Source organism: Luteimonas aestuarii (genome assembly GCF_004357985.1).
GTDB lineage: Bacteria > Pseudomonadota > Gammaproteobacteria > Xanthomonadales > Xanthomonadaceae > Luteimonas > Luteimonas aestuarii.
In genome coordinates, this window is sequence record NZ_SMTF01000009.1 from 1 (window position 1) to 54,861 (window position 54,861).

The 54,861-nt window shown below is 68.3% G+C and carries 57 protein-coding genes and 1 tRNA gene (1 of these 58 only partly in view); 31 read left to right on the forward strand and 27 right to left on the reverse strand.

Going from position 1 to position 54,861, the window contains the following annotated elements; all coding sequences use genetic code 11:
• The 5 genes from E2F46_RS11135 to E2F46_RS11155 all read right to left on the reverse strand — a co-directional run.
• A partial coding sequence (locus E2F46_RS11135) for a peptide-methionine (R)-S-oxide reductase (protein ID WP_207949568.1) occupies positions 1–296 on the reverse strand: 296 nt, incomplete at its 3' end.
• Positions 297–368: 72 nt separating this feature from the next.
• Complete coding sequence (locus E2F46_RS11140) at positions 369–614, reverse strand: DUF3297 family protein (RefSeq protein ID WP_133322164.1); 246 nt, start codon at positions 612–614, stop codon at positions 369–371.
• A gap of 46 nt (positions 615–660) precedes the next feature.
• Positions 661–1,059: a DUF3037 domain-containing protein gene (locus tag E2F46_RS11145; RefSeq protein WP_133322165.1), complete on the reverse strand. Its 399-nt coding sequence runs from the start codon at positions 1,057–1,059 to the stop codon at positions 661–663.
• A complete protein-coding gene (locus tag E2F46_RS11150) occupies positions 1,046–1,819 on the reverse strand; it encodes a HipA family kinase (protein WP_133322166.1) in 774 nt (257 codons plus the stop codon). Before E2F46_RS11150 ends, E2F46_RS11145 begins: the two co-directional genes overlap by 14 nt.
• Before the next feature lie 38 nt (positions 1,820–1,857).
• Complete coding sequence (locus E2F46_RS11155) at positions 1,858–2,142, reverse strand: DUF4031 domain-containing protein (RefSeq protein ID WP_133322167.1); 285 nt, start codon at positions 2,140–2,142, stop codon at positions 1,858–1,860.
• Positions 2,143–2,365: 223 nt separating this feature from the next.
• Between E2F46_RS11155 and E2F46_RS11160 the strand changes: the two genes are divergently transcribed.
• Together E2F46_RS11160 and E2F46_RS11165 are read left to right on the forward strand one after the other, a co-directional pair.
• Positions 2,366–3,457, forward strand: coding sequence for an OprO/OprP family phosphate-selective porin (locus tag E2F46_RS11160; RefSeq protein WP_243720397.1), 1,092 nt, complete (start codon positions 2,366–2,368; stop codon positions 3,455–3,457).
• 76 nt (positions 3,458–3,533) lie between these two features.
• On the forward strand, positions 3,534–5,516 hold the full coding sequence (locus E2F46_RS11165; RefSeq protein WP_133322168.1) for a BCCT family transporter: 1,983 nt from the start codon (positions 3,534–3,536) through the stop codon (positions 5,514–5,516).
• Between the two features lie 103 nt (positions 5,517–5,619).
• Here E2F46_RS11165 and E2F46_RS11170 read toward each other — a convergent pair whose 3' ends face one another.
• From E2F46_RS11170 to E2F46_RS11195, 5 genes are all read right to left on the reverse strand, one after another.
• Positions 5,620–6,177 (reverse strand): DUF3016 domain-containing protein, encoded by a 558-nt coding sequence (locus E2F46_RS11170; RefSeq protein WP_133322169.1) that lies wholly within the window; start codon positions 6,175–6,177, stop codon positions 5,620–5,622.
• Positions 6,178–6,332: 155 nt separating this feature from the next.
• A complete protein-coding gene (locus E2F46_RS11175) occupies positions 6,333–7,556 on the reverse strand; it encodes an RtcB family protein (protein WP_133322170.1) in 1,224 nt (407 codons plus the stop codon).
• A 54-nt stretch (positions 7,557–7,610) separates the two neighbouring features.
• On the reverse strand, positions 7,611–8,732 hold the full coding sequence (locus E2F46_RS11180; protein WP_133322171.1) for a slipin family protein: 1,122 nt from the start codon (positions 8,730–8,732) through the stop codon (positions 7,611–7,613).
• A 440-nt stretch (positions 8,733–9,172) separates the two neighbouring features.
• Positions 9,173–9,242 (reverse strand) — tRNA-OTHER (locus tag E2F46_RS11190).
• A gap of 674 nt (positions 9,243–9,916) precedes the next feature.
• Positions 9,917–10,558, reverse strand: coding sequence for an arylesterase (locus E2F46_RS11195; RefSeq protein WP_243720398.1), 642 nt, complete (start codon positions 10,556–10,558; stop codon positions 9,917–9,919).
• Positions 10,559–10,664: 106 nt separating this feature from the next.
• Here E2F46_RS11195 and E2F46_RS11200 point away from each other — a divergent pair, with 106 nt between their 5' ends.
• From E2F46_RS11200 to E2F46_RS11210, 3 genes are all read left to right on the forward strand, one after another.
• Complete coding sequence (locus tag E2F46_RS11200) at positions 10,665–11,396, forward strand: ABC transporter ATP-binding protein (protein WP_133322172.1); 732 nt, start codon at positions 10,665–10,667, stop codon at positions 11,394–11,396.
• A 73-nt stretch (positions 11,397–11,469) separates the two neighbouring features.
• Complete coding sequence (locus E2F46_RS11205; protein WP_133322173.1) at positions 11,470–13,995, forward strand: ABC transporter permease; 2,526 nt, start codon at positions 11,470–11,472, stop codon at positions 13,993–13,995.
• 11 nt (positions 13,996–14,006) lie between these two features.
• Entirely contained in the window at positions 14,007–14,225 is a 219-nt protein-coding gene (locus tag E2F46_RS11210; RefSeq protein WP_133322174.1) for an RNA-binding S4 domain-containing protein, read from the forward strand.
• A 44-nt stretch (positions 14,226–14,269) separates the two neighbouring features.
• Here the strand turns inward: E2F46_RS11210 and E2F46_RS11215 are convergent, their stop codons facing one another.
• Positions 14,270–14,596: a DUF6249 domain-containing protein gene (locus E2F46_RS11215; protein WP_133322175.1), complete on the reverse strand. Its 327-nt coding sequence runs from the start codon at positions 14,594–14,596 to the stop codon at positions 14,270–14,272.
• A 149-nt stretch (positions 14,597–14,745) separates the two neighbouring features.
• On the opposite strand from E2F46_RS11215, the gene E2F46_RS11220 reads away from it, so the two are divergent.
• Both E2F46_RS11220 and E2F46_RS11225 read left to right on the forward strand, forming a co-directional pair.
• Positions 14,746–15,342, forward strand: coding sequence for an RNA polymerase sigma factor (locus E2F46_RS11220; protein ID WP_133322176.1), 597 nt, complete (start codon positions 14,746–14,748; stop codon positions 15,340–15,342).
• Complete coding sequence (locus tag E2F46_RS11225; RefSeq protein WP_133322177.1) at positions 15,339–15,779, forward strand: hypothetical protein; 441 nt, start codon at positions 15,339–15,341, stop codon at positions 15,777–15,779. Before E2F46_RS11220 ends, E2F46_RS11225 begins: the two co-directional genes overlap by 4 nt.
• Before the next feature lie 17 nt (positions 15,780–15,796).
• On the opposite strand, the gene E2F46_RS11230 is transcribed toward E2F46_RS11225, so the two are convergent.
• Positions 15,797–16,060 (reverse strand): hypothetical protein, encoded by a 264-nt coding sequence (locus tag E2F46_RS11230; protein ID WP_133322178.1) that lies wholly within the window; start codon positions 16,058–16,060, stop codon positions 15,797–15,799.
• A 176-nt stretch (positions 16,061–16,236) separates the two neighbouring features.
• Here E2F46_RS11230 and E2F46_RS11235 point away from each other — a divergent pair, with 176 nt between their 5' ends.
• From E2F46_RS11235 to E2F46_RS11245, 3 genes are all read left to right on the forward strand, one after another.
• Positions 16,237–17,268: a class I SAM-dependent methyltransferase gene (locus E2F46_RS11235; RefSeq protein ID WP_133322280.1), complete on the forward strand. Its 1,032-nt coding sequence runs from the start codon at positions 16,237–16,239 to the stop codon at positions 17,266–17,268.
• A complete protein-coding gene (locus tag E2F46_RS11240) occupies positions 17,265–17,972 on the forward strand; it encodes a pseudouridine synthase (protein ID WP_133322179.1) in 708 nt (235 codons plus the stop codon). Before E2F46_RS11235 ends, E2F46_RS11240 begins: the two co-directional genes overlap by 4 nt.
• Before the next feature lie 62 nt (positions 17,973–18,034).
• Positions 18,035–18,268 (forward strand): hypothetical protein, encoded by a 234-nt coding sequence (locus E2F46_RS11245; RefSeq protein WP_133322180.1) that lies wholly within the window; start codon positions 18,035–18,037, stop codon positions 18,266–18,268.
• A gap of 119 nt (positions 18,269–18,387) precedes the next feature.
• On the opposite strand, the gene E2F46_RS11250 is transcribed toward E2F46_RS11245, so the two are convergent.
• The 3 genes from E2F46_RS11250 to E2F46_RS11260 form a co-directional block, all read right to left on the reverse strand.
• Positions 18,388–18,948 (reverse strand): DUF1415 domain-containing protein, encoded by a 561-nt coding sequence (locus tag E2F46_RS11250; protein ID WP_133322181.1) that lies wholly within the window; start codon positions 18,946–18,948, stop codon positions 18,388–18,390.
• A 7-nt stretch (positions 18,949–18,955) separates the two neighbouring features.
• Positions 18,956–19,438 (reverse strand): YajQ family cyclic di-GMP-binding protein, encoded by a 483-nt coding sequence (locus tag E2F46_RS11255; protein ID WP_133322182.1) that lies wholly within the window; start codon positions 19,436–19,438, stop codon positions 18,956–18,958.
• Between the two features lie 73 nt (positions 19,439–19,511).
• Positions 19,512–20,453: an arsenic resistance protein gene (locus E2F46_RS11260; RefSeq protein WP_133322183.1), complete on the reverse strand. Its 942-nt coding sequence runs from the start codon at positions 20,451–20,453 to the stop codon at positions 19,512–19,514.
• Between the two features lie 116 nt (positions 20,454–20,569).
• On the opposite strand from E2F46_RS11260, the gene E2F46_RS11265 reads away from it, so the two are divergent.
• The 3 genes from E2F46_RS11265 to E2F46_RS11275 are packed head-to-tail and all read left to right on the forward strand — an operon-like array spanning position 20,570 to position 23,098.
• Positions 20,570–21,622, forward strand: coding sequence for an NAD(P)-dependent alcohol dehydrogenase (locus E2F46_RS11265; RefSeq protein WP_133322184.1), 1,053 nt, complete (start codon positions 20,570–20,572; stop codon positions 21,620–21,622).
• Entirely contained in the window at positions 21,619–22,503 is an 885-nt protein-coding gene (locus E2F46_RS11270) for a DMT family transporter (RefSeq protein ID WP_133322185.1), read from the forward strand. Before E2F46_RS11265 ends, E2F46_RS11270 begins: the two co-directional genes overlap by 4 nt.
• 34 nt (positions 22,504–22,537) lie before the next feature.
• Complete coding sequence (locus tag E2F46_RS11275) at positions 22,538–23,098, forward strand: DUF1453 domain-containing protein (RefSeq protein WP_133322186.1); 561 nt, start codon at positions 22,538–22,540, stop codon at positions 23,096–23,098.
• 112 nt (positions 23,099–23,210) lie between these two features.
• Here E2F46_RS11275 and E2F46_RS11280 read toward each other — a convergent pair whose 3' ends face one another.
• Positions 23,211–23,846: an OmpW/AlkL family protein gene (locus E2F46_RS11280; RefSeq protein ID WP_133322187.1), complete on the reverse strand. Its 636-nt coding sequence runs from the start codon at positions 23,844–23,846 to the stop codon at positions 23,211–23,213.
• 242 nt (positions 23,847–24,088) lie between these two features.
• On the opposite strand from E2F46_RS11280, the gene E2F46_RS11285 reads away from it, so the two are divergent.
• From E2F46_RS11285 to lpdA, 4 genes are all read left to right on the forward strand, one after another.
• The gene (locus E2F46_RS11285) at positions 24,089–24,880 is read left to right on the forward strand and encodes a DUF2884 family protein (protein ID WP_133322188.1); all 792 of its coding nucleotides are present in this window, start codon (positions 24,089–24,091) and stop codon (positions 24,878–24,880) included.
• 541 nt (positions 24,881–25,421) lie between these two features.
• Positions 25,422–26,816, forward strand: coding sequence for a dihydrolipoyllysine-residue acetyltransferase (gene aceF / locus E2F46_RS11290; protein ID WP_133322189.1), 1,395 nt, complete (start codon positions 25,422–25,424; stop codon positions 26,814–26,816).
• A gap of 6 nt (positions 26,817–26,822) precedes the next feature.
• On the forward strand, positions 26,823–28,010 hold the full coding sequence (locus E2F46_RS11295; RefSeq protein WP_207949570.1) for a mechanosensitive ion channel domain-containing protein: 1,188 nt from the start codon (positions 26,823–26,825) through the stop codon (positions 28,008–28,010).
• The gene (gene lpdA, locus E2F46_RS11300; RefSeq protein WP_133322190.1) at positions 27,994–29,814 is read left to right on the forward strand and encodes a dihydrolipoyl dehydrogenase; all 1,821 of its coding nucleotides are present in this window, start codon (positions 27,994–27,996) and stop codon (positions 29,812–29,814) included. The genes E2F46_RS11295 and lpdA overlap by 17 nt, the downstream gene beginning before the upstream one ends.
• Positions 29,815–30,022: 208 nt before the next feature.
• Here the strand turns inward: lpdA and E2F46_RS11305 are convergent, their stop codons facing one another.
• Positions 30,023–30,949, reverse strand: coding sequence for a hypothetical protein (locus tag E2F46_RS11305; protein WP_133322191.1), 927 nt, complete (start codon positions 30,947–30,949; stop codon positions 30,023–30,025).
• Between the two features lie 354 nt (positions 30,950–31,303).
• On the opposite strand from E2F46_RS11305, the gene E2F46_RS11310 reads away from it, so the two are divergent.
• The 10 genes from E2F46_RS11310 to E2F46_RS11355 all read left to right on the forward strand — a co-directional run bounded on the left by E2F46_RS11310 (position 31,304) and on the right by E2F46_RS11355 (position 39,957).
• Positions 31,304–31,681 (forward strand): hypothetical protein, encoded by a 378-nt coding sequence (locus E2F46_RS11310; protein ID WP_133322192.1) that lies wholly within the window; start codon positions 31,304–31,306, stop codon positions 31,679–31,681.
• Entirely contained in the window at positions 31,678–32,553 is an 876-nt protein-coding gene (gene atpB / locus E2F46_RS11315) for a F0F1 ATP synthase subunit A (RefSeq protein WP_133322193.1), read from the forward strand. The genes E2F46_RS11310 and atpB overlap by 4 nt, the downstream gene beginning before the upstream one ends.
• 67 nt (positions 32,554–32,620) lie before the next feature.
• The gene (gene atpE / locus E2F46_RS11320) at positions 32,621–32,911 is read left to right on the forward strand and encodes a F0F1 ATP synthase subunit C (RefSeq protein WP_133322194.1); all 291 of its coding nucleotides are present in this window, start codon (positions 32,621–32,623) and stop codon (positions 32,909–32,911) included.
• 86 nt (positions 32,912–32,997) lie between these two features.
• Positions 32,998–33,483: a F0F1 ATP synthase subunit B gene (locus E2F46_RS11325; RefSeq protein ID WP_133322195.1), complete on the forward strand. Its 486-nt coding sequence runs from the start codon at positions 32,998–33,000 to the stop codon at positions 33,481–33,483.
• Positions 33,484–33,487: 4 nt separating this feature from the next.
• On the forward strand, positions 33,488–34,015 hold the full coding sequence (locus E2F46_RS11330) for a F0F1 ATP synthase subunit delta (protein WP_133322196.1): 528 nt from the start codon (positions 33,488–33,490) through the stop codon (positions 34,013–34,015).
• A gap of 90 nt (positions 34,016–34,105) precedes the next feature.
• Positions 34,106–35,656 carry a F0F1 ATP synthase subunit alpha gene (atpA, locus tag E2F46_RS11335; protein WP_133322197.1) on the forward strand — a complete coding sequence of 517 codons (1,551 nt, stop codon included), beginning with the start codon at positions 34,106–34,108 and terminating at the stop codon, positions 35,654–35,656.
• Between the two features lie 92 nt (positions 35,657–35,748).
• The gene (atpG, locus tag E2F46_RS11340; RefSeq protein ID WP_133322198.1) at positions 35,749–36,612 is read left to right on the forward strand and encodes a F0F1 ATP synthase subunit gamma; all 864 of its coding nucleotides are present in this window, start codon (positions 35,749–35,751) and stop codon (positions 36,610–36,612) included.
• A gap of 37 nt (positions 36,613–36,649) precedes the next feature.
• Entirely contained in the window at positions 36,650–38,059 is a 1,410-nt protein-coding gene (gene atpD, locus E2F46_RS11345) for a F0F1 ATP synthase subunit beta (protein ID WP_133322199.1), read from the forward strand.
• Positions 38,060–38,174: 115 nt separating this feature from the next.
• Positions 38,175–38,600, forward strand: coding sequence for a F0F1 ATP synthase subunit epsilon (locus E2F46_RS11350; protein ID WP_133322200.1), 426 nt, complete (start codon positions 38,175–38,177; stop codon positions 38,598–38,600).
• A gap of 169 nt (positions 38,601–38,769) precedes the next feature.
• A complete protein-coding gene (locus E2F46_RS11355) occupies positions 38,770–39,957 on the forward strand; it encodes a DmpA family aminopeptidase (protein WP_165967440.1) in 1,188 nt (395 codons plus the stop codon).
• A gap of 9 nt (positions 39,958–39,966) precedes the next feature.
• Here E2F46_RS11355 and E2F46_RS11360 read toward each other — a convergent pair whose 3' ends face one another.
• Positions 39,967–40,350: a GtrA family protein gene (locus tag E2F46_RS11360; protein ID WP_133322201.1), complete on the reverse strand. Its 384-nt coding sequence runs from the start codon at positions 40,348–40,350 to the stop codon at positions 39,967–39,969.
• Between the two features lie 110 nt (positions 40,351–40,460).
• On the opposite strand from E2F46_RS11360, the gene E2F46_RS11365 reads away from it, so the two are divergent.
• Genes E2F46_RS11365 through glmU form a run of 3 tightly spaced genes read left to right on the forward strand, consistent with a single transcriptional unit; the run spans position 40,461 to position 43,647 of the window.
• Positions 40,461–40,946, forward strand: a complete 486-nt coding sequence (locus E2F46_RS11365; protein WP_133322202.1) for a hypothetical protein — start codon at positions 40,461–40,463, stop codon at positions 40,944–40,946.
• On the forward strand, positions 40,933–42,264 hold the full coding sequence (locus E2F46_RS11370) for a hypothetical protein (RefSeq protein ID WP_133322203.1): 1,332 nt from the start codon (positions 40,933–40,935) through the stop codon (positions 42,262–42,264). Before E2F46_RS11365 ends, E2F46_RS11370 begins: the two co-directional genes overlap by 14 nt.
• Before the next feature lie 15 nt (positions 42,265–42,279).
• Complete coding sequence (gene glmU / locus E2F46_RS11375) at positions 42,280–43,647, forward strand: bifunctional UDP-N-acetylglucosamine diphosphorylase/glucosamine-1-phosphate N-acetyltransferase GlmU (RefSeq protein WP_133322204.1); 1,368 nt, start codon at positions 42,280–42,282, stop codon at positions 43,645–43,647.
• 165 nt (positions 43,648–43,812) lie between these two features.
• Here the strand turns inward: glmU and E2F46_RS11380 are convergent, their stop codons facing one another.
• From E2F46_RS11380 to E2F46_RS11415, 8 genes are all read right to left on the reverse strand, one after another.
• Complete coding sequence (locus E2F46_RS11380) at positions 43,813–45,135, reverse strand: sensor histidine kinase (RefSeq protein ID WP_243720399.1); 1,323 nt, start codon at positions 45,133–45,135, stop codon at positions 43,813–43,815.
• Between the two features lie 10 nt (positions 45,136–45,145).
• On the reverse strand, positions 45,146–46,483 hold the full coding sequence (locus tag E2F46_RS11385; protein WP_133322205.1) for a sigma-54-dependent transcriptional regulator: 1,338 nt from the start codon (positions 46,481–46,483) through the stop codon (positions 45,146–45,148).
• Between the two features lie 30 nt (positions 46,484–46,513).
• The gene (locus E2F46_RS11390; protein ID WP_165967441.1) at positions 46,514–46,969 is read right to left on the reverse strand and encodes a nuclear transport factor 2 family protein; all 456 of its coding nucleotides are present in this window, start codon (positions 46,967–46,969) and stop codon (positions 46,514–46,516) included.
• 48 nt (positions 46,970–47,017) lie between these two features.
• The gene (locus tag E2F46_RS11395) at positions 47,018–48,250 is read right to left on the reverse strand and encodes an ABC transporter permease (protein WP_133322207.1); all 1,233 of its coding nucleotides are present in this window, start codon (positions 48,248–48,250) and stop codon (positions 47,018–47,020) included.
• 141 nt (positions 48,251–48,391) lie between these two features.
• Entirely contained in the window at positions 48,392–49,693 is a 1,302-nt protein-coding gene (locus E2F46_RS11400) for an ABC transporter permease (RefSeq protein ID WP_133322208.1), read from the reverse strand.
• Positions 49,694–49,789: 96 nt separating this feature from the next.
• Positions 49,790–50,524, reverse strand: coding sequence for an ABC transporter ATP-binding protein (locus E2F46_RS11405; protein WP_133322209.1), 735 nt, complete (start codon positions 50,522–50,524; stop codon positions 49,790–49,792).
• A gap of 136 nt (positions 50,525–50,660) precedes the next feature.
• A complete protein-coding gene (locus tag E2F46_RS11410; protein ID WP_133322210.1) occupies positions 50,661–50,873 on the reverse strand; it encodes a hypothetical protein in 213 nt (70 codons plus the stop codon).
• Positions 50,874–50,875: 2 nt separating this feature from the next.
• On the reverse strand, positions 50,876–52,174 hold the full coding sequence (locus E2F46_RS11415) for an efflux RND transporter periplasmic adaptor subunit (protein ID WP_133322211.1): 1,299 nt from the start codon (positions 52,172–52,174) through the stop codon (positions 50,876–50,878).
• A gap of 192 nt (positions 52,175–52,366) precedes the next feature.
• On the opposite strand from E2F46_RS11415, the gene glmS reads away from it, so the two are divergent.
• A complete protein-coding gene (gene glmS / locus E2F46_RS11420) occupies positions 52,367–54,196 on the forward strand; it encodes a glutamine--fructose-6-phosphate transaminase (isomerizing) (protein ID WP_133322212.1) in 1,830 nt (609 codons plus the stop codon).
• Between the two features lie 63 nt (positions 54,197–54,259).
• Here glmS and E2F46_RS11425 read toward each other — a convergent pair whose 3' ends face one another.
• Positions 54,260–54,861, reverse strand: partial view of a LysR substrate-binding domain-containing protein gene (locus E2F46_RS11425; RefSeq protein ID WP_133322284.1) — the 3' portion only. 316 nt of this gene lie beyond the right edge of the window; 602 of the gene's 918 nt are visible here — the last part of the coding sequence; its start codon lies off the right edge, out of view; it ends in the stop codon at positions 54,260–54,262.

Consider the following 54,861-nt stretch of genomic DNA (forward strand, 5'->3'; position numbering starts at 1 on the left):
TCGGTGCGGATCATGCCGTGGCTGGTGTCGCGGATGTAACGGATGTGTCGGGGATCGAACGGTGCGAAGAAGCTCGGCCAGCCGGTACCGGAGTCGAACTTGGCGCTGGAGCGGAACAGCGGCAGGCCGCAGAACCGGCAGGCGTAGCTGCCTTCGCGCTTGTTGTCCAGGAACACGCCGCAGAACGGGGCCTCGGTGCCGTGCGAGAGCAGGACGTGGCGCTCCTCGGCCGACAGCGTGGCGGTGATGTCGGCGCGCTGCGCGTCGCTGGGCGGGGACAGGTTGAAACGGGTCATGGCGGCACTCCTCGGTGAACACCTGACATGCTGGCGGCAATGGCTTGCATCAAGCCCGCGACGCGTGCGGCGTCACTCGGCCGGCAGCTTGAACCAGGCTTCCACCGGGCCGCTGAGCTTGATGGTGATCGGCTGGCCGCGGCGGTCGAGCGCCTTGCCCATCGCCACGCGGATCCAGCCCTCGCTGATGCAGTATTCCTCCACGTCGTGCCGTTCCACGCCCTTGAAGCGGATGCCGATGCCGCGCTCCAGTGCGGCGGCGTCATGGAACTTGCTGCGCGGGTCGTTGCTGAGGCGATCGGGCGGGGTGTCGGTCATGCGGGCGGTCGGGTCGTCATGTAGAGCGCGATTGTAGCCGAGGGCCTCAGCGCGGCCGCGGCACGCGGACCATGCGCTCCAGCAGATGCGCCATCGTGGCGTCGAAGTCGTCGCACAGGCCGCTGTGCACGGGCGAGGTCTGCACGATCGCGCTGCGCTGCGCGGTCAGCCAGTGGAAGCGCGCACGCGGCGGCAACTGCCCGATCGGCCCGGCATCGGGCCCGCCGCGGCAGATCGATTCGATCGCGCCCAGCAGGCGCTTCACCAGCGCCAGGTCCAGTCCCGGGTCGAGCGCAAGCGCGCGCGCGGCGTCGAGTTCGATGCGCACGTCGAGGTGCCCGCGCGCGGCGCACGACAGCAGGATGCCGACGTTGATGAACTCGCCGCGTTCGACGCGCGGGACCAGCCGGATCGCGGCGTAGTCGTAGATGTCAGGCGCGGGCACGCATGATCTCCTCGACGAAGGCGTCGCGATGGCGCAGGCGGCGGATGAGGTACTCGGCGTATGCCGCGCGCTGGGTGGCGGCGTCGGCGAAGGCGTCGGGTGCCTCCAGCCAGTCGTCCGGGACCTGCGCGACGATGGCGCGCAGGGTGTCGTCGTCGAGCTGCGCGGCCAGCGCCGCGTCCGCCGCGGCGATGTCGCCGGCGCAAGGCAGCAACACGTGGTCGCGGATCAGCGGGAACGCGGCTTCCGCGCGCCCGGTATCGCCATCCCAGCCGTGATGGAAATACAGCGCCGCACCGTGGTCGATCAGGTACAGCCGGTCGTGCCACAGCATCAGGTTGGGATTGCGCGCGGTGCGGTCGACGTTGCTGGTGAAGGCGTCGAACCAGGCGATGCGCGCGGCCAGTGCGGGGTCGGGCGTCCACGCCAGCGGATCGAAGTTGGCTGCGCCCGGCAGGTAGTCCATCGCCAGGTTGAGCCCACCGCTGGCGCGGATCAGGTCCTGGATCTCGGGATCGCCCTCGGTCCGTGCGAGCAGCGGGTCGAGGTCGGCGAACACGATCTCGGGCACGTCGAAGCCCAGCGTGCGCGCCAGCTGGCCGACGATCCATTCCGCCACCAGCACGCGTGGCCCTTGCCCGGCGCCGCGGAACTTGAGCACGTACAGCCCTTGGTCGTCGGCTTCCACCACGGCCGGCATCGAACCGCCCTCGCGCAGCGGGGTGACATAGCGGGTGACGCGGACGTGGCGGGGACGCATGGGCGGAAGGATAGCGGCGGAATCGCGCGCGGCGGCGTTCAGTCCGCCTCGCCGCGGCCCTGGGCACGTGCGCGGGCGATCACTGCACGCACCAGGGCGCGATCGCGATGGCGCGAGATCGGCACGGCGCCCAGCGCGATCGCCCGCTCCCGCATCTCGGCCGTCACGTCGTAGTGCGCACCGCTGGTCTTGTTCTGGAACGCGCGCCGGGGCATGCCCAGATGCGCGGCGAAGGCATGCAGTTCATCCAGTGTGTCGGCCATCAGGTGCGCCCAACGCTGGCCACGCCAGAGGGTGACGGCATCGTCGACGTAGATGGTCACGGTGGTGAAGGCCGAGGGCGGTGGGAATCACGCATTCCACGCAAGATCGTGGCTGGACCCGGCCAATGCAATCCCGGCAGCCGGAAGCCTCGGGATGCTGCCGTCCCACTGGCCGCCTGCGATTGCAGGGAAATCCGTCCATTCATCCCACCCATGGTGGTTTGTGCGGTGCGCAAAACGGCTGTTAGCGTGTCGCGGTTCAAGGATGCGAAGGGGAGGGCTGGTGCCCGAGGGATTCATCAAGGCGGTCGCATGCCTGCTTGCCGCATGGACGCTGTCGCCGGCGGCGGCGAAGGCGGACGAGCCGGAGTTCAATCTCGGCGGCGCCGTCCGGTTCAACTATGGCTGGCTCGATTACGGGTCCAGCAGCGGCTTCGAGCCGGAACTGGTGCGCGTGGATGCCAGTGGTTCCGCCGGCAACGCGTTCTTCTCGCTGCAGTACCGCTGGTACGACGGCTTCGACGCCGTGCACCACGCCTGGGGCGGCTGGAAGATCGACGAAGCCTCCGATGTGCGCGTGGGCATCCAGCAGGTGCCGTTCGGCCTGCTGCCGTATGCCGCGCAGAGTTTCTGGTTCGGTTCGGGCTATTACCTCGGCATCGAGGACGACTACGACCTGGGCGTGGTCTGGCGGCGTGGCGACGGCGCGCACCAGTGGCACGCGGGCGTGTTCTTCGCCGACGAATACGGCACCGGCGGACGTCCTGGACGCTACTCGTTCGACGTGGCGACCACCGATGACCATCCCTATCGCGAACGCGAGCGCCTCAACCTGCGCTACGAAAACACGCGCGACTGGGCAGGCGGCGAACTGGCGCTGGGCGTGTCGGCATTCACCGGCCGCATCGAGGACCGCGCGCGCGATGGCCACCACGGCCACCACGGTGCCGCGCTGCATGCGCAATGGTCGCGCGATGCCTGGACCTGGCAGGCGCAGTGGGCACGCTACCGCTACGACGTGCCGGAGGCGCGGGTATCGCTGTCGGCGTTCCTGTTCCCGTTCGACATTGCCGCCGAGGCCGACGTGCCCACGCTCAACGTGGCCTACGCCTTGCCCCGCAGCGGCTGGTTCGATGGCATTACCTGCTACAACAACCTCAGCAGCACCCGGCCGGTGCGCAGCGACCCCGGATTGCGTGAGTCGTGGCAGAACGTCACCGGCTGCAGCTTCGCCAAGGGCAAGTCGTTCACCTATGTCGACTGGATCGCCGGCAAGAACATGTGGTTCGCAGGCGGACCTGGCGTCGGCATCGACGAACCCGGCGGCGATGGCTGGCGCTCGCGGCTGAACATCAACATCGGATTCTATTTCTGACGAGGCCGGCGGCTGCCACGGCCGCCGCGCGCAAGGGGACACCGGCCACGCACCGGCCGGCAACGAGGAGACCCGCATGAGCACCACGCCCGACGCCAAACCGACCTGGTACCGGATCAATCCCCCCGTCTTCATCACCTCGGCGCTGTTGACGCTGGCCTTCGTGGCCCTGGCGATCATCGCGCCCGACGTTGCCGACAGCCTGTTCGGTGCCGCACAGGCCTGGGTGGTCGAGACCGCCGGCTGGTTCTACGTGCTGGCGGTGGCGGGCTTCCTGGTGTTCGTGGTGGTGCTGGGTTTCTCCGGCTTCGGCCGGCTGAAGCTGGGCCCGGACCACAGCGTGCCCGACTACAGCTACGCGTCGTGGTTCGCGATGCTGTTCTCGGCCGGCATGGGCATCGGCCTGATGTTCTTCGGCGTGGCCGAGCCGATCATGCATTACGCCACGCCGCCCGTGGGCGATCCGGAAACCGTGGCCGCGGCGCGACAGGCGATGCGCGTGACCTTCTTCCACTGGGGCGTGCACGCTTGGGCGATCTATGCGGTGGTGGCGCTGTCGCTGGCGTATTTCGCGTACCGGCACGGCCTGCCGCTGACCATCCGCTCGTCGTTGTATCCATTGATCGGCGATCGTATCCACGGCCCGATCGGCCATGCGGTGGACACCTTCGCGGTGCTGGGCACGCTGTTCGGCGTGGCCACGTCGCTGGGTTTTGGCGTGATGCAGGTCAACGCGGGGCTGAACTACCTGTTCGACGTACCCGTCGGCATCGGCGTGCAGATGGGGCTGATCGCGGGCATCACCGTGCTGGCCACGCTGTCGGTGGGGCTGGGGCTGGACTCGGGCATCCGTCGCGTGTCGCAGCTCAACATGATCCTGGCGGTGGGCCTGCTGGCCTTCGTGCTGGTGGCCGGCCCCACCGTGTACCTGATGCAGGCGCTGGTACAGAACACCGGCATGTACCTGTCCAACCTGTTCTCGATGACCTTCAACCTCTACGCCTACGAGCCGACCGGCTGGATCGGTGGCTGGACGCTGTTCTACTGGGGTTGGTGGATCGCGTGGTCGCCGTTCGTGGGCATGTTCATCGCGCGCGTCTCGCGCGGGCGCACGGTGCGCGAGTTCGTGGTCGGCGTGTTGCTGGTGCCACTGGGCTTCACCTTCATGTGGATGACGTTCTTCGGCAACACCGCGCTGCACATGGTGATGGTCGATGGTGCCCAGGGACTGGTGGAAGCGGTGGCCGCGGACAGTTCGGTGGCGCTGTTCCAGTTCCTGGAGAACCTGCCGCTGGCCAGCATCACCTCGCTGGTGGCGACGCTGCTGGTGATCACCTTCTTCGTCACCTCGTCCGACTCCGGCTCGCTGGTGGTGGACATGCTGACCTCCGGCGGCGATGAAGCATCACCCACCTGGCAGCGCACCTTCTGGGCGGTGCTGGAGGGGGCCATCGCCGCCACGCTGCTGGCCGCCGGTGGCCTTGGCGCGCTGCAGGCGGCCACCATCGCCAGCGCGCTGCCATTCACCGTGGTCATGTTGCTGATGTGCTGGGGCATGGTGCGTGCGATGCGGCTGGAGCTGGTGAAGCGCACCACGATGCGCGAAGCCCGTTTCGTGCCGCTGGCCGGCGGCGGCAGCGTCGACTGGAAGACGCGGCTGCAGACGCTGGTGCACCAGCCGCGTCGCCGCGAGGTGATCGGCTTCCTGCGCGAGACCGTCAGGCCCGCGCTGCACGACGTGGCGACCGAGCTGCAGGCGCAAGGCCTGCCTGCGCGCGTCGACGTGGGCGAGGATGGCCGCGTCTGGGTGGAGGTGGGCCACGGCGAGGAGATGGACTTCTTCTACTCCGTGCGCCCGATCCCGTACCAGCCGCCCTCGTTCGTGCTGGAAGACCCGCGGCGCACGCGCAGCGACGAGGCGACGTTCTTCCGCGCCGAGGTGCACCTGCGCGAAGGCGGCCAGGACTACGACATCATGGGCTGGCGCAAGGACGACGTGATCCACGACGTGCTGGACCAGTACCACCGCCACATGCACTTCCTGCACAGCGTGCGCTGACGGCGCGCGCCTGCGCGGGCGGCGATGCCGTCGAACGGAAAAGCCCCGGCCGTGCCGGGGCTCTTCTGCGTGCCGATTGCAGCAACGCGGCGCGCGATCGCGCTCAGCGCGTGGCGATGCGCTGGCCCAGCTCGCGGCGCAGCCAGTCGTCGATCATCTGCTTTTCGTAGCGCAGGCTGTCGCTGCTGCGGCCGATCGAGGCGTTGCTGAGGTACATGGTGTCGCGCAGCCGGCGTTCGCCTTCGTCGACCACGTTGCCGGCGGCGTCGTAGCGCGTGAACGTGAGGTCCATCATCGGCGGGTAGAAGTCGCGCATGATCCGGATCGAATCCATGTGGATGCCGCGACCCGGCTCGTAACGTCCCGCGCGATCGATGTCGTTGATGGTGACTTCAAGCCGTTCGCCCTCGGGCAGGCGTTTCTCGGCTTCCTTCCGCAGGTGGTCGGCGAGCTGGAACACCCAGTTGCCGCGCTGCGATTCCCAGCGGTTACCACTGAACTTCAGTTCGGTGAACCCGGCCGGATCGTTCCATTGCACCGCGACCGGACCATCGGCCGACAGGCTGCGCGGGGCGTCGGCATCGGTGACGTTGCGCACCCGGGCGTCGGCCGCCGTGGCGGCGAGTGCGAGGGCAAGCAGCAGCGGGGTGAGGCGTTTCATCAGGCATCTCCGGGAAAGGCCATGGGCGGATACTACGCCTTGGGGCGGTTGGCATCCGGTCTGCCTGGGTGAATACGGCGAGGGGGGGCGAGGCGTCGCAGGCGGCGGTGGCCACGTTCAGCAAACGATGGGGCGGGCCGAAGCCCGCCCCGTCCTCAACCCTTCACGCACACCACCTGGCGCAGCGTGTGGACCACTTCAACCAGGTCGGACTGCGCGGCCATGACCGCATCGATGTCCTTGTAGGCAGCCGGCGATTCGTCGATCACGCCGGCGTCCTTGCGGCATTCGACGTGGGCCGTCGCCTCGCGGTGCTGCGCCAGTGTGATCTGCTGGCGCGCGGCGGTGCGGCTCATCACGCGGCCGGCGCCGTGGCTGCAGCTGTGGAAGCTGTCCGCATTGCCCTTGCCGCGCACGATGAAGCTCTTCGCGCCCATGTTGCCCGGGATGATCCCCAGCTCGCCGGCACGCGCACTGACCGCACCCTTTCGGGTGACCAGCAGGTCCACGCCGCCGTGCGACTCCTTCTGCACGTAGTTGTGGTGGCAGTTGACCGCCATCTTCTCCAGCTGGAACTTCGGCAGGCGGTGGCGCAGTTCCGCAAGCACCCGCGACATCATCGCCTCGCGGTTCTCGCGGGCGTAGTCCTGTGCCCACGAGACGGCTTCCACGTAGTCGTCGAACAATGGCTCGCCTTCCATGAAGAACGCGAGGTCCTTGTCCGGAAGATGGAAACCGAGCACGCGGTGTTCGAGTTGCTTGCGTGCCTGTTCGATGAAGTACGTGCCGATCAGGTTGCCGGTGCCGCGCGAACCGCTGTGCAGCATCACCCACACGGCATCGCTTTCGTCGAGGCAGAGCTCGATGAAGTGGTTGCCGCCGCCCAGCGTGCCGATCTGGCAGCCGAGCTTGTCGGTACGCACCTTGCGGTGCTTCTGCTTGATCGCGTCCAGCCGCTCGACCAGCCCGGATTGCGCGATGCGCGTGCCGATGCTGTCGGGCAGCTTCCAGTGCTCGCCGCCGCGGCCATTGCCGACCGGCACGCTGCGCTCGATGCCTGAACGGATCTGCGCCAGGCTGTCGGGCAGGTCCTGCGCGCGTAGCGTGGTGCGTACCGCGGCCATGCCGCAACCGATGTCCACGCCCACCGCGGCCGGGATGATCGCGCCGCGGGTCGGGATCACCGAGCCCACGGTCGCGCCCTTGCCCAGGTGCACGTCGGGCATCACCGCGACCCAGGGCCCGACGAACGGGATCGACGCGATGTTGCGCAGTTGCTCGTGCGCCTGCGACTCCAGCGGAACGCCGCGCACCCAGCCCTTGATCGGGGTGTTGCCGCCCTCGACGTGCAGCAGTTCGAATCGGGATTGCATGTTCATGTATTCACTCCATTGAAGCCCGCGCGGTGGTTCCGTCCACCGCGCCGGGCCGTGCTACTTCAACGTCACCAATTGCTTCAGCACGCCATCCAGGCCGCCGAACACGGTGAGCTTGTCGATCTTCTCGGTGACCTTTTCCAGCGCTTCCAGTTCCTTCAGGCGCATCAGCACCGGGGACTCGTCGATCAGCTTCGCGGCGTTGAGCAGGGAACGCGTGGCGTTCGCCTCCTCGCGCCTGCGGATCACGTTGGCTTGCGCCGTCTTCTCCGCCTGCACCACCCCGTTGAGGATCTCCTTCATCTCGCCCGGCAGGATCACGTCCTTCACGCCAACGCCCAGCACCTCCACGCCGAGGCCGGTGAGCTGGCCGCGCACGTAGGCGAAGATATCGGCATCGAGCGAAGCCTTGTCGCCCAGCAGTTCATCCAGCGTCTTGCCGGAAACCGCCTTGCGCAGGCCGTACTGCAACTCGAGGTAGACGAAATCGCCGATCTTCGCGACCCTGGTCCGCGCGGCCACCACGTCGGTGACGCGGGTGCTGGCGGCGAGGTTCACGCGCAGGCTGACCTTGTCGCGGGTCAACAGCTCCTGGCCCGAGACTTCCACCGACTGTACGCGCAGGTCGACGACATCGACGGCCACATTCTTCTGGAAATTCCAGAAGGCGTAACTGCCCGGTGCCAGCGTGCGATCGATCTTGCCGTCGATGTACGCCAGGCCGGCGGATTCCGCCGGCACCTCGGCCACGACGGCGAGCTTGGACAGCGCGCCGAGCTGGCGCAGCCTGCGGGCCACGGCAGCATCGACCTCCATCGAAGCGTCGAGCGCCAGCGTGCGCAGCTCGATGCTCGCCAGTGCACGCCAGAACAGCTTGCGCGAACCGGGTGCGAGCACCTGCTCCAGCTTGCCGTTCTTCAGCACGATGCCGACTTCGGCCTCGCCGATGTCCGCCAGCATGAAAGTCTCGCCAAGTCGCGTGCCGAGGCAAGCGACCAGCGCGTCGATGTCGCTGCCGATGTACTCCGGCGATGCGACGTTGTGCACGCGTACCTCGATCCGGCGCATCGGGTCGAACCAGCGATACACGCCTGCGTCGAGCACGCGCTCGAATCGACGGTTGCGATACACCAGGCCGCGCTCGCCGTCACCGATCACGACCCTCTTGGTCCAGAACATGGTGGTGTCCTCCTTGTTGGCTCTGGTGGTTCGATCCCTTCGTGGAAGAACGCCGCGGGGGATCGAAGGCCGCGGTGTCCGGTCTGTCCGTCGTCCTCGGCTTGCGCGAGGAACACGAAATGTCGAATGAGGTGGAAACGCCCGCTGACGAAGGCGATGCGAACCATCGGTGCTGTCGGCGGAGGCTTGGCCGCGCGTCCGTGATCCGTGGATCGTGGTTGGCGCGGGAGGCATCGGCTTCGAGGACGCGACGTCGGCATCGTCTCCGCTGCGGTGTGCCGCCACGCATTCCCTTGCGTGGAGCCGGTACGCCGCACCGGGCGTTTCCCGTGTGGGGCTTGCGCCCCTGGTTCCAGATTCACAGTCTGGTGTTGGAGCGGGATTCGAACCCGCGACACTCGGATTGAAATTCCGATGCTCTACCCATCTGAGCTATCCAGTGGTGGACGAACCGGATTCGAACCGGTGGCCAACGGCTCGCGCCGCTGCTCTGCCTCTGAGCTATCGCCCGCTCGCGGAATACCGTCTTGCACGCTTCGGCATACGCCACGGCAGCGCCGCGCGCACCGGACGGGACGCAAGCCCGTGCCGCTGGAACGTGTTCGATCGATGCTCCACATTGCCGACTGTCGCCAATCGGCAATTCGTTCCGCATGGCCGCGACCGCCCGCCGCCCGCGTCCGGCATCGGGGACGCAGCGTTCTCGCCACGCCAGTGGCAACGCCTTGCGGGAATCCCGATCCGCGAGCCGTCCTGGCCCGGATGCCACGGGATGCAGTCGCAGTCGTGCGTATTTCGCCGATCTCCGTTTGCAAACGCGCAAAAACAAAACGCCCCCGGGGGTCAATCCGAGGGCGTTCGCGTTCCTCGGAGATCGGGGTGACCGGTCTCCGTGGTGAAGATCAGTCGATCGGGACAAGGCCCTGCAGTCGCGCGCAACCATTCCGCAGCGCGTACGCGGCCGCATCGCGGTGTTCACGCGATGGCATGGGCTTGGCGATGTACGGGAAGGTTTTCATCGAAAGGGAAGTTGCGCGGTGTTGTCGCGCGCGGCGACGAAGGGCGCGCACGTTACCCGCGCCAGTTGCAAAGCGCAAGTGGTTTTTCGGGGAAATATCGGCGTGCCGACAAACGGTCGTACTTTGGCTGTCGACGTGGCATGCGTTGTTGTTGCGTGCAGTGAATCAGTCGAGCAACGGCCGCAGTGCCGGCCACACGTGGTCGAGCAGTTTCTGCTGCGCGGCGACGGTGGGGTGCAGGTTGTCGTCCATGAAGGCCTCGCGGTCCATGGCGATGGGCTCCAGCAGGAACGGCAGCAGCGCCGTGTCGAACAGCTGCGACAGGTCGCGGTAGTTGCGCTCGAAACCCGCGGTGTAATCGGCACCCAGGTTCGGCGGCATGCGCATGCCGACCAGCAGCACCTTCGCGCCGACGTGTTGCGAGGCGCCGATCATCCGCGCCAGGTTGCGGCGCGCTTCGCTGAGCGGCAGGCCGCGCAGGCCATCGTTGGCCCCCAGGGCGATGACCACCACGTCGGGCTGGTGGCGCAGCACTTCGCCGACGATGCGTGCCGAGCCGCCCGCCGTCGTCTCTCCGCTGATGCTGGCGTTGACCACGCGCCAGCCGGGCTTCTCACGGGCCAGCCGCTGGCCCAGCAGCCCCACCCAGCCCTGCGAGGCGGACATGTTGTAACCGGCCGACAGCGAATCGCCCATCACCAGGAGGGTGCGCTGGTCGTTGGCCACGGCCGGGGCCAACGAGGGCTGCGCGTGGGCCTGTACGCAAAAGGCCAGCAGCAGGATGCATAGACTTGTGGCCCATTGCATCGCGCGGGGCCTGCCCGCATAACCTGATCTCATGTTCGATCCTTGCGTCGTTTCGGCGCACCGGACCCGGACGCCTCCCCCACACATTAGCGAATCCGGAATGAACATGGCCGATGCCGTCGCGACACCGACCACCTCCCCCACCGCCGCCGGGGCGCGCGCCCCGGCTCTGCGCGCCGCAGGCTTGGGCAAGCGCGTGCCCTTGCCCTCCGGCGAACTGGTGATCCTGCGCGACGTCGACTTCGAGATCGCCTCCGGCGACGTGGTCGCGGTGATCGGCGCGTCCGGCTCGGGCAAGAGCACGCTGCTGTCGCTGCTGGCCGGGCTGGATACGCCCAGCGATGGCCATGTCGAGATCGATGGCGAAACCATTTCCACGCTGGACGAGGATGGCCGCGCCAGGGTGCGCGGCGACAAGGTCGGCTTCGTGTTCCAGAACTTCCAGCTGCTGCCGTCGCTGACCGCGCTTGAGAACGTGATGCTGCCGCTGGAACTGCGCGGCGACGCGGAGGTGGATGCGCCGGCGCGTGCGATGCTCGGGAAAGTGGGCCTGGGCGAGCGCCTCAACCACTATCCGAAGCAATTGTCCGGAGGCGAGCAGCAGCGCGTGGCCCTGGCGCGCGCGTTCGTGACCCGGCCGGCGCTGCTGTTCGCGGACGAGCCCACCGGCAACCTCGACACCCGGACCGGTCAAGCGATCATCGACCTGCTGTTCGCGATGAACCAGGAAGCCGGGACCACCTTGGTGCTGGTCACGCACGACGACCACCTCGCCGAACGTTGCCGCCACCTGCTGCGACTGGACAGTGGCCGACTGGTCGCGGATGAAAAGCGATGAGGGCAACGTCCATGGGCCCCCGCCTGCGCAGGGGTGACGAGCGGATCCTGCGTCTCAACGGGAGCGTGGCGCGATGAGGACACTTTCCCTCGCATGGCGGCAGCTGCGCCGCGACCTGGCCGCCGGCGACATCCGCATCCTGCTGGCGGCGCTGGTGCTGGCCGTGGTGGCGGTGGCCTCCGTCGGCTTCGTCACCGACCGCGCCGAGCGCGCGCTGGCGATGGAAGCCAACCGGCTGCTGGGCGGCGACGCGCTGGTGCGCGCCGATGCGCCGATCTCCGGGGCCGTCGACGAAGCCGCCAACGCACCCGGCCTGCAGCGCACGCAGACGGTCGAGCTCGACAGCATGATCCGCGTCGGCGACGGCGCCGATGCGCAGCTGCGGCTCGGTGACCTGCGCGCGCTGGGCGATGGCTTCCCGCTGCGCGGGGTGTTCCGCATCGTCGGCGAGGATGGCACCGAGCGCGATGCCGCTGCCATTCCGGAGCCCGGCACGCTGTGGCTCAGTCGCGCCGGTGCCGACACGCTGGGCGCGCGCATCGGCGACGCGGTCGGCATCGGTACGCGCACGTTCCGCCTCGCCGCATTGGTGGTACAGGAGCCGGATGCCTCGATCGACTATTTCAACGTCGCGCCCAAGGCCTTCCTCAACCTGTCCGACCTGGAATCCACGGGGCTGGTGCAGCCCGGCAGCCGCATCCGCCACCGGCTGGTGGTGGCCGGCGATGCCGCCGCCGTCGAGCGCTTCACCGCGACCGCGCGCGACAACCTCGGCCGCGGCCAGCGCATCGAGACGATCACCGATGCGCGTCCGGAAGTGCGCTCCGCGCTCGACCGTGCCGGGCGTTTCCTTGGCCTCGCCGCGCTGGTGTCGGTGATCCTGGCCGCCGTCGCGGTGGCGATGGCGGCGCGGCGCCACAGCGAGCGGCACCTGTCGGGCGTGGCGGTGATGCGCAGCCTCGGCGCGCAGCAGAAGACGCTGGTGGGCATCCATGTCGGGGAGCTGCTGTTGCTCGGGTTGATCGCCTGCACCATCGGGATCGCCATTGCGTTCGCGCTGCAGTGGTCGATCGCGGGCTGGCTGTCGTCGGCACTGGAGGTCGAGATTCCGCCGGCCAGCGCGTGGCCGGCGCTGCGCGGGTATGGCGTGGGGCTGGTGGTGCTGCTCGCCTTCGGCGCGCCGCCGGTGCTGGCGCTGCGTCGCGTACCTGCGTTGCGCGTGCTGCGGCGCGACCTCGACGGCACGGAGCCGTCGGCGTGGCTGGTCGCGCTGGCCGGGTTCGGCGGACTGGCCGCATTGCTGTGGTGGCAGGCGGGCTCGGCGACGCTGGCGCTGGCGATGCTGGTCGGCATCGCGGCGACGCTGGCGGTGCTGGCGTTGATCGCGTGGGGGCTGATCCTCGCCGTGCGCCGCTTGCGTTCGCGGTTGCGCGGATCGCTGCGCTACGGCCTGGCCAACGTCAGTCGCCGCGCCGGCACCAGCATCGCGCAGGTCAGCGCGCTGGGCCTGGGCCTGATGGCGCTGCTGCTGCTCACCTTCGTGCGCACCGACCTGCTGGATCGCTGGCAGCTGTCGTTGGCGCAGGACGCGCCCAACCGCTTCATCATCAACGTGCAGGACGACCAGATCGCCGACGTGCGCGACTTCATCGCGACGCGCGGCGTGGCCGAGCCGGTGCTTTTCCCGATGATCCGGGCGCGCCTGGTCGAACGCAACGGCACGCCGGTCACCGGCGCCGACTACGCCAATCGCACCGGCGATGCCGAGCAGGACCGCGAATCACAACGACGCGCCGAACGCGAGTTCAACCTGTCGATGGCCGACGCGCTGCGCGACGACAACCGCGTCACCGCCGGCACGTTCTGGACCGGCACGCCTGCCGCGCCCGAGTTGTCGGTGGAAGAAAACTTCGCCAAGGGACTCGGCTGGTCGATCGGCGACCGCATCACCTTCGACATCGCCGGCCAGCGCTTCGAAGCGCCGATCACCAGCCTGCGCAGCGTCGACTGGGAGAGCTTCCAGCCCAACTTCTTCGTGCTCGCCTCGCCCGGCGCGCTGTCGGGCTACCCGGCCAGCCACATCACCGCGGTGCAGGTGCCGCCGGAACAGGTGCGCTTCACCGCGGAACTCGTGCAACGCTTCCCCAACCTGTCGGTGATCGACGTCGATGCGGTGCTGGCGCAGGTGCGTTCCACCGCCGACCAGGTCTCGACCGTGGTGCAGGTGGTGTTCTGGTTCTCGCTGCTGGCCGGCGTGCTGGTGCTGCTGGCGGCGGTGAGCGCCAGCCAGGACGAGCGCCTGCTGGAAGGCGGCGTGATGCGTGCGCTGGGCGGCAGCCGCCGGCAATTGCGGATGGCGCAGGTGTCGGAGTTCGCGGCGATCGGCCTGCTCTCGGGGCTGGTCGCGGCGATCGCGGCGTCGGTGCTGTCGGGTGTGGTCGCGGTCCAGGTGTTCGACCTGCCGTGGCGGCCCAATCCGATGCTGGCGATCGTGGGCGGTGGCGTGGGCGTGCTGGTGACGTTGCTGGCGGGCCTGTTCGCCACCCGCCGCGTGCTGGATGCGCCGCCGTCGGCGACGCTGCGCGAGTTGCAGGGTTGAGGAGGCCGGGCGTGGACGAGACCGCATTCGAACTCGATGGCGACTACATCGAACTCAACCAGTTGCTCAAGCTGGTCGGCATGGTCGACAGCGGCGGCGCCGGCAAGGCTCTGGTCGCCAGCGGCGCGGTGCGCGTGGATGGCGCCGTGGAACTGCGCAAGACCTGCAAGATCCGGGCGGGGCAGGTGGTCGACATCGACGACATCCGCATCCGGGTGGCCGCGGCGTAGCAACGACGCCCTGCGCAGGCAGGACGTCGCCATGGAGGCACGGCCTACTTCACCCGGCGTGCGATGTAGAACGCGGCCAGGTTGCCCAGGCCGGTGGCGGCCAGCAGGATCGCGAACAGCCCGGGCGAGGCCCGCTGCCAGTCGAAGGCTTCCAGCAGGCCGAAGCCGACGGCCAGCGCGACCAGGATCACGCCCCAGCGCAGGCTGCCTTGGCGGCGACGTGTTTCTTCGCCTTCGATGATGGTGCGCAGCATGTCCTCCGAACCGTTGGACTGGACCAGCTTGCGGCGGGCATAGGCCTCGACCACGGCCTTGATGGCGAGGTAGATGCAGACGAACAGGACGATCGGGACGAGGAATTCGAATTGCATGGCGGTGCTTCCGGTCTGTGGGTGGGAGCGGTGGGTTCGGGACAGGAGATACCGCGTCCGGCGGATCGGTTGCAGCCGGCCTGCCGTGCGTCGGGGGCTGACCTCCTGCCCTTGCAACCGCCATCGCCCCGGGCGTATCCCTGTCCCCGATGGCGCCCTCCGACCACCCCGAAGACGTGCTGCGCGCCGACCGCGCGCTGGCCGATGCCGTGCTGGCCGGCACGCCGGGTGCGTTCGAACGGCTGGTGCGCGATTACCAGGGGCTGTGCTGGCACGTGATCGACCGCATGGTCCGGCATCCCGAGGACACGCGTGAGCTCTGCCAGGAAGCCTTCCTGCGCATCCACCAGGCGCTGCACCAGTACCGCGGCGACAGTGCGCTGAAGTCGTGGATCGCACAGGTCGCGTATTCGGTGGCGAAGCGCCACCTCGAGAAGAAGCGCATCCCGCTGGCCGAGCCGGCGTTCGATGCCGACGGCATGTCGCTGGCCGGGAACGTGGGCGACGGGTTCGATCTGGAGGATGCCGTCGCTTCGGAAGCGGCCGTGGCGCGCCTGCATGCCGCCATCGACACGCTGCCGCCCTTGCAGCGCACGCTGCTGTCGCTGTATCACATGGAAGAGTTGTCCATCGCCGAGATTGCACAGGCCACCGGCCTGGCCGATGGCACCATCAAGAGCCACCTGTTCCGCAGCCGCCGGCAACTGCGCGCGCTGCTGGAACCGCACCTGGGAGCCGCTGCATGAACACGCCACGTCCGCCGCACGCGGGACCGGATCGCGGCCACGAGGATTGGCTTGCGCAGGAAACCGCGCTGTCGCGAGCGGCGGACCCGCGCGATGCCCTCTTGGCGCGTGCGCTGCGCGCGCAACCGCGATCGCGCCCACCGGCGGATTTCGCCGATACCGTCCTGCGGCGCGTGCAGGCGCGGGTGCGCATCGATACGCGCCATGACGCGCGTTTCGAACGTGCCCTGATCAACGGACTGATGGTGCTGCTCGCCCTCTGCGCACTCGGCGCGTTGGTGCTGTACGGGGGGCAGTGGTGGGCGTGGACGACACAGGCGTTGGGTGGCGATGCCGCGCAATGGGCCGCGGCCGGCATCGCCTGCCTTGGGCTGTCGGCGGGCCTGCGTGCCGCATTGTCGATTGCGCGACAGGACGTGCCGCAGGCACTGGCCTGAGCGGCGCGCCATGGGCCTCAGCCGGTTGGCGTCAGCTCGGCGTGGAAGCGGCGGGCGTAGGCGCGCTCGTCACTGACGCGCAGCACCTCATCGGGATCGAGGCCGGGCGCACCATAGACGGCGCAGGCGACGGTATCGTCGTGCTTGCCGATCGCCTGCAGCCGGTAACGCGACACGCCATTGCCGGTTTCCGGCGGGTAGTTCAGCGGCGGCTCGCCGACATCCATGTCGATCTCGTTGTTGTCGATCACGCCGCCAACGAACAGTGCGCGGAAGGTCATGCCGGTCTCCTTATCAGTCGGGGGATTCGCACGGACACGTTGCCGATCGGGATGTTGCGTGCGGGTCAAGACTTCATGTGCCGGGCATTGCCGACCGTCCCGGCGCTGAACACGGCGGCGGGCATCGCCAGACCCGCATCGCTAGAATCGTGATCCGTTCCGCACCGCCCGCCTGCATGGCCGATCCCGCGCTCGACGCCCTGTTCCTGCCCATCGACGACGGCACCGTGCCGTGGCCGGCCGATGGCACGCTGTTCCTGCGCGCGCGCGAGGGCGTGGCGCTGTTCGCGCGTCCGCGGCCGGGGCTGGTCTGCGAGCAGGGCTTCCGGCCCGCGTTCGACGCCCTGCAGCGCGCGGGATTCGAGGCACGCGCCGAAGACGATGGCAGCGATGCACGCTTCGGGCTGGTGCTGCTGTTGCCGCCGCGCCAGCGCGACGAGGCGCGCGCGCTGTTCGCTCGCGCCTGGGCATCCACCGCGCCCGGCGGCGTAGTGGTGGCCAGCATGGCCAACGATGCCGGTGCAAAATCGGGACAGGCGGATTTCGAGCGGCTGTTCGGTGGCGCGCACGTCGCCAGCAAGCACAAGTGTCGCGTGTTCCACGCCGCGCGCAATGGCGCCGACAGCGAACTGGCGCAGGTGTGGCGGGCGCTCGATGCGCCGCGACCGATCCTCGATGGTCGCTACACCAGCCGGCCGGGTGTGTTCGCCTGGGATCGCATCGACGCGGCCTCCAAGCTGCTGGCACAGCACCTGCCCGACGCGCTGCGCGGACACGGCGCCGACCTCGGTGCCGGCTGGGGCTACCTGTCCGATGCCGTACTGTCGCGCTGCACGGGCGTCACCGCGCTCGACGTGGTGGAGGCCGAAGCCCGTGCACTGGCCTGCGCCCGCAACAACCTCGCGCCGCATGCGCCGCGCGTGGCGCTCGACTTCCTGTGGCGCGACGTGACGCAAGGATTGCCGCGCCGCTACGACTTCATCGTCAGCAACCCGCCGTTCCATGCGCTTGGCGGCGATGCACGGCCCGACATCGGTCGTGCGTTCATTGCGGCGGCGGCCAATGCGCTGCGGCCCGGTGGCGTGCTGTGGCTGGTCGCCAACCGCCAGCTGCCCTACGAGCAGGTGCTGGATGCGCGCTTCGCCAGCGCCCGCACCGTTGCGCAGCAGGGCGGCTTCAAGGTGGTCGAGGCGAGGAAGTCGACGTGAAGTTGGTGAAGCACATCGCCAACCTCGGCTACGGCAGCCGTCGGCAGGTGCAGTGGCTGTTCCGTGAGGGGCGCATCACCGATGCGCAGGGCGAGGTGCTGTATGCCGATGACAAGGTTGCGCATGATGCGATCCGCATCGACGGCGAACCGCTCGATCCCGCGCCCGGCATGCTGCTGCTCCTGCACAAGCCGGCCGGCGTGACCTGTTCGACCAAGGACGCCGGCAGGCTGGTGTACGACCTGTTGCCGCCGCGCTACCGCCTGCGCGATCCGGTGCTGTCCACCGTGGGCCGGCTGGATCGCGACACCAGCGGCCTGCTGCTGCTGACCGATGATGGGCAACTGCTGCACCGGATCATCTCGCCGAAGTCGAACCTGCCGAAAGTGTACGAGGCGACGTTGGCACGGCCACTGCGCGGCGACGAAGCCGACGTGTTCGCCAGCGGCACGCTGATGCTGGAATCCGAAACCACGCCACTCAGGCCGGCGGTGCTAGAAGTGATCGACGCCACCCATGCGCGCCTCGTACTCACCGAAGGCCGTTACCACCAGGTGCGGCGCATGTTCGCCGCCGTCGGCAACCATGTCGAGGCGCTGCATCGCAGTCGGGTGGGCGGCCTGTCGCTCGATGGGCTGGACGACGGCCGGTGGCGCATGGCGACGGCGGACGATGTGGTGCGCCTGTTCGGTATGCAGCGATAGGGCGCTGGGCGGGATCGATCGCCGGGATGAGGGCGGCGGCCCTTGCCGCACGTTCAGCGGAGATGCTGCTGACAGACCCGGAGGCGGCCGGCATGGGTGAGCCGATGCGCGCTTGCGCGCCACTGGCGCGCGCATTGGCGAACGCCCGCGCCGCAAGCGCGGGCTGGACCTGGTCGCGCAGCGGACAAGCCGGACGTTCTCGACAGGACACGGATGTCCTGTCGAAAAATCCCGTCGAGTCCAACCAGAAACGTGAGCTTCGTCGGGGAAAGGCATTTCTTTGGTTACTTCCTTGACCGGCTTTGCCGTTCGCTTCGCAGTGTGCCGGCAAGGAAAGTAGCCCGCGCTTCAGGGCGGAACGCAGTGGCTTCGTCGAACTTTGCACAAGCCTGTCGAATTCCGTCGATTTGCAGGCTCAATGCGTAGTGTCGTCGCCGAGCAAGCGCATCCATCCCTCTGCACCGAGCCCGCGCAAGGTTTCGATGTTGCGCTCCACGATGACCCCCGGGTCCGGATACGCGGCCACGGCGCGGTCGATGCTGTCTTCGCGCAGCAGGTGCAGGGTCGGGTAGGGCGACCGGTTGGTGCAATTCTCGACATCATCCGCATCGCTGTCGGCGAACTTGTAGTCGGGGTGGAAGCTGGCGACCTGCAGCACGCCTTCCAGCTGCAGCGACTCGACCAGGGCATCGGCGCGGTCGAGGAAGTCGTTGTAGTCGAGGAAGTCCTGCAATACGAGTGGATGCACCAGCAGGGTGGTATCGATGAGCTCGGCAGGCGTGTCGCGCAGGCGCAGCAACTCCTCGCCCAGCTCTTCCAGCAGGGCGTCGGCCGTACTGGCGTCGCTGGCGACGACCCGCACCTGCTGGCGCACGTACGCCGCCTTGGCGAACGGGCACAGGTTCAGGCCGATCACCGCGCGCTCGATCCAGCGCCGGGTTTCGGCAAGGACGGCGGCTTCGTCCAGGTCGGCCACGCGCGCGTCAGTCTCGGAAGTTGTCGAACTGCAGCGGCAGCTCGAAGTCCTGGCCGCGCAGCAGGGCCATTGCGGCCTGCAGGTCGTCGCGCTTCTTGCCGGTCACGCGCAGCTTGTCGCCGTTGATCTGGCTGTCGACCTTCAGCTTCGCTTCCTTGAGGGCGGACTGGATCTTCTTCGCCAGGTCGCGTTCGATGCCCTGCTTCACGGTGACCTTCTGCCGTGCCCCGGCGAGGTTGCTGTCGACGTCGCCGAACTCGAGGCAGCGCACATCGATCTTCCGCGCGATCAGCCGCGCACGCAGGATGTCGGTCATTTGCTGCAGCTGGAACTCGCTGGGCGCGGACTGGGTGATCACCGCGTCGTCGCGATCGAACTTCGCGTCCACGCCCTTGAAGTCGAAGCGCGTGGACAGCTCGCGATTGGCCTGGTCGACGGCGTTGGTGAGTTCGTGGGTATCGACTTCGGACACGATGTCGAACGAAGGCATGGCGCGGCTCCTTGTCGCATGGGCGCGGCATTCCGCGCCACCGGGCGTCGCATGCTAACGCATGCGCCCGGCGTCAGCGGAGCAGGCGTGGCATCCAGCGCAGCCATGCCAGCATGCCCAGCAGTTCCACCAGCGTCTGGGTGACGATGGCCGCGGCGGCCAGTTCCCAGCCCGCCGGCAGCGCCAGCGCCAGCGGCAGCACCACGAAGGAGTTGCGCGTGCCGAGGCTGAAGGCCAACGTGCGTCCGTGCGGCGCGGGCAGGGCGAACGCACGGGCGAGCGCGCGCGCGAGCACTGCGGACAGCAGCAGGTAGCCGGCGAAGGCCGGCACCAGCAGCGGCAACAATGCGACCGCATCCTCGAGTGCGGGGCCAAGCGTCGCGGCCACGGCCATCAGCACCAGCGCCAGCAGCGGGACGGGCCAGGCGCCCAGTCGATAGCGCGCTGCCCGCAGCTGCGGGCTGTGCGGCAGCGCGAGTTCCATCGCGATCGCCAACGCCAGTGGCAATGCCAGCACCAGCAGCAGTGGCGCCACGTGCAGGGCCGGCAGGGGATGCGCTGGATCGTGCATCCACCACAGGTACAGCGGCAACAGCAGGAGCTGCAGCAGCAGGTTGAGCGGCGTGACCGCGATCGCGCGCGCGGCGTCGCCTCGGCCGAGCTGGGTGAAGGTGATGAACCAGTCCGTGCACGGCACCAGCAGCACCAGCAGCAGGCCCAGCCGCGCGGGCGGCGGCAACGGCAACCAACGCGCCAGCGCCCAGGCCAGCAGCGGCACCAGCACGAAGTTGCCGACCACGACCGCCGCGCAGAAGCGCGTGTCGGCCAGTGCGCCGCGCAACTGCAGCAGCGACACCTGGCTGAAGGTGGCGAGCAGCAGCAGGCCCAGCAGCGGCATCAGCAGCCCGTCGGCGATCGCGGCCGCGGCTGCCGCGTGGCGGCCCAGCAGCAGGCCGATGGCGATGGCCGCGAGGTAACAGCCGAGCTGGTGGCGTTCGAGGTGCTGGCGGGTCATGCGTGGCGTGGGCGGTCGTCCGCGTGAGCATACGGGGTACGGGCAAGGCGCCTGCCCGTCGTTGCCGTGTCGCGGTGGATATCGGCGAGAATGCCCGTCCCGACAGGAGCCCCCGCATGTCCACGATCCCGGCCTACGCCGCCGCCAGCGCCACGTCGCCGCTCGCGCCCGCCACCATCGAGCGCCGCGATCCGGGCCTGCGCGACGTGCAGATCGACATCCTGTATTGCGGCGTGTGCCATTCCGACATCCACCAGGTGCGCGACGAGTGGGGCGGTTCCATTTTCCCGATGGTGCCGGGCCACGAGATCGTCGGCCGGGTGTCGGCGGTCGGTGGCGAGGTGACGAAATACGCGGTGGGCGATGCCGTCGGCGTGGGGTGCTTCGTCGACTCCTGCCGCACCTGCCCGCAGTGCGAGGCCGGGCTGGAGCAGTACTGCGACGAAGGCATGACCGCGACCTACAACGCGCGCGAGCGCGGCACCGGCGTGCCCACGCAGGGCGGTTACTCGACGCGGATCGTGGTCGACCAGGACTACGTGCTGCGCATCCCGGAGGGCATGCCGCTCGATGCCGCCGCGCCGCTGCTGTGCGCGGGCATCACCACGTACTCGCCGCTGCGGTACTTCAAGGCGAAGGCGGGCGACAAGGTGGCCGTGGTCGGCCTGGGTGGGCTGGGCCACATGGCGGTGAAGCTGGCCGCCGCGATGGACTGCGAGGTGACCGTGCTCAGCACCACCGAAGCCAAGCGCAAGGACGCCAGCGCACTGGGCGCGCACGACTTCGCCGCGACCGGCGACGGCAAGGTGTTCAAGTCGCATGCCGGCCGCTTCGACCTGGTGCTCGATACCGTCTCGGCACGGCACGACTACAACGCCTACCTCGGCCTGCTGAAGGTCGGCGGCACCATGGTGCTGCTGGGCATTCCCGAGCCGGCCGCGATCTCGGCGTTCCCGCTGGTCGCCAGGCGCCGCAGCCTGGCCGGTTCGATGATCGGCGGCATCGCCGAGACGCAGGAGATGCTGGATTTCTGCGCGGAACACGGCATCGCCGCGGACATCGAGCGGATCGACATCGACGCGATCAACGACGCCTACGAACGCATGCTGCGCAACGACGTGCGTTACCGCTTCGTGATCGACATCGCGAGCCTGAAGGCCGACACATGACCCCTGCCGCGTCGTCGCGCCCGGCGGCGGCCGCGGGTTGGATGCTGTCGGCGGGACTGCTGTTCGCCTGCATGGATGCGGGCATGAAGTGGATCTCGAACGACTACCCGCCCTTCCAGGTCGCCACGCTGCGCAGCCTGGCCGCGCTGCCGCTGGTGCTGCTGTGGATCGTGCTGCGTGGTCGCGGCGGCAGCCTGCTGCGCGTGCACTGGCCGCTGCACGTCGCGCGTGGCCTGCTGGGCGTGGGCATGATCGCGGGCTTCGTCTACGGCCTGGCGCGGATGCCGCTGTCCACCGCCTACGCCATCGTGTTCGTGGCGCCGCTGATGGTGACCGCGCTGGCGGTGCCGCTGCTGGGCGAGAAGGTCGGGCCCCGGCGCTGGGCGGCGATCGCGGTCGGCCTGCTGGGCGTGCTGGTGGTGCTGCGGCCCACCGGCGAAGGCGTGGGCACGCTGGCCGGCCTGGCCGTGGTGCTGGCGGCACTGTGCTATGCGGTGGCCGTGGTCACCGTGCGCAAACTGGCGCTGCGCGACAGCCCGGAAGCCATGGTGTTCTGGTTCCTGGTGCTGCTGGCGGTGTTCGCCGGCGCAGTGGCGGTGTTCGACTGGCAGCCGCTGCAGCGTGCGCACCTGCCCGCCATCGCCATCGTGGGACTGACCGGGGCATTGGGCCAGGTGGCGCTGACGCATGCGTTCCGGCTGGGCGAAGCGAGCCAGATCGCGCCGCTGGAATACGCCTCGCTGCTCTGGGTGGTGACGCTGGACCTCGCGCTGTGGGCGGTGCTGCCGGACGGCATGACCTGGGTGGGCGCCGCCATCATCATCGCCAGCGGCCTGTACCTGATCCGGCGCGAACGCGTGGTCGCGGCCGCGGGGCAATAACATCGCCGCGACGATGCGCGGGTAGCATCCCGCGATGCCCTTGCTCCTGCTGCTGCCGGTCTTCCTTCTTCTGCTGCTGGCACTGGGCCTGCTGCTGTGGCCGCTGGGCCTGTGGCAGCGCTACCGGCATGGCCGCTCCCGGCGGCGGGCATGGCCGTGGATGATCCTGCTCAACCTCGGCCTGCTGGCCGTTGCCCTGCTGCTGTTCGTGGTGGGTGCATGGGTCGGCGGGCGCTGGATCGATGCCGCGTTGCCCAATGCCATGCTCGGCCTGCTTGCCGGGGGCATGGTGGGAGTGCTGGGGCTGGCGCTGACGCGCTTCGAACAGGGCATCGACGCCATCCACTTCACCTCGCCGCCCTGGCTGGTGCTGGCGCTGACCCTGCTGGTCGCACTCCGCGCGCTACTGGGCGCGTGGCAGGCCTGGCATCGCGGGTGGGTCGGCGAGGCGGCGACGCTGCCGTGGCCGTGGCTGGAGGGTTACGGCAGCCTGCTGGCGATGGGCGGGCTGTTGCTGGGTTACCACCTGGCGTACAGCGCCGGCCTGCACCTGCGCGTGCGCCGGCATGCGCGCCGGGTAGGCATGCGCCGCTGACAGTGGCACGACCGCGCGCGGTGCCTCCACACACGACAACGGACCCCGCAGGGTCCGTTGCCGAGGCGTGCCGGGCTGCCGATGCAGCCTGGCCATGGCGTGGCTCAACGCATCAGAAGCGCGCACCCAGGCCCACGCCGACCGTCCACGGATTGATCCGGGCGTCGCGGGTGACGGTTTCGCCGGCCTGCTTCAGGTCGGCCTTGCCGTCGAGGTAGCGTGCGTCGACGCGCGCGAACCACGTCGGGTTGATGTTCATGTCCACGCCCACGGTGCCCACGGCGCCGCGCGGCGACGTCAGGCTGACATGCTCACCGTCCGCGTTGAGGCTGCTGAGGTCTTCGCGGCTGAAATTGGTCTGGTGGTAGCCCAGGCCCACGAACGGACGGAAGATGTTGTCCGCGTCGCCGAAGTGGTACTGGCCGCTCAGCGCGATCGGCTGGGCGTCGACCGTGCCGATCTTGCCCTGGTCGCCGCGCACGCGGTGGTTGAAGCGATCGGCGGCGCCCCACATTTCCACGGCGATGTTGTCGGTGAAGTGGTAGGACGCGCTGAGCGTCGGTGCCACGTCGCCATCGATGTCGATGCGCGAACCCGGGAGCGGATCGGAGTCGGGCTGCAGGATGGTGGCGCTGCCCACCACCGAGAAACGCTTGCCCGACGCGGTGTCGGACTGCTGCGCGAACGCAACGGGGGAAATCGCGAGGGAAACGGCGGCGGCAATCGTCAAATGGCGCAAGTAACGCATGGGGGAATCTCCTTCTTCTGGATGTTGTTCCGTCGCCGGAATGTCCGGGACGCGCGCACCGTATCGAGTCGCGCATGAACACACCTTGCCCGACCGGCCGATGCGCGCGAACTTCTTCGGGTTGTGTTCACCGCCATGACCGCCGTGTGCAGGCGTGACGAAGGTCATACCCTCTACCGGCACGGGCGAAGAACCGCGGCGCGGCGCAGGATGTGGCCATCGATCGACCGCGAGGGGATGCAATGGCGGGCAGGGCATGGGTGGCAGGCATCGCGCTGGCGTTCATGTCCAGCGCGGCGACCGCGCAGGTGGGCAAGACGAACCTGGGGCGCGGCGTGACCATCGACGCCGATTGCCAGGTCAGCAGCGACTACAGCTTCCATCTGACTGAACGTAGCGTGGTGTTCACGCGCAAGGACGGCACGCCGGCGCGGGTGCTGATGCGCGACGGCGGCCTGTTCATCGACGATGCCTGGGTGCAGGTCAGTGCCGACGACCGCCGCCGCATCCGCGAGTACGAGCGTGGCGCGCGCGCGGTGATGCCGCTGGCGCAGCGCATCGGACGCGAGGCGGCCCAGATCGCGCTGGCCGCCATCGGCGAAGTGGCGGCCGCGTTCAGCAACGATCCCGCCGCCACGCGCCGCAAGCTCGACGAGGCTCGGACCACCATCGACGACCGCCTGCAACAGGCCATCACGCCCGAGCGCTTCCATGGCGATGCGCTGGGCGCGGCCATCGGCAACGCCATCGGCGACGTGGTGCCGACCCTGGTGGGCGACGTGGTCAGTGGCGCGCTGCGTGCCGCATTCAGCGGCGATGCGTCGCGCTTCCAACGCATCGAGCAGGACCTCGACGGCCGCATCGAAGCCATCGTCGAGCCCCGCGCGAAGGCACTGGAGCGCGATGCCGAAGCGCTGTGCCAGCGGATGGAGGCACTGGATGCGCTCGACGACGCCCTCGAGTACCGGCTGCCGGATGGCCGCGCGCTGTCGCTGCTGACGGTCGAGCGCAAGCCGCGGCGCACGCGCGATTGACGATAACGACTCTCCGTGGCCTGCCTCTGCGCGGGCTGCGTTCCCCCTCCCCGCGTCCCCGCGGGGATTTTTTTTGGTTCTTCCCCCGATCGAGCGGAAGGCATTGCGGCGCGGTGGCGCGGGCCCGATGCCACCGCAAGTCGCGGCCCGGTATCCGCTTGGTTGCGGTGGCATCGGGCCTGCGCTGGAGACACCGCCGCGAGTTCATCACAAGCGAAGCGGTGGTGTTGCCCTTGCCCTGGTTTTCGCCCGGTGCGCTGGAGAATTCAGGGGGCGCCTGCCGGGGCCATGCCGACCGAGCGGATATCGGGCCGCGCTCGACGTGGCCCCGGCACGCGCCCTTGTCGTCTCTGGACCGCCAGGCAAGGTGTTCCTGGCCTTCTTCCGGACCAGCACTGCGCGCTGTCGGGAATCGAAGCCGGTGTTTTCGCGTCGAAGCGGATGGTTGCATCCGCAACCCTGCAGCCAACCGGATCGTGGCGGTTGGCGCGCGCCGGTCCTGCGGCCACAATAGCGATTCCCCTGGCGCGTGGAGGGCCGCATGGCCGAATTGAAGGAAGCAAAGGTCCCGGACATCGGCGGTTATGACGATGTGCCGGTGATCGAGGTGCTGGTGGCCGTGGGCGATACGGTCGTCCAGGACCAGGGGCTGGTCACGCTGGAGTCGGACAAGGCGACGATGGAAGTGCCGTCGCCGTTCGCGGGCGTGGTCAAGGAACTGAAGGTCAAGGTAGGCGATACCCTGTCCGAGGGTGGGCTGGTGGCGATCATCGAGACCGGTGATGCCGGCGGTGGCGAGGCCCCGAAGGAGGCCGCCAAGGCCGAGGCCAAGGCCGAAGCCCCACCTGCCGCCGACAAGGGCAAGGAACCGGACCCGGTGGTCGAGCCGGTGGCGCCTTCGGAGAAGCCCGACAAGCTGGCGCAGGCGTCGATCGATGCGCAGGCCGGCAATCCGCCCGCGCAGGGCCAGCCGCCGCTGCGGTTCGAGGCCGATGCGCTGATCCCCGGCAAGGTTCCGTACGCAAGCCCGGCGGTGCGCCTGTTCGCACGCGAGCTGGGCGTGGACCTGTCTCAGGTCACCGGCACCGAGAAGGGAGGCCGGATCACGAAGGACGACGTGCAGAAGTTCGTCAAGGGCGTGCTGTCGGGCGCGACCGCCTCTGCGGGGGGTGCCGTCGCCGGCGGCAACGGCCTCAACCTGCTGCCGTGGCCGAAGGTCGACTTCAGCAAGTTCGGCGAAGTCGAAGAAAAGCCGCTGTCGCGGATCAAGAAGATCTCGGGCGCCAACCTCGCGCGCAACTGGGCGATGATCCCGCACGTCACCCAGTTCGACGATGCCGACATCACCGACCTCGAAGAGCTGCGCGTGCAACTCAACAAGGAAGCCGAGAAGGCCAAGTCCGGCGTCAAGCTGACCATGCTCGCCTTCCTGATCAAGGCCAGCGCCAACGCGCTGGCGAAGTATCCCGATTTCAACGCGTCGCTCGATGCGTCGGGCGAGACGCTGACGTTGAAGAAGTACTTCCACATCGGCTTCGCGGCGGACACGCCGAACGGCCTGGTGGTGCCGGTGGTGCGCGACGTCGACAAGAAGGGCGTGCTGCAGATCAGCGAGGAGATGGGTGCGCTGGCGAAGAAGGCGCGCGAAGGCAAGCTGGGCCCGGCGGAGATGTCCGGCGGCTGCTTCTCGATCAGCTCGCTCGGCGGCATCGGCGGCACGGCGTTCACGCCGATCGTCAACGCGCCGGAAGTCGCCATCCTGGGCGTGTCGAAGTCGTCGATGAAGCCGGTGTGGGACGGCAAGCAGTTCGTGCCGCGCCTCATCCTGCCGCTGTCGCTGAGCTACGACCATCGCGTGATCGATGGTGCCGCCGCCGCACGCTTCACCGCCTACCTCGCGCAACTGCTCGCGGACATGCGCCGCGTGCTGCTGTAACCACGGATGCAGGCTGCGGTCGCCGCCGCCGCGTCACCGACGGTCGTCGCCAGCGCCGCCGGACAGGCGCGCGAGGGCATTGGCGCGATGCTTGGCTATGCGCCGCTGGAGGCGTTCGGGCTGGGCGGCATCACCATCGGCGCGATGATCGCCGCACTGGTGGTGCTGGCGGTCGCATGGCTGGTGTCGCAGTTCCTGCAGCGGGCGATCACCCGCTTTGGCGGACGCGGCAGCGGCGTCAGCCAGCCGGCGCTGTATACCGTGTCTCGGCTGGCGCACTACGTGCTGATCACCGTGGGGTTCCTGGCCGCACTCAACGTGGCCGGCATGCCGATCAGCCAGTTCGCCGTGTTCGCAGGCGCGATCGGCGTGGGCTTGGGCTTCGGCCTGCAGGCGATCTTCAGCAACTTCGTGTCGGGCCTGATCCTGCTGTTCGACCGCTCGCTGAAGGTGGGCGATTTCGTCGAACTCGACGGCGACATCCGTGGCGTGGTCAAGGCCATCAACATCCGTTCCACGCTGATCACGACCAACGACAACATCGACGTGCTGGTGCCCAACTCCGAGTTCGTCAGTAGCCGCGTGGTCAACTGGACGCACGGCTCCGACCATCGCCGCATCCGCGTGCCCTTCGGCGTGGCCTATGGCACCGATAAGCTGCTGGTGAAGAAGGCGGCGCTGGAGGCGGCCTCGCGCGTGCCGTTCACGCTGTCGATGGAGGGCGAGCGCCGGCCGCAGGTGTGGCTGGTCGGATTCGGCGACAGTGCGGTGGAATACCTGCTCGCGGTGTGGCTGACCGAGGAGGCCTCGCGCCGCAACGCCGCGATCAAGGCCGCCTACCTGTGGGAGCTGGACACCTCGCTGCAGGAGCATGGCATCGAGATCCCGTTCCCGCAGCGCGACCTGCACCTGCGCAGCGCATTCGGGCGCAGCGGCGACGCCGCGCTTGGCCTGCTTCGACGCGAGGCGGCGGATGCAGACGCCCGCCAGGCCTCGCCCGTCGCCGGCGCGCGCGACGACGATCGCCTGCGCGACGCCGAGCGCGCCCGCCTTGCGCGCAACGACGCCGGCGAAGACACCCAGCGTGCGATCGAGGAAGACGCGCGCGAAACCGCAGAACGCGAACAGCTGGCGTCGGATGCCGACGTCGACGCCACCGGAAACCAAGGAGCAAGCGATGGCCAACCCCGTTGAAGTGAAGGTCCCCGACATTGGCGGTTACGACGACGTGCCGGTGATCGAGGTGCTGGTGGCCGTCGGCGACACGGTCGCGAAGGACCAGGGCCTGGTCACGCTGGAGTCGGACAAGGCGACGATGGAAGTGCCGTCGTCGCATGCCGGCGTGGTGAAGGAACTCAAGGTGAAGGTGGGCGACACGCTGTCGGAAGGCAGCGTGGTGCTCGTGCTGGAGTCCGACGATGCCGGCTCACCTCCCCGGCCAGCGGCGGAGGTCGACACGCGTGGTGCGTCGGGTGGGGGAAAGGCCGACGCGCCGGTCACGCCACCCGTTGCGCCCTCGCCCGCGAAACCCGCCGAACAGGCCTCACCCGCACCGCAGGCGGCCACCGGCACCGGCCGCAAGGCGGACATCGAATGCCGCATCGTGGTGCTCGGCGCCGGTCCCGGCGGCTACACCGCGGCGTTCCGTGCGGCGGACCTTGATCTCGATACCGTGCTGGTCGAACGCTATCCGGCGCTCGGCGGGGTGTGCCTCAACGTCGGCTGCATCCCGTCGAAGGCGCTGCTGCACGCGGCCGAAGTGATCGACCAGGCGGCGCACGCCAGCGACTACGGCGTCGATTTCGGCAAGCCGAAGATCGATATCGACAAGCTGCGCACCTACAAGGAAAAGGTCATCGGCCAGCTCACCAAGGGCCTGGCCGGCATGGCCAAGCAGCGCAAGGTGCGCGTGGTGCAGGGCGTCGGCAAGTTCGTGTCGGCGAATGAAATCGAAGTCACGGGTGACGATGGCAAGACGCAGCTGCTGCGCTTCGAGCAGTGCATCATCGCGGCCGGTTCGCAGGCGCTGAAGCTGCCGGGCTTCCCGTGGGACGACAAACGCGTCATGGACTCGACCGATGCGCTGGAACTGGCGGAGGTGCCGAAGAAACTTCTGGTCGTCGGCGGCGGCATCATCGGCCTGGAGATGGCCACGGTCTTCCGCGGCCTCGGCAGCGAAGTCACCGTGGTCGAGCTTGCCGACCAGCTGATGCCGGGCGCCGACAAGGACCTGGTGAAGCCGCTGGCCGATCGCCTGAAGAAGCAGGGCGTGTCCACGCACCTCAAGACCAAAGTGGTCGAGGCCAAGGCTGGCAAGAAGGGCATCGAAGTCACGTTCGACGGCGACGACATTCCCGACGGCAAGCTCTACGACCGCGTGCTGGTGGCCGTGGGGCGGTCCCCGAACGGCAACAAGATCGATGCCGACAAGGCTGGCGTGCGTGTCGGCGAGCGCGGCTTCATCGACGTCGATGCGCAGATGCGCACCAACGTGCCGCACATCTTCGCCATCGGCGACCTCGTCGGCCAGCCGATGCTGGCGCACAAGGCCACGCACGAAGGCAAGCTGGCGGCGGAAGTCGCGGCCGGCGCGAAGAAGGAGTGGGTGGCGCGGGTGATTCCGTCGGTCGCGTACACCGATCCGGAAATCGCTTGGGTGGGCGTGACCGAAACCGAAGCGAAGGCGAAGGGCCTGAAGGTGGGGGTGGGCAAGTTCCCGTGGGCCGCGAGTGGCCGTGCCATCGGCCTGTCGCGCACCGAAGGATTCACCAAGCTGGTGTTCGACGAGGCCACGCACCGCATCGTCGGCGCCGGCATCGTCGGCGTGCACGCGGGCGAACTGATTTCGGAGGCCGCGCTGGCGATCGAGATGGGCGCCGAGGTCGAGGACATCGGCCACACCATCCATCCGCATCCCACGCTGGGCGAGTCGGTGGGGATGGCCGCCGAGGTTTACGACGGCACGATCACCGATCTGTACCTGCCGAAGAAGAAGTAAGCCGAGAGCGATCGCATTCGCCCAAAGGCGAAGCCCCGGGGGACCGGGGCTTCGGGGTGGACCTGCCTTGGAGTCGACGAGGAAAGCGAACCAGGCCCACGCCTGTCAATGACAGGCGAACACCGGAAAGGTTCCCCATGCGGCGGGATTCCCCGCCATGAATGCGGCAATCGGTGCGATCGCGGCGCCTGAATGGGCGCCGCGCGGATCAGAACCGGAACGTCACGCCGGCCACCGGCCCATGCACCTTGAGCTGGCCGCTCAACGTGCCGGTGATATCGATGGTGCCCACGTCGGTTTCATTGGGTGCATCGAACGAGGCGGTGTAGTCGTTGGCCAGTTTCAGCCGGAACCAGTCGTAGCCCACGTGCACGGCGATGTTGCGGGTGAGCAGGTATTCGGCCATCAGCGTGCCTCGCTCGTAGTGGCCGCGTTCTTCGGTGAAGTTGCCCCAACTGGTCTCCAGGTACTGGCCCTGCAGTTCCATGCGCCAGCGCGGAGCCGGCGTCCAGGTCAGGCGGGTGCCGAGGCCGGGCGCGGTGCGGGTACGGCTCCATTGGAGCTGTTCGAAACGTGGATCGAGTTCCTCGGTGCCCGAGGAACTGCCACTGGCCTGCGCCTTCAGGCTGGCCTGGGTGATGCCGAGGCCCAGCGCCCATTCGAAGGTTGGCGTATCCACCACCGCGAAGTCGTAGCTCAGCGTGGTCAGGCGGAAGCTGACCTTGCCTTCGAAATCGACCGTCGGCACCTCCACGGGGTCGCCTGGAAGTTCCACCTCGTCGAAGATCGAACCCGGATCGATCCAGTCGCCTTCGAATTGCCAGGCGCGGTCGCGACGGAGGTCGTAATGGTTCAAGCGCAGCGTCTGCCGCGGCGTCAGGCGGAAGGCCAGCTCGCCGCGCGGGCGCCAGCGCTTGCCGATGTCGAGGGTGCCGGCGCCTTCCGCGCTTTCGGTGTCCTCGCCATTGGTGGCCACGCCGGTGCCGACAAAGCGGATCGACGAGTCCGAGTCGAAGCCGGAAAGGCGGAACTCGAAGCGGCTGTCGTCGTTGAAATCCTGCGCGCTGGCGGGTGTGGCGATGGAGAGGGCGAGTGTCGCGCCCATGAGGACGGCGATCTGGCGACGTAATGTCATGTCTTGCTCCTTGCGAGGATGCGGATGCGGGAGGGGTCGTCCGGGCCGGTTCGGCGCGCGGCGGCAGGGGCGCATGTCACAGGAAACGCGGTGGTGCCGGCGTGAAGCGGGCGACCGCAGCGCCGTGGAAGCGTGTCGGGCCCGCGCGCCGCGAAGGACGGAACGACCTGTCGGCGAAGTGAGGCCCCCCTTCGGGCGACCCCCTTGGGCGACCGTTCGCGGGCTGCGGTCGCTGTACAGCCCAGGCCCGGATGGTGGGCATCGGTCGCATTCATGCGGTTGCTGCACTGCACAAGGTTGCCGCTGAAATCACCCCGCTGCTATACTTTTCCGGCTTTGCAGCAGCCCGAGCCCGTGACTCCCCGACCCGATCCAAGCCGTCGCGCCACCCTCAAGGTGCCGGTGGTGCAGGGTGCGGTCGGACTGACCGGCGCGGGAGTGCTGGCGGTGGTTGCCGGGGGTTCGCCCGCGGTGGCCTTCCTGGTGGGGGCGGTCGTGGTCGCGGCGGGGTTCGCGATGTTCGGCTGGCGCACCGCGGGACGTTCGCCGGTGGCTCCCGCAGGACGCATGTTCGTGCGTCTGCTGGTGGGGACCGTGCTCAAGTGGCTGGTGGTCGGCGCCGGACTGGTTTGGGCCATGTCGGGTGCGGGTCTTCCTGCTGAATTCGTGCTGGGTGGGGCCTTGAGTGCCTTCCTGGCGTCCATGATTGGCTTGCCCTGGTTGCTTCGATGATTCGTGATCTCCTCCGCGTTGCCGGCGACAGCCCGAGCGAATACGTCACCCATCACCTCCAGCATTGGCAGGTGTCGATCGGCGAAGGCGCGTTCTGGACCCTCAACGTCGACAGCCTGCTGGTATCCCTGGTGCTGGGCTTGCTGACCATCGGCACCTTCTTCGTCGTTGGCCGCCGCGCCACCGCCGGCGTGCCGTCGAAGTTCCAGGCGTTCATCGAGATTGTGGTCGAGTTCATCGACACCCAGGTCAAGGACGTCTTCCACGGCAATCGCAGCTTCGTCGCGCCCATCGCCCTGACCATCTTCGTGTGGGTGTTCGCAATGAACGCGCTGAAGATGATCCCGGTCGACTTCTTCCCCGGCACCGCCGCGGCGCTCGGCCAGGAATACTTCCGCGCCGTGCCCACCACCGACCTCAACATCACCTCGGCCATGGCGCTCGCCGTGCTGCTGCTGATGTTCGCCTTTGCGATCAGCGCCAAGGGAGCCGCCGGCTTCGGCAAGGAGCTGTTCACCGCGCCGTTCCATGCGCACGGCACGCTGATGAAGATCGTGCTGGCGCCGGCCAACTTCGGCCTCAATGTCATCGAATACCTGTCCAAGCCGGTGAGCTTGGCGATGCGACTGTTCGGCAACATGTATGCCGGCGAGCTGGTGTTCCTGCTCATCGCCCTGCTCGGCATGGCCGGCGGCAACCTGATGATGGAAGCGGCGCTGGGCGCCAAGGCCGGCGGCGCCCTGGCGTTCGTGGGCGCGGTGGCGGCCGGTGCGGCGTGGTCGATCTTCCACATCCTGGTCATCACCCTGCAGGCCTTCATCTTCATGATCCTGTCGGTCGTCTATTTCTCGATGTCGACGGAAGCGCACTGACGCGTCGAGCCGGTTTTCACGCTTTCCCTTTCACCCTTCACCCTGAAGATCCACTGAGGAACTCACCATGGAACTCACCGCTCTCATCGCCGCTGTCCAGGGCAACACCGCACTCGCGATCGGCATCATCATCGGCCTCGGCGCCCTCGGCGCCTGCATCGGCATCGGCATCATGGGCTCGAAGTTCCTCGAGAGCGCCGCGCGCCAGCCGGAGCTGGTGCCGATGCTGTCGGGCCGCATGTTCCTGCTCGCCGGCCTGATCGACGCCGCGTTCATCATCGGCCTGGCCATCGCGCTGTTCTTCGCGTTCGCCAACCCGCTGATCGGTACCGCGGTTTCCGCTGCAGCCGGCGCCTGATCGGGCTGCCACGCCGCGTGCCTGAGAAGGCGCGCGGCACGCCCGGGCGCGATGGCGCGCCCGTGTACCCATAGCGGAGCATCACGATGCAATTCAATGCCACATTCCTGGGCCAGGGCCTCGCGTTCGCGATCCTGATCTGGTTCACCTGGAAGTTCGTCTGGCCGCCGCTGATGAACGCCATCGAGGAGCGCCAGAAGAAGATCGCCGAAGGCCTCGCCGCCGCCGACAACGCCCAGAAGAACTTGGCGCAGGCGGAAGAGAAGGTCGCCGACGAGCTCAAGGCCGCCCGCGTGAAGGCCAACGAGATCATCGCGCAGGCCAACCAGCGTGCGATCCAGATCGTCGAGGCGGCGAACGCCGAGGCGGCACTGGCCAGCGATCGCCACAAGGCGATGGCCGACGCCGAGATCCTCGCCGCGTCCAACCGTGCACGCGAGGACCTGCGCAGGCAGGTGTCCGTGCTGGCGGTCGCCGGCGCCGAGAAGCTGCTCAAGCGCGAGATCGACGCCAACGCCCACAAGGCGCTGCTGGACGAACTGGCCGCGCAGCTGTCGGACGAGGCGGCCTGATCCCATGAGCCAGGCCCTCACGCTCGCCCGTCCGTACGCCCGCGCCGCCTTCGGCCTCGCGCGCGATGCCGGTGCGTTCGCAGGCTGGTCCGACGCGCTCGGGTTTGCCGCGCGCGTCGCCGCCGATCCGCAGGCCGCCGCGCTGCTCGGCCATCCGGCGCTGGGCCGCGACGATGCCGTCGCGCTGCTCGCCGTCGACGCCGCGCCGCAGGCGTTCAACGACTTCCTCGCATTGCTGGCCGACAACCGCCGCCTGGCGCTGTTGCCGGAAATCGCGGGGTTGTACGAAGAGCTGCGCGCCGAGGCCGAGCATGTGGTGAAGGCCAAGGTCACCTCCGCGTCGGCGCTGCCGGCGGCGGAACTCGACGGCATCAAGGCCGCGCTGAAGAAGCGTTTCGGCCGCGAGGTCGAGGTCGAGGCGGCGATCGACGAAAGCCTGATCGGCGGCGCGGTGATCGCGGCCGGCGACACGGTGATCGACGGCTCGCTGCGCGGCAAGCTCTCGCGCCTGCAATCGGCGTTGGCAAATTGATCCTGAATTCGTAGGGCGGGTTTCGACCCGCCTTCACGGAACGCAAAAAACCCAAGGCGGGCCAAGGCCCGCCCTACAGGAAACGAAGCAATGGCAACCACCACGCTCAACCCGTCCGAAATCAGCGAACTGATCAAGACCCGCATCGAGAAGGTCAAGCTGGCCGCCGAGGCGCGCAACGAAGGCACGGTCACCTCGGTATCCGACGGCATCGTGCGCATCCACGGCCTGGCCGACGTGATGCAGGGCGAAATGATCGAACTGCCGGACAACACGTTCGCGCTGGCGCTGAACCTCGAGCGCGACTCGGTCGGCGCCGTGGTGCTGGGCGACTACGAGCACCTGCGCGAAGGCGACACCGCCAAGACCACCGGCCGCATCCTCGAAGTGCCGACCGGCCCCGAGCTGCTGGGCCGCGTGGTCAACGCACTGGGCGAGCCAATCGACGGCAAGGGCCCGATCGACGCCAAGGTCTCGGCGCCGGTGGAGCGCGTGGCGCCGGGCGTGATCTGGCGCAAGTCGGTCGACCAGCCGGTGCAGACCGGCTACAAGTCGGTCGACGCGATGATCCCGATCGGCCGCGGCCAGCGCGAGCTGGTCATCGGCGACCGCCAGACCGGCAAGACCGCGATGGCGATCGACGCCGTGATCAACCAGAAGGGCACCGGCATCAAGTGCGTGTACGTCGCCATCGGCCAGAAGGCCTCGACGGTGGCCAACATCGTGCGCAAGCTGGAAGAGAACGGCGCGTTGGCGCACACCGTGGTGGTCGCCGCCACCGCATCCGAGTCGGCCGCGATGCAGTACATCAGCGCCTACTCCGGCTGCACGATGGGCGAGTACTTCATGGACCGCGGCCAGGATGCGCTGATCGTGTACGACGACCTGTCCAAGCAGGCCGTCGCCTACCGCCAGATCTCGCTGCTGCTGCGTCGCCCGCCGGGCCGCGAAGCCTACCCGGGCGACGTGTTCTACCTGCACAGCCGCCTGCTCGAGCGCGCCGCGCGCGTGTCCGAGGCCTACGTCGAGAAGTTCACCAATGGCGAAGTGAAGGGCAAGACCGGCTCGCTCACCGCGCTGCCGATCATCGAGACCCAGGCCGGCGACGTGTCCGCCTTCGTGCCGACCAACGTGATCTCGATCACCGACGGCCAGATCTTCCTCGAGACCGACCTGTTCAACGCCGGCATCCGCCCGGCCGTGAACGCCGGCATCTCGGTGTCGCGCGTGGGTGGCGCGGCGCAGACCAAGATCATCAAGAAGCTGTCGGGCGGCATCCGCATCGCGCTCGCCCAGTACCGTGAGCTGGCCGCGTTCGCGCAGTTCGCCTCGGACCTGGACGACGCCACCCGCAAGCAGCTCGAGCGCGGCCAGCGCGTGACCGAGCTGATGAAGCAGAAGCAGTACCAGCCGATGTCGATCGCCGACCAGGCGCTGTCGATCTACGCGGTCGACAAGGGCTACCTGGACGACGTGCCGGTCAACAAGATCCTCGCGTTCGAAGAGGCGCTGCACGCGCACTTCGCCAACACCGCCGGCGCGCTGCTCGACAAGGTCAACGCCAGCGGCGACTGGAACGACGAGATCGAGGCCGCGTTCAAGGGCGGCATCGAGGACTTCAAGAAGACCGGCAGCTGGTGATCGCGGTTTCGTAGGGCGGGCGCTGGCCCGCACCGGAGAAAGCGTAGCGTTGCAATGGCGGGCCAAGGCCCGCCCTACCGAGAAGAGAAGAGATGGCAGGCGGAAGGGAAATCAAGACCAAGATCAAGAGCGTGCAGAACACCCGCAAGGTGACGCGCGCGCTGGAGATGGTCTCGGCCTCGAAGATCCGCAAGGCGCAGGATCGGATGAAGGCCTCGCGCCCGTACGCGCGCGCGATGAAGCAGGTCATCGGCCACCTGGCGCAGGCCAACTCCGAGTTCCAGCACCCGTACCTGGTCGAGCGCAAGGACATCCGGCGCGTCGGCTACGTCATCGTGTCGTCCGACCGCGGCCTGGCCGGCGGCCTCAACAACAACCTGTTCCGCAAGCTGCTGGGCGAGTTCCGCCAGTGGCAGGAAAAGGGCGTCGAGGTGGACGTGGTGACCATCGGCCAGAAGGCCTCGGTGTTCTTCCGCCGGATCAAGGTCGACATGCTGGCCACGGTCACGCACCTGGGCGACACGCCGCAGGTCGAGCAGCTGGTCGGCGTGATCAAGGTGATGCTGGACGCCTACGACAGCGGCAAGGTCGACAAGGTGTTCCTGAGCTACAACGACTTCGTCAACACCATGGTGCAGCGCGCCGCGTTCGACCAGCTGCTGCCGTTGCCGGCCTCGGACGAGGTGGTCGCCAGCCACGACTGGGACTACATCTACGAGCCCGACGCGCAGGCGGTGCTGGAGCACGTGCTGACCCGTTACATCGAGTCACTGGTGTACCAGGCGGTGATGGAGAACGTCGCCTCCGAGCACGCCGCGCGCATGGTCGCGATGAAGTCCGCCAGCGACAACGCCACCAAGCTGATCGATACGCTCAACCTGGTCTACAACAAGGCCCGGCAGGCGGCGATCACCCAGGAAATCTCCGAAATCGTCGGCGGCGCGGCGGCAGTCTGACCGCGCCACCACAGAATTCATCTAGAGGAATGCAGCAATGAGTCAGGGCAAGATCGTTCAGATCATCGGCGCCGTCGTCGACGTCGAGTTCCCGCGCGCGGACGTGCCGAAGGTGTACGACGCACTGAAGGTGCAGGGCACCGAGATCACGCTCGAGGTGCAGCAGCAGCTCGGCGACGGCGTGGTCCGCACGATCGCCCTCGGCTCGACCGACGGCCTGAAGCGCAACCTGCTGGCCGACAACACCGGCCGCGCGATCTCGGTGCCGGTCGGCATCGGCACGCTGGGCCGCATCATGGACGTGCTGGGCAACCCGATCGACGAGGCCGGCCCGGTCAAGGCCGACACCGCGTGGGAAATTCACCGTGCCGCGCCGAGCTACGAAGACCAGGCTTCGACCACCGAGCTGCTGGAAACCGGCATCAAGGTGATCGACCTGATGTGCCCGTTCGCCAAGGGCGGCAAGGTCGGCCTGTTCGGCGGCGCCGGCGTGGGCAAGACCGTCAACATGATGGAACTGATCAACAACATCGCGACCGAGCACAGCGGCCTGTCGGTGTTCGCCGGCGTGGGCGAGCGTACCCGCGAAGGCAATGACTTCTACCACGAGATGCAGGAGTCGGGCGTCGTCAACGTGGAAGAGCACGCCAAGTCCAAGGTGGCGATGGTGTACGGCCAGATGAACGAGCCGCCGGGCAACCGCCTGCGCGTCGCGCTGACCGGCCTGACCATGGCCGAGTACTTCCGCGACGAAGGCCGCGACGTACTGCTGTTCGTCGACAACATCTACCGCTACACGCTGGCCGGTACCGAAGTGTCGGCGCTGCTGGGCCGCATGCCGTCGGCGGTGGGCTACCAGCCGACGCTGGCCGAGGAGATGGGCGTGCTGCAGGAGCGCATCACCTCGACCAAGACCGGTTCGATCACCTCGATCCAGGCCGTGTACGTGCCCGCGGACGACCTGACCGACCCGTCGCCGGCGACCACCTTCGCCCACCTCGACGCGACCGTGGTGCTCTCCCGCAACATCGCGTCGCTGGGCATCTACCCGGCGGTGGATCCGCTGGACTCGACCAGCCGCCAGCTGGACCCGAACGTCATCGGCCACGAGCACTACGACACCGCGCGCCGGGTGCAGGCGACGCTGCAGAAGTACAAGGAGCTCAAGGACATCATCGCGATCCTGGGCATGGACGAGCTGTCGGAAGAGGACAAGCTGGCCGTGGCCCGCGCGCGCAAGATCGAGCGCTTCTTCTCGCAGCCGTTCACGGTGGCGCAGGTGTTCACCGGCTCGCCGGGCAAGTACGTGTCGCTGAAGGACACCATCCGCGGCTTCAAGGGCATCGTGGAAGGCGAATACGACCACCTGCCGGAGCAGGCGTTCTACATGGTCGGCGGCATCGAGGAAGCGGTCGAGAAGGCGAAGAAGCTCGCCGAGAAGGCCTGATCCTGTTCCCTCCCCCGCGTGCGGGGGAGGGTTAGGGTGGGGCCTTCGCGCCCGTCGCCCTCACCCCTGCCCTCTTCCGTGAACGGGAGAGGGGGAAACGGAAGAGAATCGCGTTATGAGCAGCACCATCCGTTGCGACATCGTCAGCGCCGAAGCCGAGATCTTCCAGGGCGAAGCGACCCTGGTCGTGGCGACCGGCGAACTGGGTGAGCTCGGCATCGCGCCGCGCCACGCGCCGCTGATCACGCGGCTCAAGCCCGGCAAGGTCGTGGTCACGCAGCCCGACGGCAGCGTGCTGGACTTCGCCATCGGTGGCGGCATCCTCGAGGTGCAGCCGCAGGTGGTGACGATCCTGGCCGATACCGCGATCCGCGCCGACGACATCGACGAGGCCAAGGTGCGCGCGGCGAAGGAAGAGGCCGAGCGCATCCTCGCCGGCCGCGGCGAAGCGATGGAAGTCGCCGAGGCGCAGGCCAAGCTGGCGGAATCTCTGGCGCAGTTGCAGGCGCTCGAGCGCCTGCGCAAGAACCTCAAGCACTGACCTGCGGTTTCCCGCAATGCGGTCCAGGAAACGCCGGCCTCGTGCCGGCGTTTTCGTTGGCGCGCCCTTTGGCCGGAAGCGGCCGTTCCATCGCGTGTGGCCGCGTGATGGAACGGGTGCGGATCGCGTTGCGGCAGAATGTCGTCATCACGGCAGCCGGGACACGGGAATGGACGGAGCATCGCGCACGAAATGCGGCCACATCTGGCTGGCAGTCCTGTTGCTCGCAATGCCGCCGCCGTCGACGCTTGCTGCCGATGACGCGCGCCCCCGCGCCCGTGACGCGGGCGTGGTGGTCGGCACCTTGCCGCCGGGCCCACGCAACGCCATCGTCGACGTGCCGGGCGTCCGCGTCGGGCACGCGACCGTGGTCGAGGGCGATGCGATCCGCACCGGCGTCACCGCCATCGTGCCGCACGGCGGCGACCTGTTCCGCGACCGGGTGCCGGCGGCGATCGTGGTCGGCAACGGCTTCGGCAAGCTGCTGGGCGTCACCCAGGTACAGGAACTGGGCGAACTGGAGACGCCGATCCTGCTCACCGGCACGCTCGGCGTGTGGCGCGTGGCCGACGCCCTGGTCGACTGGCAACTGGCGCTGCCGGGCAACGAGAACGTCCGTTCTCTCAACCCGGTGGTCGGCGAGACCAACGATGGCTTCCTCAACGACATCCGCGCACGCCGCGTGGATGGCGATCACGTCCGCGCGGCGCTGGCAGCGGCGACGACGGAGGATGTGCAGGAAGGCAGTGTGGGTGCCGGCACCGGCACCATCGCCTTCGGCTGGAAGGGCGGCATCGGGACCAGCTCGCGCCGGCTGGGGGACGATGCTGGCGGCCACACGGTTGGCGTCCTCGTGCAGAGCAACTACGGCGGTCGGCTGACGATCGCCGGCGTGCCGGTGGGCGACGACTTGCCCGATCCGCAAAGCCTTGTCGCACGAGCCGGCGCTGGCGTGCCGCCGGCCACCGGCGATGGCAGCATCATGATCGTCGTCGCCACCGATGCGCCGCTCGACGACCGCCTGCTGCGCCGGCTGGCCACGCGCGCACTGGCGGGGCTGGCACGCACCGGCGCATCGATGAGCAACGGTTCGGGCGACTACGTGATCGCGTTCTCCACCGCGCCCACCGCGCGCCGCGCGCCGCTGTCGCCCCGCCACGCGCTGGAGCTGCTGTCGAACGAGGCGATGGCGCCGCTGTTCGTCGCCGTCGCCGAGGCCACCGAGGAAGCCATCGTCAATTCGATGTTCCGCGCCACCACCGTGTCAGGGCATCGTGGCACCGTGCCCGCATTGCCGCTGGATCGAGTGCTGCCGTTGCTGCGGCAGGCAGGCGCCGTGCGCGACGCGCCGCACTGACGGCAGCCGTCAGCGATAGACGATGTGTCGCCACAGGAAGAACGCGACCACGGCCAGCCCCCCTTCCACCAGCGGCTTCGCCGCCCAGGCCAGCTGCAGCCCCAGCCGCGCATCGACCCACGCGACCAGCACGGTGCTCGCCACAGTCAACAGCGACCACAGCGCCACGAAGCGCGCGAAACGACGCCATCCCAATCGCGCGCCATGTCCGTCCCGGAACGTGAAGCGGCCATTCAACCAGAACCCGAGCAGTGCCCCGCTGATGCGGCCGAAGACGTTCGCGGGAACGATGGGCATGCCCAGCGCGCTGCAGGCGACGAACACGCACCAGTCCAGCAGCAGCTGGCCCAGCCCGGCGACGACGTAGATCCCGCCTTGGTTCGCAAGCCTCATGCCGGGGAATCGGGTGGGTTCGCAGTGACATTCATGCGGCACTATGATGCGGTCATCCGCGCGCAAATGCAGCGCACGGCTGGCCAGGACGCGGACACGAGGGCCCATCGTTGGAACCAGAGGCAAACCGCCGCGGCACCTGCCTGCGTATCGCGCCGCCCGTGGTGCTGGCGATGACGCTGGTGTTGGCCGTGGTGCTGCCGTGGGTGGGGCATGGCGTGTCCAACAAGGCGCATCCCGGTCCAGTGCCCGCATACCAGCAGGCCGGCTTGCGCAGCGCGCTGGAAGACTGCCGGGTCGCGGAAGGAAGCGCCTTCGTGCGTGGCTGGGCGTATGTCGAGGGAGAGCTGGGCGTGCGCAGGATCGATGTCTACCTGACGTCGGGCGAGTACAGCGTCCGCCTGCCGTCGCGGGTCGGGCGAAGGGAGGATGTCGCGGTGGCGGTCGGCAGGCCGGTCACGCACGACGCGCTGCATGACGGCGTCTCCGCGGGATCGTCGCGGCTGTCCGGTACACCACCACTGGCGTGGACGGTGACGTTCATCCGCAAGGCGGCGGACGGGCGCGTGCTTGGAGCTGCGCATGCCTGTACCTGAAGCAGGGCGGCGCTGGCGCGGGGTGGAGGCCGTATCCGCGGTCCTGTTGTGCGTCCTTTGCATCGCAATCGGGCTGCGCCTTGGCCTGCAGGGTGCCGACGACGACCAGTACTTCCTGCACGCCCTCGACGATCGCGGACTGTTCGAGTTCCTCGCGTCCCGCTACCGCGAGTGGACGGGGCGGATCCTGCTCGAGGGTGCATTGGCGGCCACCATCGGAGTGGCGGCCGTTTGGAAAACCCTGATTCCGGCCACTTTCCTCGGGACGGCGTGGTGTATCTGGCGGTTGACACTCTCCAGGCAGCTGCCGATGGCGTCCGGCACCCTGGTCGTGGCGGTGATGCTGCTGCTGATCCACCGGCAAGTGCTGTACGAAGCGGCCTTCTGGGTCACGGGGTTCTACAACTACCTGCTGCCCGTGTTCATGGGGCTGCTGTCGATCACTCTGCTGTGTTCCGCAACACGTCGCCGGCCCATTGCCGTGGCCGTCGCGGCGTGCGTGGCCATCATTGCCTGCCAGGCCGAGCAGGTCGCATTTGCCTTGCTCGCGGTGATGTCCGTGCGAACGTTGTTGCGACGGATGCGGCATGAATCGTTGGAAGGCGAACTTGTTGTCCTGTTCGCAGGCGGCGCATCAGCGGCCGCGTCGTTGCTGGCGCCGGGCAACGCACTGCGCCATGTCGCCGAGCTGCGCTGGTTCCCGGAACATGTCGACCTTGAGTGGTCGGCAAAGTGGCTGCTCGGGCTGGACCGTCTGAACGTGCATGCCCAGAGCCCGGCGAACCTGCTGCTGGTGCTGCTGGCTGCCTTGGCGGCCTGGTTGACCCCGCGCATGTGCAGGACAGCCACCGCAAGGGTGGCGGCGGGGATCCTCGTGCTTTATGTCGCCAGCGCCGTGGTATCGGTGTTGCTGCGACTGCCCGGACTCGAGGGTTGGCCGAGGCTGGGTGGGGTGGCGGCGCCGCTCGAGCCCGCGGAGTGGATGGCGGGCGGCATCTTCGTGTCCATGGGCTTCACCATCGCGGTTCTGGGTGCGCTGGTGGCCAGTGCCGCATGCCGGGCGAAGGATCTCGACAGCCTGATCGTGGGTGCAGGCCTGCCTGCGCTTGCCGTCGCGTCGACGATGCTGGTTGCGCTCTCGCCTACAATCCACGCATCCGGATTCCGCATCCTGTTCGTGGGCGACCTGCTGCTGGTACTGCATGCCGCAATGCTGGTCTCCACCACGCTGGAACTACGGCGCATGCGCGCAGCGCGGCATTGTCCGATGCATGTGCCGGATGCCGTCCATTCCGATCGAAGCGCAACACCCAACTGACGAGTATCTCCGCCCATGTCGAACCTGCTGCACGTCATCATCCTCGCCGCCGGCGAAGGCAAGCGCATGAAGTCGGCGTTGCCGAAGGTGCTGCAGAAAGTCGCCGGCCGGCCGATGCTGGCGCATGCCATCGCGGCCGCGCGCGCGCTGCAGCCGGCGGGCATCCATGTGGTGCATGGCCACGGGGGCGACCAGGTCCAGGCCGCCTTCGCCGACCAGGTCGACCTGGTCTGGGCCGAGCAGAAACAGCAACTGGGCACGGGCCATGCGGTGCAGCAGGCGATGCCGAACGTACCCGACGGCGCGCGCGTGCTGGTGCTGTACGGCGACGTGCCGTTGATCACCGCCGACACGCTGCGCCGCCTTCTTTCCAGCGAAGGGCGGCTGGCGCTGCTGGTGGCGGAGTTGGAAGACCCCACCGGATACGGCCGCATCCTGCGCAACGCCGAGGGCCATGTGGCGGCCGTTGTCGAGCAGAAGGATGCCACCGACGAGCAGCGCGCGATCCGGCTGGTGAACACTGGCGTGATCGCCGCGGATTCCACCGCACTGAAGGACTGGTTGTCGCGACTGTCGAACGACAACGCCCAAGGCGAGTATTACCTGACCGACGTCGCGGCGATGGCGGCGGGCGACTTCACCGCGGCCGAGATGGTCGAGGTCGACGATCCGCAGGAAACCGAGGGCGCGAACGACCCGTGGCAGCTCGCCCAGCTGGAACGCGCCTACCAGTCGCGGGCCGCGCGCGCGCTGTGCGCGCAGGGCGTGCGCTTCGCCGACCCGTCGCGCGTGGACATCCGCGGCGAGGTGCTCGTGGGCCAGGACGTCGAGATCGATGTCGACGTGGTGCTGGAAGGCCGGGTCGAACTGGGCGATGGCGTGCGCATCGGACCGTTCTGCCGGATCGCCAATGCCATCCTGGCGAGCGGGACGGAAGTGCATGCGCATTGCGATATCGATGGCGCAAGGACCGAAGGCGCGGTGTCGATCGGTCCCTACGCGCGCCTGCGCACCGGCACCGTGCTGGCCGACGGCGTGCGCATCGGCAACTTCGTCGAAACCAAGAACACGGTGTTGGGCGTGGGCAGCAAGGCCAACCACCTGACCTATCTGGGCGATGCCGTGGTGGGGAAAAAGGTGAACATCGGCGCCGGCACCATCACCTGCAACTACGATGGCGTGAACAAGTCACGCACGACGATCGCCGATGGTGCGTTCATCGGCTCGAACTCTGCGCTGGTGGCACCGGTCACCATTGGCGCGGGCGCCACGGTGGGCGCGGGATCGGTGATTACCAAGGATGCACCGGACGGCGAACTGACGGTCGCCCGGGCGCGGCAGGCGACGCTGGAGGGTTGGCGGCGGCCGGTGAAGAAGTCGTAGGGCGGGCCCCGGCCCGCCATTGCACATGCGGTCGGCTTGATCCCGTCGGGGTCACGCACGATTTCCTGTGGAGAACGCCGCCCTGACGTCGGTTCTGGTGCGTGAATGGCGATGGTTCGCCGCCGATACGCGTGGGGACGCGTTCATCCACGTGGCTGCCCGGCGTTACGACTGGCTTGGCGCCGGCAGCACCATCGACACGCACAACCCGCCGCCATCGCGGTTGAGCAGGGCGATGCGGCCGCCATGCGCTTCCGCGATCTCGCGCGACAGGGCCAGCCCGAGCCCGGTGCCGCTGCGCTTGGTCGAATAGAACGGCAGCAGGGCATTGGACAGCACCGACTCGTTCATGCCGCTGCCGCGATCGAGCACGTCGATGCGCCAGCCATCGGCCACCCGCCGCACCGCCAGCGATACCGCATCGTGCGCCGAGCCGGATTCGTGCGCATTCTTCAGCAGGTTCAGCATTGCCTGCTCCATCTGCGCAGGGTCGAAGCGCAGGGTCTCATCCGGGATGGCGCCCTCGATCGCGAAATCCACCTGCGTGCGCAGCTTCTCGACGAAGACGGGCAGGCGCACCGGCTCCCCGCGCGGCGTGGGCAGCTTGGCGAAGCGCGCGTAGTCGCGCAGGAAACCTTCGAGGTGGCGGGCGCGCTCCTCGATGGTGGCCAGTGCGATCGGCAGCTTCTCGTGCTGGCCGCGGCGCAGCAGTTCCGCACCCGAATGCGCCAGCGAGGCGATCGGCGCCAGCGAGTTGTTGAGCTCGTGGCTGATCACGCGGATCACCTTCTTCCACGTTTGCACTTCCTGCCGCCGCAGTTCGGCGGTCATCTGCCGCAGCAGCACCAGCTCGTGGATACGGCCGTTGAGGCGGAACATCCGCCGGGCGAGGTGGTAGATGTCCTCGTGGTCCTCGTCACCGACGGTGAACATGCCGTCGCCGCCGCGTGCGAAGGCGTCGCGCACGGCGGGCGGCGCGTCGTGGAGCAACGCGTCCAGCGAGCCGCCTTCCAGCTTGCGGCCGTCGCCCATCATCTTGCGTGCGGCCAGGTTGCCCAGTACCACGCGCCGGTTGGGGTCGAGCAGCAGCATGCCCACGGGCGTGTTCTGCACCATCGTGTCCAGCAGCAGCTCGCGTTGCACCAAGGCGACGCGCTGTTCGCGCAGGGCGTGGCCCAGTTCGTTGTGCGCATCGACCAGTTCGATCAGGTCGCCATAGCGGTCCCAGGTGATGCCGAAGTTGAAATCGCCGTCGCGGTAGCCGGCCACGGTGCCGGCGAGCGCCCGGAACAACGCGCGCAGCGGCACGAAGGTGCGCCAGACCACCAGTCCGGCGATGCCGCCGACCAGCACCGTGGCGGACGCAGCCGCGGCCCAGGGCGAAAGCCATTCGACCAGCACGGCAGTCGCGACGGCGGTGGCGGCCACCGCCATGATCGCCAGTGCCACCATGCGGATCGCCAGCGGCAGGACGCGGAGGATGCGCATCGCGGCGACGTCAACCGCGCGGGATGCCGAGCCGGTCGAGCCGACGGTACAGCGCCTGGCGCGACAGGCCGAGATCGGCGGCAGCCTGCGCCAGCACGCCTCCGTTGCGCTGCAACGCGGCCTCGATCGTGGCGCGATCGGGTTCGTCACCGCTTGCCGGGGCATGGCCAGCGACGGACGGCAGGCCAAGCGCCTCGGCCTCGATGCGTTCGCCCGACAGCAGCGCTGCGCGCTGCACGCTGTTGCGCAGTTCACGCACGTTGCCAGGCCACGCGTGGCGCAGCAGAGCGCGTTCGGCGCCTTCCGTGAACTTCTTGTCGGCCGGCAGGAAGTGGCGCGCAAGCGGCAGGATGTCGCGCGGTCGCTTCGCCAGCGGCGGCAGGCGCAGTTCGATGGCGTTGAGGCGGTAGTAGAGGTCTTCGCGGAACTGGCCGTCGGCGATCATCGCCGCGAGGTCCGCATTGGTGGCGCTGACCACGCGCACGCGCACCGTGCGCTCCTGGTTGCCGCCCAGCCTCTGGAAGCGGCCCGTCTCCAGTACGCGCAACAGCTTCACCTGGCCCGCAGGCGGCAGCGTGCCGATCTCGTCCAGGAACAGCGTGCCGCCATCGGCGGCCTCGAACTTGCCAGTGCGTGTCTTGTTGCCGGCACCGGTGTAGGCCCCCGGCTCGGCGCCGAACAGTTCGGCCTCGATCAGTTCGCTCGGCAGCGCGCCGCAGTTCACCGCCACGAACGGGCCGGACTTCACCGCCGAGTTGTGGTGGATGATCTCGGCGAACTTTTCCTTGCCGGCGCCGTTGGGCCCGGTGACCAGTACCGGCAGTTCCGAGCGTGCGACCTGCAGCGCCAGCGACAGCACCGATTCGGTGGCGGCGTCGTCGTACACCAGTCCTCGCAGCTCGTGCTGCTGCGCCAGCGCACCGCGGCGGCGGCGTTCATCCGCGTTGCGCGCGGCCAGTTCGCGCTGCGCTTCCGCCAGCTCCAGCAGGTTGTTCACGCTGGCCAGCATCTTGTGGTCGTCCCACGGCTTGGCCACGTAGTCGGCGGCGCCGGCCTTGACCAGGTCGACCGCGGATTCGAGGTGGGTCCATGCCGTGAGCAGGATCACCGGCATGTCCGGGTGCTGCGCGCGGATCTGCCTGAACAGCGCCACGCCCTCGTCGCCGGACGTGGTGTCGGCGCGGAAGTTCATGTCCTGGATCACCAGGTCGATGCCGCCGCGCGCCAGCAGTTCCAGCCCGGCCTCGGGTGTTTCCGCGCTGCGCGTCTGGATGTCGTGCAGCGAGAACAGCATCTCCAGCGCGAGCGAGACGGACGGATTGTCGTCGATGACAAGGACGGTGGGCATGCGGGCCAGGACTACGAGATCGGCGGCAGGTCAGTCGCCGGCGGCACGGTGATCGTAGCTCAGAACATCCTTGAGCCACCATTTCCCGTCCTCCAGCACGTACACGCTGGTGAAGCGCGCGACCCCGGTCCGAACATCCGGCTTGCCGGGTTCGCGCAGATCGAACCAGTGCACGCCGCTGTGGATCGCGCCGTACAGCACGCCGCCATCATGCAGCGGGAAGACCTGCACGCTGCCCGGGTCGAGCACGCGGATCGGCTTCGGTCCGCTGGCCGGGCAGATGTTGGCCTGCATCGCAGCGAGGAAGGCGTTGCGGTCCTGCTGGCCGCCGACGTCATGGTAGAAGCGCAGCTGCGGATGGACCACGTCGGCGAGGGCGTCGAGGTCGCAATCGTTGAATCCCTGCCCGAACACGATCCGGTCCTGCGCGTCGATCGCCACATGCAGCGCCGACCCCGGCGGCTCCTGCGCAGGGCAGGGAGCCATCGCGAGCACGCAAGCGGCCATCAACGAAAGACTGGATGCACGCACGGCTCACACACTCCGCGTGGCAATGGCCGGCGGCACCGCCGCGGCGCGACGGGCAGGGCCGAAGACGGCGATCTGACCCAGCAGCCATAGCGCCACCGCGCCGACTGGCAGGTAGTGCAGCGGCAGCCTTGGCAACTCGTACTGGCTCATCAGGAACTGGTTGATGCCGTAGGCCGCCAGCATGCCCAGCACGATGCCGATGGTGGCCAGCAGGAAGTTCTCGGTCTGGAAATAGCGCAGGATCTGCCCCTTGGTCGCGCCCAGTGCGCGTCGCACGCCGATCTGCTTGGTGCGCTGCTGCACCCAGAAGCTTGCCAGTCCCACGATGCCCAGCGCGGTGATGAACAGCAGCGCCACGCAGACGATCGCCAGCAACCAGGCCATCGAGCGCTGCTGCTGGTAGAACTCCTGGCGCAGTTCCTCGAAGGTCTTGGTGTTGTCTTCCAAAATGATGCGGCGCGGACCGTTGTTGCGCAGCGCCTCGGTGGCGGCAGCCAGCACGTCGGCACGGCGTTCTGGGCTGGTGCGGATCACGTAATTGCCGCCGAGGTTGTAGGTGGCGCGGACGGGCATAATCAGCGAGTACTCGCGTGCCGCCGGACCGCCCTGCATGCTCGGGCGTACCAGGTGTTCGACAATGCCGACAATGCGGATCGGTTCATTGCCCCAGACGTAGATCGACTTGCCCAATGCATCCTCGCCCGGAAACAGACGTTCGGCCATCGCGCGCGTGGTGATGACGCTGGCCACCCTTGCGCCGCTGTCGGGCGTGTTGAGGGTTTCGAACGACTGGTACTCGTCCGCGGTGAAGTTGCGCCCGGAAACCAGGGTGAGGCCGAAGGCATCGAGGAAATGCTCTTCCCCCATGTAGGTGGTGGCGCTGAGCGTGGTGTTCTGCTGGTCGGGGTTCAGGCGTACGCCGCTGTTCCAAGAGGAGTTCACGAACGGCACCTGGTTCACGGTGGTGGCCGCGGTGACGCCAGGCATCTGTCGCAGCATCGCAAGGTCGGACCGCGTCTGCGCCTCGGCGTCTGCGTCATCGCCGATCGGCACCAGCTGGATGCGGACCATTTCGTTCTCGGCCAGGCCGCTGGTTTCGGTGACCTGCGAGATGCGCGTGCCGATCATGAACAGCGCGTTGCAGATGATGGCGCAGGTCAGCGCGATCTCCAGCACGATCAGCGCCGCGGCCGTCTTGTGGCGCATCAGGGTGGAGAGGATGGGGCGGATTTCCATGGTGGTTCTCCGGATTCTCGTCTTTCGCTCCTTCCCCCGCGTTGCGGGAGAAGGTCGGGATGGGCAATGTCTTGAGATGGACTGGCGTGGCGGCTTCGCCCCCGCCCCCAACCCTCCCCCGCAGGCGGGGGAGGGGGCAGGTCATTGCGACTTCAACTGGATTGCCGGCGTCACCTGCATCGCGCGCCAGGCGGGCAGCAGTCCGGCGAACAGGCTGGCGACGATGGCGATCGCGAACGTGGTCAGCAGCATGCCGAGGTCGAGCTGGGCAAGGTCGGCGTAACTGTTGGGCTGCTGGCGCACGGCCCATAGGCCCAGCAGCGACAGGCCAAGGCCGAGGATGCCGCCGGCCAGTCCGATCGTGCCGGCTTCCACCAGGCACTGCTTGAAGATCTCCATCCGCGACGCGCCCAGTGCGCGGCGCACGCCGATCTCGCTGCTGCGACGGAGGAACTTCGCCAACAGCAGGCCCACCGTGTTGAGCAGGCAGACCAGCAGGAAACCGAAGCCCAGCCACAGCTGCATCACCACGTCGCCGGGCACCACCTTGGTGAAGTCCAGCCATTCCATCACGTTGCGCAGGCGCACGTTCGGTTCGCGTTCGAAGCGGCCGGCATCGCGCTGTTGCTGCGAGTAGTTGACCAGGTAGTCGCGGTAGGCAGTGGCCTTGGCGGCGCTGTCCAGCTCCACCCAGTACTGGATCCACGCGCAGGGCGCGTTGAGCGTGGTGGAATCGCTGCCGCTGTCGCCCCAGCAATTCATGCTGCCGTTGCGCCCCAGCGACAGTTCGCGCGAGGTTGAGAACGGCAGGAAGGTTTCTTCCAGCTCACCGAAGCGGTCGCTGTAGAGGTCGTAGAAGCGTGGCGTGGGACGCCATTCCTCCAGCACGCCGACCACGGTGAAGTCGTTGCCCGACAGGGTGACCTGCCGACCAACACTGTTGGCGCCGCCGAACAGCTTGTCGTTGGTCTCCTTCGACAGCACCACGACCCGCGCGCTGGCGGCATCGTCGGCTTCGCTCCAGCCCGAGCCGAACGCGAACGGTGCCAGGAACATCGGGAAGAAGTCGGCGCTGGTGTAACGCGACGAGGCCATGAACGGCGTGAGGTCGGCGTTTTCCGGGGTCACCGTGACGCCACCACCCGTCATCATCGCCTGGCGGTCGCCGCGCTTCTCGCGCAGCAGGGTCTCCGAATCGAAGCGCGTCATCTGGTCCGAGGGCTCCTCGCCCGGGACGTGGCCGAACGCGCTCTCGGCGTCGAGCTGGACGTAGTACAGCTGGCTGCTCTTTTGCGGGATCGGGTCGCCGGACAGCACCCGGAACACGGTCAGCGTGGTCATGCACGCGCCGATGCCGAGCGCGATTGCCAGCACCATCAGCGCGGTGAGCACGCGGTTGCGCCGGAAGCTGCGCAGGGCGAGGTTGAAGTAGTAGCCGAACATGGATTGGCTCCGTAGGGCGGGCCTTGGCCCGCCGATGGGTTCCGGGGAATGCGAGGGAGGCGACGGATGCGAGTGGATGGCGGGTCGAGACCCGCCCTATGCGTTCGTTGTGGTTTCGGCGTCGATGCGCGCGGCACTGGCCGCCCGCGTCAGGCTCGGTTCGACCGACAGGTCGGTGGCCATGCCGTCGACGATGTGCACGTTGCGCTGCGCGCGCGCGGCCAGTTCCGGATCGTGCGTCACCATCACGATGGTGATGCCCTTGGCGTTGATGTCCTCCAGCAACTCCATCACGCTGCGCGCCATCTGCGAGTCGAGGTTGCCCGTGGGTTCGTCGGCCAGCAGCAGGCGCGGCGATCCGGCCAGTGCGCGCGCGATCGCGGCACGCTGCTGTTGCCCGCCCGACAGTTCCGCCGGGTAGTGCTTCATGCGCGAGCCCAGGCCCACCTGCGACAGCGCCTCCTCGATGCGTAGCTTGCGCTCGCTGGACGGCAGGCCGCGGTAGCGCAGCGGCACGTCGCAGTTGTCGAACAGGTTGAGGTCGGGGATCAGGTTGAAGCTCTGGAAGATGAAGCCGATCTTCTCGTTGCGCAGGCGCGAGCGTGCGTTGTCGTTGAGGCCCTTGACGTCGACGCCATCGAGGTGGAACTCGCCGCCGGTGAAGGTTTCCAGCAGGCCGGCGATGTTGAGGAAGGTCGTCTTGCCCGAGCCCGAGGGGCCGGTGACGGCGACGAACTCGCCTTCATTGACGTGCAGGTCCAGCGACCGCAACGCGTGGGTTTCGACGAGTTCGGTGCGGTAGACCTTGTTGACCTGGCGCATGTCGAGCATGGCGGGATTCCTTGGGCTGGAAGGGCGTGTGGATGGTGGGGAAGGAGAAGCATCCCGGCCTGCGGTACCGGCTGGCGTGGACCCTGGAGAGAGAGAGGCGACGGTTCCGCGCAGTGCACGCCGGGATGCAAGGGAGTCAGCGCACGTTGAAGGGCGCGTGCAGCATGGGTGCGTGGAAGTACCCGGCGGCGCGGCGCGGCTTGCGCACGTCGCGGTTGGCGACGGCGACGCGGCCGAGGTCGCGCTCACGATCGAAAGCCAGCAGTTGCGACAGGCGCGGCGGCACGGCGTCGGCCAGTTGCTGGGCATTCCAGTGCACGGTGGCGGGGAAGTGGGCGAAGGCGTTCATGGTCAGTTTCCCGAGATGCGGACGCGGTCCGCGGTGTTGGCGAATTGGTCGGTGCCGGAAATCACGATGCGCTGGCCGGCGTCCAGCCCGGAGACGATTTCGACGGCGTTGAGGCTGCTGGCGCCGACCTGGATCGGGCGGCGCTCCGCGGTGTTGCCGGTGAGCACCCAGGCGAAGCGGCCGCCATCCTGCTCGAGGAACGGGCCACGCTCGACCATCAGCACGTCTTCGCGCGTGTCCAGCACGATGCGCGCGGACAGGCGCTGGTTCTGGCGCAGGTTGGGCGGCTGCTGGCCGTCGTCGAAGCGCAGGCGCGCGGTGACTTCGCCATTCACGACTTCCGGCGACACGGCCGAAACCTGCGCGCCGTAGCGGGTGCCGGTGCTGGTGACCTGCGCCGGCACGCCGATGGCGAGGTCGCGGGCGAAGCTTTCCGGCACGCGGATCTCCACCTCGAACACGCTGAGGTCGATCACGCTCAGGATCGGTGCGTTGATCGCGACGTTGGTGCCCTGCGCGATCTGCACCTGGCCGACCTGTCCGTCGAACGGCGCGCGCAGGGTCAGCGCAGCCACCTGGCGCTGCAGTTCGGCGACCACCGCGGCCTGGCGCTCGGCCATCAGTCGCTTGTTGCGCGCATCGATGCCGGCACCCCGACCCTGCAGCGAGAAATCCTGCCGTGCGGCGGCCAGGCCCAGCTCGGCCTTCTTCATCCCGTCCAGCGCGCGGTCGTACTCGTTCTTCGACACCGCGCCGCCCTCGTAGGCACGCTGGTAGCGTTCCACGTCGCGCTGCGCCGCGGTGTGGTCGATCTGCGCCTGGTCCAGCAGCTTCTGCGCATCGGAGCGGGTCAGCTGCGCGTCGAGCATCGCGCGGTTGGCCTCTCCCTGCAGGCTGGCGAGCGTGGATTCCTCCTGCACCAGCCTGCTCCGCAGCTCGGGGCTGTCGATGACCGCCAGCTCCTGGCCTTGCTCCACCACGTCGCCGGCCACCACCTTCAGCGCCACGGTGCCACCGGCGATCGCGTAAAGGGTCGGGCTGTTGGCGGTGATCACGCGCCCGTCGGCGGTGATGTCGCGCACCAGGTCGCCGCGCTTGACCTCGGCGATGCGCACGCGCGAGGCATCGAACGACTGGCTGCCGCCGGTCCATGCCGAGACCAGCCAGGCGCCGAGCAACAGCACCGCCAGTCCCGCAACGCCGCCCAGCAGCCAAAGCTTGCGCTTGCGGCGACCCAGCGTGGCCGAGGACAGCGCCTGGTCCTGGGCGGAGGTGTCGCGGATGCGGTTGGGGTTGTCCATGGGCTCGTCTGGGATGTGCGCGGATTGCGATGGGTTGCACTGGTGTCGAACGCAATTCGCGTGCCAACGCACAAGACGTTGATTCAAAAGAAGATTTGCGGCGCGGACAGTGTCCGTCCGGACAGTCCGGGTGTCCGGACGGACACCCGATTCCCGTAAACTTGGGCGCCAGACAAGGGAGTTGCCGGACGCATGTGTGGAATCGTTGGCGCGATCGCCGGTCGCGATGTGGTGCCCGTCCTCATCGAAGGACTGAAACGGCTGGAGTACCGGGGCTACGATTCGGCCGGCATCGCGCTGGTCGAAGGCGACGACGTGCGCCGCGTGCGACGCACCGGGCGCGTGTCGGAAATGGAGGCCGCCGCGCAGGCCGAGGGCGTGCACGCCACCCTGGGCATCGGCCACACCCGCTGGGCCACGCACGGCGGCGTCACCGAGGCCAACGCGCATCCGCACATCAGCCATGGCGTGGCGCTGGTGCACAACGGCATCATCGAGAACCACGATGCACAGCGCGCGCGCCTGCAGCAACTTGGCTACGGCTTCGAATCGCAGACCGATACCGAGGTCATCGCGCACCTCATCCACCACTACCTCAAGCAGGGCGACGACCTGCTGGCCGCGCTGCAGCGCGCCGTCAAGGAACTGCATGGCGCCTACGCGCTGGCCGTGGTGAGCCGCAAGGAGCCGGGCCGGATGGTGGTGGCGCGCATGGGCTGTCCGCTGCTGGTCGGGTTGGGCGAGGGCGAGAATTTCGTCGCCTCCGACGTGTCCGCGATCATCCAGTCCACGCGCCGCGTGATCTTCCTGGAGGAAGGCGATACCGCCGAACTGACGCGCGAATCCGTGCGCGTGTTCGACGGCGACGGCAGCGAAGTGCAGCGCGACGAGCATCTGTCCGACGTGTCGCTGGCCTCGCTGGAACTCGGCCCGTACCGGCACTTCATGCAGAAGGAGATCCACGAGCAGCCGCGCGCACTCGGCGACACCATCGAAGCGGTGATCGACGCCGGCGGCTTCGACCCGGCGCTGTTCGGCGCCAACGCCGCCGACGTGCTGCAGGGCGTGGAAGGCGTGCAGATCCTCGCCTGCGGCACCAGCTTCTATGCCGGCTCGGTGGCGCGCTACTGGATCGAGGCGATCAGCGGCCTGCCATGCAGCGTCGAGATCGCCAGCGAATACCGTTACCGCAGCGCGGTGGCCAACCCGAAGCACCTGGTGGTGACCATCTCGCAGTCGGGCGAAACGCTCGACACCATGGAAGCGCTGAAATACGCCAAGTCGCTGGGGCACGACAGGACGCTGTCGATCTGCAACGTGCCGGAAAGCGCCATCCCGCGCGCCAGCAAGCTGGTGTTCTACACCCGCGCCGGCGCCGAGATCGGGGTGGCCTCCACCAAGGCCTTCACCACGCAACTGGTGGCGCTGTTCGCGTTGGCCGCGACGCTGGCGAAGTCGAACGGCCGCCTGGACGATGCGCGCGAGGCCGTCTTCATGGACGACCTGCGCCACCTGCCCGGCAGCGTGCAGCACGCGTTGAACCTCGAACCGCAGATCGCGTCATGGGCCGAGAAGTTCGCGCCGAAGCAGCATGCGCTGTTCCTCGGCCGCGGCGTGCACTACCCGATTGCGCTGGAAGGCGCGCTCAAGCTCAAGGAAATCTCCTACATCCACGCCGAGGCGTACCCGGCGGGCGAACTCAAGCACGGCCCGCTGGCGCTGGTGGATGCCGACATGCCGGTGGTGGTGATCGCGCCCAACGATGGCTTGCTTGAGAAGGTGAAGTCGAACATGCAGGAAGTCCGTGCGCGCGGCGGCGAGCTGTTCGTGTTCACCGATGCCGACAGCAACTTCGGCGAGTCCGAGGGGGTGCACGTGATCCGTACCCCGCGCCACGTTGGCGTGCTCAGCCCCATCGTGCACACCATCCCGGTGCAGATGCTGGCCTACCACGCGGCGCTGGCGCGCGGCACCGATGTCGACAAGCCGCGCAACCTCGCCAAGTCGGTGACGGTGGAGTAGTCCGGGGTATCGGCGCTCCGCCTCCCGGCGAAGGCGCGCCATCGCGGTCATGCCGACGCGGCATCAGCCGCCGCAGATCGCCGCCATCAGCCGCGCACGTACGGCGGCATCGCGGAAGCGCGCGCGCCACCAGTCCAGGGCCGCGCCGGATTCATCCGAACGCCAGGCCACGTGGAAGGTTTCCGGCGCGCGTGGTTCTTCCACCTGTTTCCCGACCAGGCGGCCCGTGGCGATGGCGGGCCGCGCCAGCACGTCCGGCAGGAAGCCGAACCCCGCGCCCGCCAGCTGGAACTGCAGCTTGCTGTGCATGTCCGGCACGGTCAGCGTGTCCTGGCCGAACAGCAGGCCGACGGTACGCGGCGGCAGGCGCCTCGCCGAATCCGCCACCGCCACCGCGCGGTGCGGCTGCAGGTCGGCCTTGCCCAGCGGGCGGTCGATGGACGCCAGCGGGTGCGCCGGTGCGACCGCGAACACGAAATCGATCGTTCCGATCACCTCGGACACGTATCCGCCACCGCCCGGGCCTTCGCCGGCGGCGAGCACGATGTCGATGCGTTCGTCCAGCAGTGCCTCCCACGCGCCGGACAGCGCCTCGTGCACGATGCGCAGGCGGGTGCCTTGTGCCAGTGCATGGAAAGCGGCGATGTCCTCGTGCAGTGCGATCG

Excerpts from the sequence above, each read along its gene's own strand:
- glmS (WP_133322212.1), top strand. The coding sequence starts at position 52,367 with ATGTGTGGAATCGTTGGCGCGATCGCCGGTCGCGATGTGGTGCCCGTC.
- E2F46_RS11350 (WP_133322200.1), top strand. The coding sequence starts at position 38,175 with ATGAGCAGCACCATCCGTTGCGACATCGTCAGCGCCGAAGCCGAGATC.
- atpA (WP_133322197.1), top strand. The coding sequence starts at position 34,106 with ATGGCAACCACCACGCTCAACCCGTCCGAAATCAGCGAACTGATCAAG.
- E2F46_RS11330 (WP_133322196.1), top strand. The coding sequence starts at position 33,488 with ATGAGCCAGGCCCTCACGCTCGCCCGTCCGTACGCCCGCGCCGCCTTC.
- E2F46_RS11325 (WP_133322195.1), top strand. The coding sequence starts at position 32,998 with ATGCAATTCAATGCCACATTCCTGGGCCAGGGCCTCGCGTTCGCGATC.
- E2F46_RS11215 (WP_133322175.1), bottom strand. The coding sequence starts at position 14,596 with ATGCAATTCGAATTCCTCGTCCCGATCGTCCTGTTCGTCTGCATCTAC.
- E2F46_RS11410 (WP_133322210.1), bottom strand. The coding sequence starts at position 50,873 with ATGAACGCCTTCGCCCACTTCCCCGCCACCGTGCACTGGAATGCCCAG.
- atpD (WP_133322199.1), top strand. The coding sequence starts at position 36,650 with ATGAGTCAGGGCAAGATCGTTCAGATCATCGGCGCCGTCGTCGACGTC.
- E2F46_RS11285 (WP_133322188.1), top strand. The coding sequence starts at position 24,089 with ATGGCGGGCAGGGCATGGGTGGCAGGCATCGCGCTGGCGTTCATGTCC.
- E2F46_RS11225 (WP_133322177.1), top strand. The coding sequence starts at position 15,339 with ATGAACACGCCACGTCCGCCGCACGCGGGACCGGATCGCGGCCACGAG.
- E2F46_RS11385 (WP_133322205.1), bottom strand. The coding sequence starts at position 46,483 with ATGCCCACCGTCCTTGTCATCGACGACAATCCGTCCGTCTCGCTCGCG.
- E2F46_RS11265 (WP_133322184.1), top strand. The coding sequence starts at position 20,570 with ATGTCCACGATCCCGGCCTACGCCGCCGCCAGCGCCACGTCGCCGCTC.
- E2F46_RS11355 (WP_165967440.1), top strand. The coding sequence starts at position 38,770 with ATGGACGGAGCATCGCGCACGAAATGCGGCCACATCTGGCTGGCAGTC.
- E2F46_RS11405 (WP_133322209.1), bottom strand. The coding sequence starts at position 50,524 with ATGCTCGACATGCGCCAGGTCAACAAGGTCTACCGCACCGAACTCGTC.
- E2F46_RS11295 (WP_207949570.1), top strand. The coding sequence starts at position 26,823 with ATGCAGGCTGCGGTCGCCGCCGCCGCGTCACCGACGGTCGTCGCCAGC.
- E2F46_RS11305 (WP_133322191.1), bottom strand. The coding sequence starts at position 30,949 with ATGACATTACGTCGCCAGATCGCCGTCCTCATGGGCGCGACACTCGCC.
- E2F46_RS11370 (WP_133322203.1), top strand. The coding sequence starts at position 40,933 with ATGCCTGTACCTGAAGCAGGGCGGCGCTGGCGCGGGGTGGAGGCCGTA.
- aceF (WP_133322189.1), top strand. The coding sequence starts at position 25,422 with ATGGCCGAATTGAAGGAAGCAAAGGTCCCGGACATCGGCGGTTATGAC.
- E2F46_RS11390 (WP_165967441.1), bottom strand. The coding sequence starts at position 46,969 with ATGGCTCCCTGCCCTGCGCAGGAGCCGCCGGGGTCGGCGCTGCATGTG.
- E2F46_RS11360 (WP_133322201.1), bottom strand. The coding sequence starts at position 40,350 with ATGAGGCTTGCGAACCAAGGCGGGATCTACGTCGTCGCCGGGCTGGGC.
- E2F46_RS11395 (WP_133322207.1), bottom strand. The coding sequence starts at position 48,250 with ATGGAAATCCGCCCCATCCTCTCCACCCTGATGCGCCACAAGACGGCC.
- atpE (WP_133322194.1), top strand. The coding sequence starts at position 32,621 with ATGGAACTCACCGCTCTCATCGCCGCTGTCCAGGGCAACACCGCACTC.
- E2F46_RS11165 (WP_133322168.1), top strand. The coding sequence starts at position 3,534 with ATGAGCACCACGCCCGACGCCAAACCGACCTGGTACCGGATCAATCCC.
- E2F46_RS11170 (WP_133322169.1), bottom strand. The coding sequence starts at position 6,177 with ATGAAACGCCTCACCCCGCTGCTGCTTGCCCTCGCACTCGCCGCCACG.
- E2F46_RS11270 (WP_133322185.1), top strand. The coding sequence starts at position 21,619 with ATGACCCCTGCCGCGTCGTCGCGCCCGGCGGCGGCCGCGGGTTGGATG.
- E2F46_RS11415 (WP_133322211.1), bottom strand. The coding sequence starts at position 52,174 with ATGGACAACCCCAACCGCATCCGCGACACCTCCGCCCAGGACCAGGCG.
- E2F46_RS11205 (WP_133322173.1), top strand. The coding sequence starts at position 11,470 with ATGAGGACACTTTCCCTCGCATGGCGGCAGCTGCGCCGCGACCTGGCC.
- E2F46_RS11235 (WP_133322280.1), top strand. The coding sequence starts at position 16,237 with ATGGCCGATCCCGCGCTCGACGCCCTGTTCCTGCCCATCGACGACGGC.
- E2F46_RS11400 (WP_133322208.1), bottom strand. The coding sequence starts at position 49,693 with ATGTTCGGCTACTACTTCAACCTCGCCCTGCGCAGCTTCCGGCGCAAC.
- E2F46_RS11180 (WP_133322171.1), bottom strand. The coding sequence starts at position 8,732 with ATGTTCTGGACCAAGAGGGTCGTGATCGGTGACGGCGAGCGCGGCCTG.
- E2F46_RS11255 (WP_133322182.1), bottom strand. The coding sequence starts at position 19,438 with ATGCCTTCGTTCGACATCGTGTCCGAAGTCGATACCCACGAACTCACC.
- atpB (WP_133322193.1), top strand. The coding sequence starts at position 31,678 with ATGATTCGTGATCTCCTCCGCGTTGCCGGCGACAGCCCGAGCGAATAC.
- E2F46_RS11200 (WP_133322172.1), top strand. The coding sequence starts at position 10,665 with ATGGCCGATGCCGTCGCGACACCGACCACCTCCCCCACCGCCGCCGGG.
- glmU (WP_133322204.1), top strand. The coding sequence starts at position 42,280 with ATGTCGAACCTGCTGCACGTCATCATCCTCGCCGCCGGCGAAGGCAAG.
- atpG (WP_133322198.1), top strand. The coding sequence starts at position 35,749 with ATGGCAGGCGGAAGGGAAATCAAGACCAAGATCAAGAGCGTGCAGAAC.
- E2F46_RS11260 (WP_133322183.1), bottom strand. The coding sequence starts at position 20,453 with ATGACCCGCCAGCACCTCGAACGCCACCAGCTCGGCTGTTACCTCGCG.
- E2F46_RS11195 (WP_243720398.1), bottom strand. The coding sequence starts at position 10,558 with ATGCAATGGGCCACAAGTCTATGCATCCTGCTGCTGGCCTTTTGCGTA.
- E2F46_RS11280 (WP_133322187.1), bottom strand. The coding sequence starts at position 23,846 with ATGCGTTACTTGCGCCATTTGACGATTGCCGCCGCCGTTTCCCTCGCG.
- E2F46_RS11230 (WP_133322178.1), bottom strand. The coding sequence starts at position 16,060 with ATGACCTTCCGCGCACTGTTCGTTGGCGGCGTGATCGACAACAACGAG.
- E2F46_RS11245 (WP_133322180.1), top strand. The coding sequence starts at position 18,035 with ATGCTGCTGACAGACCCGGAGGCGGCCGGCATGGGTGAGCCGATGCGC.
- E2F46_RS11140 (WP_133322164.1), bottom strand. The coding sequence starts at position 614 with ATGACCGACACCCCGCCCGATCGCCTCAGCAACGACCCGCGCAGCAAG.
- E2F46_RS11175 (WP_133322170.1), bottom strand. The coding sequence starts at position 7,556 with ATGAACATGCAATCCCGATTCGAACTGCTGCACGTCGAGGGCGGCAAC.
- E2F46_RS11220 (WP_133322176.1), top strand. The coding sequence starts at position 14,746 with ATGGCGCCCTCCGACCACCCCGAAGACGTGCTGCGCGCCGACCGCGCG.
- E2F46_RS11380 (WP_243720399.1), bottom strand. The coding sequence starts at position 45,135 with ATGCGCATCCTCCGCGTCCTGCCGCTGGCGATCCGCATGGTGGCACTG.
- lpdA (WP_133322190.1), top strand. The coding sequence starts at position 27,994 with ATGGCCAACCCCGTTGAAGTGAAGGTCCCCGACATTGGCGGTTACGAC.
- E2F46_RS11275 (WP_133322186.1), top strand. The coding sequence starts at position 22,538 with ATGCCCTTGCTCCTGCTGCTGCCGGTCTTCCTTCTTCTGCTGCTGGCA.
- E2F46_RS11150 (WP_133322166.1), bottom strand. The coding sequence starts at position 1,819 with ATGCGTCCCCGCCACGTCCGCGTCACCCGCTATGTCACCCCGCTGCGC.